We start from the raw sequence: 55,528 nt of genomic DNA on the forward strand, positions 1-55,528 counted from the left end.
GCGGAAACGGCGAACAGCGCCGCGATCGCCGCGGCGGAGGAAAGAAAATGAAGCCTGGATGACATTTTGCCCTGACGACGAGATCGACGTGAAAAGCGAGCGACATTGAAGGACGGAGTACGCCAGAATTGTGACTGGCACTTCAAATCCGGGACAGCGCCGCGGATACCGGTTTAGTACGGGCGCTGGAACAAGCAAGCGGCCAATTGCGCGCAGCTTCGTTCATCTTGATGAAAGCGGCCCAGCCTACATGCGGCCAAAACAAAACCGGCGCCCGAAGGCGCCGGCTTGGAAACGTATTCGCGATCGCGTCAGGAGCTGGCGTTCAGCACGGTGACGGCGCGACGATTTTGCGACCAGCAGGAGATGTCGTTACAGACCGCGACCGGGCGCTCCTTGCCGTAGGAGATGGTGCGCATGCGGCTCGGATCGATACCGCGCGAGGCAAGGTAGGCGCGAACCGACTGGGCGCGGCGGGCACCGAGCGCGATGTTGTATTCGCGCGTGCCGCGCTCGTCCGCATGACCTTCGATGGTGAAGGAATAGCGGTTGTAGGTCTGCAGCCACTGCGCCTGCTTGTCGAGGGTCGCAGTCGCCTGCGGGCTGAGATCGGTCTGATCGCTTTCAAAGAACACGCGGTCGCCGACATTGACCACGAAGTCCTGCTGGCTACCCGGGGTCGCGGCGCCCCCAATCGCGCCATTGGCGTCCAACGGGTTCTTGTTGGCGCAAGCGCCCATCGACAGCGCCACCGCCAGAACCGCAACCAGCTTCATACCCTGGAGATAATTCATTCCCGGAGCCTCCACGCTCACGCTCTTCGTACTACCCAATCGGTCTACAGGGCGATGGTTAAGCGAACGTTCCGTCAACCTTGACGAGACCTTGCTGGACCCCATCAAATGCCAGACAATGCCGGAAAGCGCCCCCGATGGTTAATGGGTGGCAAATGTGGCGCGACGGTGAAGGGAAGGCAAGGTTCGCGGGAACCGGCCGCTTTTGCAGGACAATTTGGCCCGCGCGCAACAGCCGGCCGACTTCAGATCGATACGAATGCCGGTTTTCTCAGGGATTCGGCACGATCGACGCGCGCTCGAACGGCCGGACCATACCGTCGGGCTGCAATTGGCCTTCCCGATCGAACAGCATCCGCCGCTCGAAGGCGCTCGAGCGCAGGAATGGATAGCGGGCCAGCACGCGTTCCCGCACCGTCGGCAGATGCGACGCCATCAGGCCGACCGGCTTCACCAGCCCGGGATAGAGCCGCGGCTCCGACCAGGTCTCGTGCAGGAACACGCGCCGGTAGAATGCCATGTGCTCTGGCCGGACCGGCGCGAGCCCGTAATCGGCATTGAAATGCACGCCCGCGGTCGAGCCGAGACGCACCGTGACATAGGGCAGTTCCGGATTGTTCCGCGCCTTGTCGGGATCGGCGACGAAGCGCGTCGAATCGATAAAGACCAGACCCTCATCGAGTTTCGGCAGCAGTACGTCGCCGAACACATCGAGCGTCGGCGAGGAACGCCACTCCGGCGTCGCCACGGTGATCCGGATCGAGCTGCAGAGCTCGCCGTGCAGATAGACGCCGAACACCCAGGCATTGGGCGCATCATCGAATGCATCGACGACGCGTTCGTCCGCCGAGGGCCGGATCGCGCCTTCGCGCAGATAGGCGCGGTAGCGCAGGCGGTAAATCTCGTCTTTCTGTTCCGGGGTCTGAGCGAGACGGTAGTCGACTTGATCCAGCGGGTCCGCAAGCCTTCCTGTCGCGGGCTTGATGGCTTCGGCCGCGGACCTCATGTGGTACTCCCTGAAACAACTCAACAACTTGAACGCGCGTCCAAAAGATTAACAGCTTCTTAATAATCGTCAAAGCAATCGAGGCAATACAGTTAACCTCCGACCGCAAGGGTGCACGTCAGGTCGTGCATCTGACGGCCATCACAACTATCGATTGAAGGTATTCGGACGGCTCACGCGATCGAGCGCGAGGGAACCACGTGCAGCTGCTCGTCGGGCCGCCGGCCATGCGAGGCATTGAGCAGCTGGCGGATGCGGACGGCGGGAACCGGCCGGCTGAACAAATATCCCTGCGCTTCGGTCACCGCGCCGTCGGCGCTGATCAGTTCGAGCTGCTCATTGGTTTCGATGCCCTCGACCACGACCGACATGCCGAGGTCCGCAGACAGCCGCGCCACGCCGCGCAGCAAGGTCAGCGGCCGATCGCTGTCGATGCCTTCGAGGAAGGAACGGTCGATCTTGACCTTCTGCAGCGGGAAATTGTGCAAATAGCTGAGCGACGAGTAGCCGGTGCCGAAATCATCCAGCGAGATCCGCACCCCGAGTGAACGCAGCTGCGACAGCACGTCGTGGGTCAGTTCGGTGTTGTGCAGCAGCGAGGATTCGGTGATCTCGATCTCGAGGCGGTGCGCCGGCAGGCCGGAGACCTCGAGCGCGTAGCGGACCTCGCTCAGCACGTCGCGCTGATGGAACTGCTGCGGCGAGAAATTGACCGCGACGCTGACCGCCTCGGGCCACTTCATGCATTCCATGCAGGCCTTGCGCAGGATCCAGCGGCCGAGATCGACGATCAGGCCCATATCCTCGGCGACCGGAATGATATCGACCGGAGAGACGGTGCCGCGCGCCGGATGGTTCCAGCGCAGCAGCGCCTCGCAGGTCGAGACCTTGCCGGACTTCAGATTGATCAGCGGCTGGTAGAACAGCTCGAATTCCTCGTTGGCGAGGGCCTTGCGCAGATCGAGCTCGAGGATGCGGCGGGCCTCGACGGTCTGCGCCATCTCGTCGCGGAAGAAGCAGAAGGTGCCGCGGCCGTCGGCCTTGGCGCGGTACAGCGCCATGTCGGCGTTCTTCAGCAGCGTGTCTGCGCCGACACCGGGCGCGGTCATCGCTATGCCGACGCTGGCGCCGATCTCGACCAGATGGTTGTCGATCTTGTAGCGCTCGCTGAGGCGGTCGACGATGCGCCGTGCCAGCGCGGCGGCGTCCTCATGCGAGTGGATGTTCTGCTGGAACACGACGAACTCGTCGCCGCCGAACCGCGCCACGAAATCCTCCGGACGCAGCATCTCGCGCAGCCGCTCGGCGACCGCGCAGAGCAGCTGGTCGCCGCAGGGATGGCCGAGCGTATCGTTGACCTGCTTGAACTGGTCGAGATCGACGAACAGCAATGCGGAGCGGTGGTCGCCATGCTGCATGGCGAGCAGCCGGCCGATCTCGTCGCGGAAATTGACGCGGTTGGGCAGCGCAGTCAGCTCGTCGTAGCGTGCGAGGTGGCTGATCCTGGCCTCGGCGTCCTTGCGCTCGGTGATGTCCTCGACGAGCACCACGGTGCCGCCGCCCGCCATCGGCTGGAACGTCCAGTCGAGCGAGCGGTTCTGGGCCGGATCGGGGTCGCTGGTGACGATGTCGCCGCGCTGCGAGCTCTCGATCTCGTAGAGGATCTGCTGCGCGGCCGCTGCCGAGATCGCGCCGGACAGCACGCAGGCATTGCAGATGTCGGTCGCGCTGGCGCCGCGCTGCACGAAATCCTCCGACAGCTCCATCATCTCGATGAAGCGGTGGTTCATCACCGCAAGGCGGCCGTCGGCAGAGAACATGCACAGGCCGTGCGGCATGTTGTTCAGCGCGGTATCGAACTGGCCCGCCAGCGCCGCCTCGCGCTCTTTGGCGATCCAGGCATTGACGTAGATGCGCTGCAGGCTCGTGGTGAGGTGGCGGATGGCGCTGAAGAACACCAGGCTGAGCAGCGCAAGCGCGATGTGATAGGGACCGCCGACATACATCAGCGCGGCGATCAGGGGACCGATCGACATCAACAGATGCAGATGGAAGATCTGCGGCCGGCCGAAGGTCCGCCCGACCCCAGCCGAGGTATAGGCGACCACCGTGGTCACGCAGAGCATGTGGGCTGCGGCATCGTTGGTCGTGACCAGGACGGCGGCGCCCCACAGGCCGAGCGCAATGCCGTAGGCGAGGCTGCCGATCCGGTAGCGCTTCTCCCACGCCTCGGACTCTTCGACGGTGAGCCGGGAATTGCGCTGCTGGTAGCGGTACATCTGCCACGCGCGCGCCAGACCGACCACGATGAACAGCGGCACGCACAGCCAGGACAACAGATTGCCGGTGACGAACGCGATCACGGCGCCCGCGATCGCGGGGCCGAAAGCGCCGAAGACCATGGGCGCGGGGTTCATGAACAGGGAATCGACCAGCGCCGCGGAGATCGTCGGCGACATCGACTGGTCCGGTTCTCCCGTCTGACTTGCAAACTGCATTGTGAGAGCGCGCGTCCTTTTCAGCTCGCACTCTTACTGATCGCAGGTGAAGTCTTTCTGAGGGAATATCGTTAGCGAGTCCTTGCCGCGGACTATCAACGACCGGAATTCACCATAAAAATCAGTGCGCTAGATGAGAAGCGCCGACCCGCCCCGGGGTTCCCCGGAGCAGCTATGCACGCCCTCACGACAACAGCGGCGACCAGGCGGGGTCGGAGGCAAAACCGGGGGTCGGGACCCGCAGCTCATTGCGCCCGGAAACGTCGATGGTGAACAGCGACGGTCCGCTGTTGCCGCCGGGATCGCGGAAGAACATCACGACGCGTCCGTTCGGCGCGAAGGTCGGACCTTCATTGTGGAAGCCCGAGGTCAGGATGCGCTCGCCCGAGCCATCCGGCTTCATGATGCCGATCGCGAACTGCCCGCCGCCCTGCTTGGTGAAGGCGATGTAGTCGCCGCGCGGCGACCACACCGGCGTCGAATAGGTGCCGTCACCGAACGAGATGCGCTGCGCGGCGCCGCCGGTTGCCGGCATCACATAGATCTGCGGCTTGCCGCCGCGATCGGACTCGAAGCAAAGCCGCGTGCCGTCCGGCGCGTAGGATGGCGAGGTGTCGATCGCCGGCGTGTCGGTCAGCCGCGTCATCGACTTCGAGCGCAGATCCATCACGAACAGGTTGGAGTTGCCGCCCTGCTGCAGGCTCATGATGACGCGTTGGCCGTCGGGCGAGAAGCGCGGCGAGAACGACATGCCGGGGAAGTTGCCGACGATCTCGCGCTGGCCGGTCTCGATGTTGAGCAGATAGACGCGCGGGTCGCCCTGCCCGAATTCCATGTAGGTGATTTCCTGGGTCGACGGCGAGAAGCGCGGCGTCAGCACGAGGTCGGAGCCGCGGGTCAGATAGCGCACGTTGGCGCCGTCCTGGTCCATCAGCGCGAGCCGCTTGACGCGGCGATCCGCCGAGCCGCTCTCGTCGACGAACACGACGCGGGTATCGAAATAGCCCTTCTCGCCGGTCATGCGTTCGTAGATCTGGTCGGAGATGATGTGCGCGATGCGGCGCCAGTATTCGGCCGAGGTGTCGTACTGCTGGCCGGCGAGCTGCTGGCCGGTATTGACGTCCCAGAGCCGGAATTCCGCCTTCACGCGGCCGCTGCCCTGGCGCGTCATTCGGCCGGTCACCAACGCCTGTGCGTTGATGCTCTTCCAGTTGTTGAAGTTCGGCGCCGCGTCGATGTTGATCTGCTTCTCGAGATAGGCAGCCTGATCGATCGGCGCGAACAAGCCGCTGCGCTTCAGGTTGTTGGTGATCACTTGCGTGACGCCAACACCGACTTCGGCGTCGCCGGGTGTGCCGGCAGCGAAGTTCGGGATTGCGATCGGCACCGGCGCGAACTCGCCTTCCGGAATCGGAATTCGTTTGGGGCCAGCCTGCCCGAAAGCGCTCCGGGTTCCGGCAAGCGCGCCGAGGGCCGCAATTCCGGAGATCATCTGTCGACGGTCGAGGCGAAATTTCATGGTCCGCAAATCATTCGTGTTGGTCATTGTCGGTAACTTTGCTTGCCGTTGGCCAGGCGACGCGATTGTCCTCAGGTCTTCCGTTCCGTGAACACCGGCGCGAAATACTTCCATTCATCGAAGAAGGCGGCCGGCAGCTTATACGGCTGGCATTCGATGATCGCCCGCAGCGCGCTCTCCTGATAGACGCGCAAATAGGGCGTTCCCGGGGTGCCTTCCGGCACCGGCGGCGCTTCGAGCTTGCCCTCACGGTTCAGCTTGATCTCGAAAACGGCCTCGGTCTGCTGTGCCTCGATGCCGCCATAGGGCTTCTTCCAGCAACGCTCGACCTGCTGCTTGAACATTGCGCCCCAGGTCGCGGAGTTGTCGGCGGCCTTGCCCTTGGCAGTACCGAGCGATGCATTGGCGTTGAGCGTATCGCCAGTTGCCGAGGCGCGCGTCGGGTCGCGCTTGTCGAGCAGTGCCGCGATCTTGCTCTGGTCGAACACGCGATCCTTCGGCTTCTGCTCCGGCGGCGGCTTGGCGGCCTGTGCGACAGGCTTCGGCGGCGGCTTCTTCTCTTCCTTCTTGATCGCTTCCGCGATCGGGTCGGGCTTCACCGGATCGGGCTTCTTCTCGACCGGCTTCGGCTCTTCCTTCGGCTTGTTCTCGACCTTCTTCGGCGGATCCGGCTTCTTGTCTTCCGGCTTCTCCACCTTCGGGGTGGGCGCCGGCGCCATATCGGTCACGACCGGTGGCTTCTTGTCGTCGATCTTGCCAACAGCGTCGTCCATCGGCTTGGCCTCGGCGACCTTCTCGACCAGCGGCTTGGGATTTTCCTTCTTGCCGTCCTTCTGGCCAGACATCACGTGCGAAAGCTGGTCGGAGGAGATCACGTCGACGGCAACGGATTCCTCTTCGGGCATGACATACGCCCGGGTCGAAAACGACACGAGGCCCCACCCGATCACGAGCACGTGCAGGGCAATCGACGCCGCCAGAGTCTTGTCGACCTTGACCTTCAAATCAGGCTTCCCCGTGCTTGGCATGGTGGTTATCCGCCTTCCGGGATGATGACGATATTCGCCTTGAATCCCGCGGCCCGGACCTCTCCGAGCAGTTTCATCATATCCGTGTAACAGACGTCCTTGTCGCCACGCAGATAGACCACTTTTTCGGCTTCCGACCGGGCGTCTCCGACAGCCTTGATCTTGGCCGGAAAATCGGCGGCCGTGATCGGCGCGTCGCCGAGATAGAGCTCGACATTCGAGTTGCAGCCGCCGCCGGTGCGCTTGACCGACAGCGTCAGAGGCGGCTGGTTCGACGAGATCGACCTGCCGCCGCTCGCGACCGGCAGGTCGATGTCGATGTTCGACGTCATGAGCGGCGCCGCCACCATGAAGATGATCAGCAGCACCAGCATCACGTCGACCATCGGCGTGACGTTGATCTCGGCCATCACCGGCTTGCGCCCGCCGCGGCGGCGCCTGCCACCGCCGGACCCTGCCATGCTCATCGCCATGATCGTGCGCTCGCAAGAGTGACCATCGTGACCATCATTGATCCCGAACATGATGCGAGGAATCGCGTCATGTTCTCATCTCTCCGTTTGAGCATGATCTTTTCGGAAAACCGGTACCCACTTTTCCGGATCATGCTCTAGCCCCGCTCGTCGATCTGACGCGACAGGATGGCGGAGAACTCGTCGGCGAACCCCTCCAGGCGCGCAGCCTGCCGGTTCACCTCCGAGGTGAACTTATTGTAGAAAATAGTCGCCGGAATTGCGGCAATCAGGCCGATTGCGGTCGCAAACAGCGCTTCCGCGATACCGGGCGCCACCACCGCCAAAGAGGTGTTTTTCGAGGCCGCGATCGACTGGAAGCTCGACATAATGCCCCAGACGGTGCCGAACAGGCCGACAAACGGGCCGGCCGAGCCCACGGTGGCGAGCACCAGGAGGCGCCGTTCCAGCCGCTCGACCTCGCGGGCGATCGAGACGTTCATGACCTTCTCGATTCTGGCCTGCAGGCCGGCAAACGACCGCGATTGGCTCTCGAAGGAGCGCTTCCACTCCCGCATCGCGGCCACGAAACAGGCCGCCATCGACTGGGTCGGCTTGGCCGAGAGCGCCCGGTAGAGCTCCTCGATCGACTGGCCGGACCAGAATGCCTGCTCGAACTTGTCCATTGCCCGCTTGGTGCGGGCGTAGAGCAGGATCTTGTCGATTGCGATCGCCCAGACCCACACCGAGCAGGACAGAAGTCCCAGCATCACGCATTTGACGACCCAATGAGCCTGCCAAAACAATGCGATCAGCGATACATCGCTCGATGCCAGTGGCAGTGTAGACTGAGCCACATCGGCGGGATTCATCGGCAATATCCTCTCAACGCAAGTGTCCCAATTCGGCGGGCCGCCAATCGGCACCCCTTCCACGGCCGCGCGCCCGGCGCGGCAAAACTGCGCGAGAGCCTCTTACATCTGTCGCATGGGGGGCCCGTCCAAAGCCGGGCCCTGCTTCCCCTGCCAACATGTCAAAACGAGGGCTTTTCACGCGGCATTCCGACCCTAACCAAACGCTAATCATGGTTAAGGCGAGGTTACCAAAGGGAAATTTGGAGGCGGGAAATGCCGCCGGCGGAGCCGGTTGGCGGGTTCCCGGGATGAACGGATCCCTCGCTGGGAAGATCCGACGCCCCGCCCCTCCCCGCGGTCGTCCCTGCGAAAGCCAGTGCGAAAGCCGGGACCCATAACCACCGGATTCGGTGATGAACGGGATCGTGGCCCCGGCGTCGCGCATCAATTGCGAGTTGGGGTGATGGATCCTGGCTTTCGCCAGGACGACGGTGGTGGATGGTCGCGATCCCACTGCCACACCACCGGTGTCCCGGAATCCATTCATCCATCCGATGCGCCGCCTGATAGATTCCGGGCTCTCGCTTCGCGAGCCCCGGAATGACGACGGAGAGTGATCGCCGCGCTAACGTTGGCTCACGTCAAATGCCGCACGATCGCCAATCCGGCGAACAGCCCCATGATCGACAACGCCACCGAGCCCGCGACATACAGCACTGCAAGCCCGAGTTCGCCGCGCTCGTAGAGCAGCGCGGCGTCGAGCGAGAACGCGGAGAAGGTGGTGTAGCCGCCGAGGATGCCGGTCATCAGGAACAACCGCCAGGGCTGCGAGGCTTCGCCCTTGAAGGCGAGATAGCCGGCGATCAGGCCCATCACGGTCGAGCCTGTGATGTTGATGATGAACGTGCCGTAAGGAAATGCGGTGCCGATGCAGCGCGCGCAGGTGACGTTGATCAGGTGCCGCAGCATTGCGCCAAGACCGCCGCCGAAGAACACCAGAAGATAGCTTGCCGCGTTACCCACCAATGCCCCCGCTGGTGTGTGAAGAAGCTTGAGCAGCCCTGCTCAAAACTCACCCTCCCCTGGAGGGGGAGGGTCGGTTCGCATGAAGCGAAGCGGAATGCGGAGAGGTGTGATCTCTCGGCACGGACAGTATCGCGCGCGGAAAGACCGTCACCCCACCCCGCCGCTCATTTCATTCGCGTCGACCCTCCCCCTCCAGGGGAGGGTGAAGAGGCGCGCGCGAAAAAATTCCGAGCGATGCCTAGCCGGCCTTGCCGAACAGCTCGTCGACATAATCCCAGTTGACGAGGTTTTCGACGAACGCCTTCAGATAGTCCGGACGGCGGTTGCGGTAGTCGATGTAGTAGGAGTGCTCCCAGACGTCGACGCCGAGGATCGGCACCGCCCCGTGGACCAGCGGGTTCTCGCCGTTCGGGGTCTTGGCGATCTCGAGCTTGCCGCCCTTGACCTGCAGCCAGGCCCAGCCGGAGCCGAACTGGCCGACGCCGGCGGCGGCGAAGTCGGTCTTGAACTTCTCGAAGCCGCCGAGGTCTTCAGTGATCTTCTTCTCCAGCCGACCGGGCAGCTTGCTGCCACCGCCATTCGGCTTCATCCACTTCCAGAAGTGGAGGTGGTTGTAGTGCTGGCCGGCATTGTTGAAGACGGCCGCGTTCTTGCCGAACGAACCCTTCACGATCTCCTCGAGGGACTTGCCTTCGAATTCGGTCCCCTTGATCGCGTTGTTGCCGTTGGTGACGTAGGCCTGGTGATGCTTGTCGTGGTGAAACTCCAGCGTTTCCTTGGACATGTAGGGCGCAAGGGCGTCGTGGGCGTAGGGCAGATCGGGTAGCGTGAAGGTCATGGGGTAATGTCCAACAGAGGGTGGGAGACTACACTTAACGGGTCCCCCTTATAGAAGGTTCCAGCGCGGAGAAACACCGCATTTTCTGATCGGCTATGACAGATCGGCACAGCCGAAAGCCAAGTCCAAAGCCAAGAGCAAAGCCAAGACCAAGGACCCAGACGATGAGCATCGAAATCGACATTCTCAACGGAGATGCGTCATGGCCGCGCGCCGAGCCGTTGCTCCGGGCGGTCTGGAGCCCGGAGGTCATGCAGAACAAGCCGTGGGCCGATATCAAATGGGCTCACGCGGATTTGCGCGTGCTGCTCGACGCGCCCGATGACAGCGGGCTGGCCTGCCATGTCGGTATCTATTTCCGGACCATCACCTGGAATGGCCACAAGGTGCATGTCGCCGGCATCGGCGGGGTCTCGACCCGCGAGGACTGCCGGGGGCGCGGCTACGCGTCGCTCGCGCTCGACGCCGCCGTGCACACCATTCGTGCCAACGATGCGGTGAAATTTGCAATCTTATTCTGCGAGCCGCACAATTTCGCGTTCTACCAGGCGCGCGGCTGGCATCCCTTCACCGGCGAAGTTACTTGCGAACAGCCTGCGGGGAAGATCCGCTTCGAGGCGATGGCGCCATTCGTCAACGACATCGTGCGCGCGCCGCGCCAGGGCAAGATCGACCTATGCGGCCTGCCGTGGTGACCTCTGCGCGGGCGCGGGTGGCGGGAGTCAGTCCGAACTCGTAACATGTCAGTCATCATTTATTGAACGAGCCTGGTCCACTGGCGTCGAATTGCAGTGCGCCCCTCTCCCGCTTGCGAAGTGAGCCGCGACGCATGACCATTGAAGCCTCGATCGACGACGTCAGTTCCGCCGCGGCCGCACCTGCGGTGCCGGTCGATCATTTGTTGACGGCGCCGATCCTGCCGACGCTGCTCCGCCTCGCGGTCCCCAACACCATCGCGATGTTCGGCTCGACGCTGGTCGCGGTTGCCGAGACCTCCTATATCGGCAGGCTCGGCACCGAGCCGCTGGCCGGCATCGCGCTGGTGTTTCCGTTTGCGATGCTGAACCAGATGATGTCGGCAGGTGCGATGGGCGGCGGCGTCTCCTCGGCGATCAGCCGCGCGCTCGGCGCCGGCGATCGCGACCGCGCCGCCGACCTGGCGCTGCATGCGGCGATCATCGGGGTCGGCCTCGGCCTGTTCTTCACCGTGATGATGCTGGGCTTCGGCCGCAGCTTCTATGCGCTGCTCGGCGGCCATGGCGGCGTCCTTAAGCAATCCCTGCATTACTCGCAGGTGCTGTTCTCTGGCGCGATCTCGATCTGGCTGGTCAATACGCTGGCGTCCGTGGTGCGCGGCACCGGCGACATGCGAATTCCCTCGATGACGCTGATCACCGTGTCGATGATCCAGATCGCGGTCGGCGGCGTGCTGGGCCTCGGGTTGTTCGGCGTGCCAAGCCTCGGCATGCGCGGCGTCGCCGCGGGCCAGCTCACGGCATTCACGTGTGGTGCAATCTTCCTCGCCTGGTATCTCGCCTCCGGCCGCAGCCGGCTGAAGCTCGACTTCGCCGCGTTCAGATTCCAGCGCGCGATGTTTCTCGACATACTCAAGGTCGGCGCGATCTCCTGCCTGTCGCCGTTGCAGAGCGTGCTGACCATCCTGATCTTTACCAAGATCCTCGCAGGCTTCGGCACCGAGACGCTGGCCGGATACGGCATGGGCTCGCGGCTGGAATTTCTGCTGATCCCGATCGCATTCGCGGTCGGCGTCGCCTCGGTGCCGATGGTCGGCATGGCGATCGGCGCCGGACTTGTCACGCGGGCGCGCAAGGTGGCGTGGACCGCCGGCACGGTCGCGGGCCTCGTGGTCGGACTGGTCGGACTCGTGGTCGCCGTCAAGCCGACGCTGTGGATCGCACTGTTCACCAGCGATCCCGGCGTGACGGCCGCGGCTTCGTCCTATTTCGCACTGGCGGGCCCGGGATTCGGCTTCTTCGGCGTCGGCGTCTGCCTCTATTTTTCGTCGCAAGGCGCCGCCAAGGTCGGCGGCCCCGTGCTGGCCGGCACCATCCGTCTGCTCATGGTCGGCATCGGCGGCTGCTGGCTCGCCACCGTGAGCGCGCCGGCATGGACGCTGTTTGCGCTGGTCGGGGCGGCCATGGTGGCCTTCGGCCTCGCCACCATCATATCGATTCGACTGACGCGCTGGGGATAGCATCGCCTTGCCTGAGCATGGCGACCCCGGAAGTAATCTACAGAATTTTTTGGATCATACGCGCCTGATCGCGCGAATATGACATTGCAGAAATCTTTCGACTTGTTATGCAGGCCGACCTTTTGGGGAACAAGCCATGGCCTGCAGACTGGGATTGGTGATCGCAATCATTGCGACGGCACTTGCTGTGCCTGCCGCGCTTGCACAGAGCGCGCCTGAGCCCTTCGGCGTCTGGCAGACCCAGGCCGGCGATGCCCACGTCAAGATCAGCAAATGCGGCGGCGGCATCTGCGCCGTGGTGGTGAGCCTGCGCGACCCGATCGATCCGATGACGGGCAAGCCGCAGGTCGACAACAAGAATCCCAATCCGTCGCTGGCCAACCGGCCGATCATCGGGTTGCCGCTGTTCTCCGCCATGCAGCCGGTCGCCGCGGGCAAATGGTCGGGCCAGATCTACAATGCCGATGATGGCGGCACCTATGCAAGCAGCGTCTCGGTCACCGGAGAGAGCACGCTGCGCGTCGAGGGCTGCGTCGGCGCGCTATGCGGCGGCGAGACCTGGACGCGGGTGGGGAAGTAATCTGACAGCTGAATGGCCACCGCTCTCTCCTCTCCCTCTCCCCGCCCTTTCGCGGGGAGAGGGTTGGGGTGAGGGGCTGTTAACGCGTCAACGGTAGCAGTGACGCTCGCGGAGGCTCCCCCTCACCCGTAATTTCAAGCTTCGCTTGAATTACGACCTCTCCCCGCAAGCGGGGCGAGGTGAGAACAGCCCTACACCGCACGTGCCTTCAGCACGGTGGCGGCCGAGGCGTAACCGCCGCGGGCGCCGTCGATGAAATGGACGTGGTCGGCGCGCATCGCCGACGGGGTGAAGCAGGTCATCATCGCGGCATCCTGCTCATGCAGGCCGTAGCGCACGACGCCCTGCGCGGCTGCGGCGAAGAGGCGCTGCTCGAGTTCGGTAGCGAGCTCCGGCGTGCAATCCAGGATCATGCGCAGGCCGTCGTCGAATTTGCGGAAGTCGGAATTCTCGACCAACTGCCGCAGGTAGTTTTTCGGCACGAACTTGCCGACCGGGATATTGAACCGCATCAGCGTATAGGTCCACAGCGTGAACGCGAGCACCGTGGCACGGCGCAGCGCGAGCGAGCCGCCGCGTCGCGCACGCGCCTCGTACTCCATACCCTGCGGCGGCCAGCGCAGCGACGGGCCGTCTGCAGGCACCGGCCGTCCAGCTTCCGGGCTGTTCTCGATGCGGACGACGATGTCCTCGATCACCTTGCGGAAGGCTGCGGGATCGGCGTCCTTTGCGGGCAGCACCAGCACCGAGAGGATGACGCCACGCGCTGACGGCATCACCTCGAAGCGGCAGGACAGGCCGGACAGATCGGGCTGCGTGCCTTGCGGCGCCGGATCAACCGCGAATTCGCCGCGCTTCATCGCGGCGTCCGCATAGGCAAGACCGCCGCCGGTGAACATCGCGTAGGAGAGATTGGCCGACGGTCCGAAGCGCGCGACGCGCACATCGGCGCCCGCAGCGCGGATCGCCGACATCGGCATCAGCGCCACCCGCAGCACCAGATCGAGATCGTCGCGCACCCAGCGCGCGGTCGCAGCGAGTGCCTCGCGCGCCTTCTCGAGATCGGCGGGCGCGACCGCGAAGCTCGCCCCGTCGCCGCCGAACACGAAGGGGAATTCGCGGCCATCGAGCGCATTGGTGACGGAAGCGACCACCGCGGCGCCGGCCATGTTGACCGCCTTGTAGCGCTGCGCCGCGATCGCCTTGGTCGATTCGACGATGTCGGCGACGCCGACCGTCCAGTCATCGGGCAGCGGCGCATACAGCGCCGGATCCATCAGGCGCGCGAAGCCGCGAAACACCGGAATGCCGCCGTAGAATATCTCGCTGCCGCCAGCCATCGCAACGCCGTGTTGTTTCCGCCTGTGATGAGACTCTCTAGCAGATACGGCGCGGGTTGGGACTGGTTTTGCCGGCAGTCGGGCGCCTTGTAGGCCGGATGAAGTCCCGTCATCCTGAGGAGCCGCAAAGCGGCGTCTCGAAGGATCGACGGCCCGGCTGTCGCCACGAACGGACGGCGGCCAGTGACGACATCTGGGGCCGATTCATCCTTCGAGGCTCGCTTCGCTCGCACCTCAGGATGACGGTGATGGCTTCGTAGCCCGGGTTGCGCTGCGCTCCATGCGGACTACGGCCCTACTGCCTCACGCCGCCTCGCCCGCCCGTCGCCACGGCGGAAACGGATCGTGCAGCGCTGCCCAGGCCTTTGGGTCCATGCCCGGTTTGCCCACAACGAGGCAGGCATCGAGCCGGCGGCGAATGTCGTCCTCGTTCATGCCGGAGCCGATGAACACCAGCTCCTGACGACGATCGCCATAGAGATCGTTCCAGCTCCGCTGCATCATCAGCTTCCAATCCGGATGATCCGGCCAGCGCTCGCGCGGGATCGCGGCCCACCATGAGCCGAGGCCTTCGGTGCGCACGATCGCGCCGGCCTGGCTCATCTCGCCGCACCAGTCCGGGCGCGTCGCGATCCAGAAATGGCCCTTGGCGCGGATCACGCCCTGCCAGCTCTCGCGCAGGAAGGCGTGGAAGCGCACCGGATCGAACGGACGCCGTGCGCGGTAGACGAAGCTCGTGATGCCGTATTCCTCGGTCTCCGGCACGTGCCCGTCAAAGCCGTAGAGCTCCTTGTGCCAGAGCGGATGCTGCTGCGCACGCTCATAGGCGAAGCGGCCGGTGTCGAGGACGCGGTCGAACGGGACCTGTGCAAACGTCGCCTCGACGAGGTCGGCGTCGGGATTGAGCGCGCGCACGATGGTGCGGGCCGCTTCGCGCTCCGCCGGTGTCGCCGCATCGACCTTGTTGAGCACGACGACGTCAGCGAACTCGATCTGCTCGACCAGGAGGTCGACCAACGTGCGCTTGTCTCCGTCGAGCGCCTCGCCGCGCGCGCTGAGGAAATCGGTCGAGGCATAGTCCTTCAGCAGATTGGCGGCGTCGACCACCGTGACCATGGTGTCGAGCCGCGCGACGTCGGAGAGGCTCGCGCCATCTTCATCGCGAAACTCGAAGGTCGCGGCGACCGGTAGCGGCTCGGAAATCCCTGTCGATTCGATCAGCAGATAATCGAACCGGCCGCTCTCGGCGAGCACGCGCACCTCCTGCAGCAGATCGTCGCGCAGGGTGCAGCAGATGCAGCCATTGCTCATTTCGACCAGTTTTTCGTCAGTCCGGGACAGGTTCGCACCGCCATCGCGAACGAGGTCGGCGTCGATGTTCACCTCGCTCATGTCGTTCACGATCACCGCAACCTTCAGGCCGTGGCGGTTGTTCAGGACGTGGTTCAGCAAAGTGGCCTTTCCAGCCCCGAGGAAGCCGGACAAGATGGTGACGGGGAGTTTTTGCATCGAGATCAAACAGTTGCTGGAGGGACAGGCGACGGCGGGACATGGGCATTCGTGCGTATGTAATGTTATAACATAACAACAATGGCCGAGAGCCTTGTCAAGATGGAAGCTGCCTCCAGCCAGGACGGCGGCTTTCGGCACGCGCGTGCCGGCGTTGTCACGAAAAAGCAGGCACACAAATGTGGGCGGCTTCACGCGCGCGTCTCATCTCAGGTTGTAATTTGAAAAAATTGCCCGCCTGAACCGGAAAGGATCGCGCCGTGACCCTCGCCTACGGATTCGTCAAGACCAAGGTGACCTCCGAGCCCAAGCTGAAGCCGTCGCACCACGGGCACGAGACGCAGTATCACCTACACTGCAATCTCGACGTCGACGGCGAGCAATGGGATGTTGCCATCAACGTCGGCACCAATGACGCGGACGATTTACTGAAATACAAGCTGGTGTTCGACTTCCGCCATCCGATCATCCAGACGCTTGCGGCCGCAAGCGCCGGCTCGCAGGATCTGACCGGACAAAGGAAATTGCCGGCGCTGGATTTCCTGCGCAGCAATCTGCTCGACAATACCGGCAAATGGCGCGACAGCGACGTGATGGACGGCTCCGACGACACCGAGCCGGCGGCGACGCTGAAGCGGCTGCTGTCGCGCGCGCTTCAGGAGAGCCGCGACGTCTACATCTTCGGCCGCTTCTACGCGCAGGGCGACGGCCTGCACGACGTCCATCTCAACCAGGGCTCAAGCAAGGGCTTCATCCATCGCCCGGGCGATGATTCCAACGACCACAACGACATCTGGCAGGACGGCGCCGTCATGGTCGATCTCGGCGAGCCGGAATGGGCGGCCTATGTCTCGGCCTTCACCCAGCAGCTGGTACCGACCGACGATCTCGGCAATCCGCAGCCGGATGCGACCACGATCGGCTGAGCCGCCGGGCGCGGATGGAGCGAAGCGAAATCAGGGGCATCTGGCAAAGCTCTTAGTCCCGTCATGCTGAGGAGGCCGCGTAGCGGCCGTCTCGAAGCACGACGGCCCCGCTCTGACAGCGCGGCCGTTTATCCTTCGAGACGCGCTTCGCGCTCCTCAGGATGACGGGTTGAGAGAGCTATGCGCTACACCTTCCCCAAGCCGCGCAGCACGAGCTGGTTCATGCGGCTGGCGAAGGCGGCGGGGTCGGCGGGCATCTCGCCGTCGAGGATCTGCGCCTGCTCGAACAGCAGGAGCGAGAGGTCTTTGGCCTGCGCCCCGTCGGTCGCGAGCGCTGCGACCAGCGGGTGGCGCAGATTGACCTCGAGGATCGGTTTCGTGATCTCGCCGCGGTTCTGTTGCGCGAGCAGCCGCTCCAGCGCGCGATCGCGTGCATCGCCGCCGGCAACGAGGCACGACGCGCTCGAAGTCAGCCGCTGCGAGGCACGGACGTCGGAGACACGCTCGCCGAGCGCATCCTTGATCATGGCGATCGTGGTCGCGGCATCGGCAGCGGGCTCGTCCTTCTTATCGTCGGCCTTGTCGTCGGCGAGCGGGATCAGGCCGAAATCGACATCGCCCTGGCTCAGCGACTTCAGCGGCTTGCCGCCGAAATCGATCGGCGCCGAGGTCCAGAACGCATCGACGGGATCGGTGAGCAGCAGCACCTCGATGCCGCGGGCGCGCGCCGATTCCAGCTTCGGGTTCGACTTCAGCCGCTCGATGCTGTCGCCGACCAGGTAATAGATCTCGGTCTGGTTCGGCTTGAAGTCGTCGACAACCTGCTTCAGCGAACGGTTCTCGCCCGACGTCGTGGTGAAGCGCGCCAGCGCCAGCAGCTTCTCGCGGCGCTCGAAATCCTCCCACAGGCCTTCCTTGATCACGGGGCCGAACGCGTCCCAGATCTTCGCGAAGGTCTCGGGCTCCTTCTCGCCCAGCGTCTCGAGCTCACTCACGACGCGGCTGGTGACGGCTTTGCGGATCTGCGCGAGCTGTGGATTGTTCTGCAGCATCTCGCGCGAGATGTTGAGCGGCAAATCCTCGCTGTCGATCACGCCGCGGATGAAGCGCAAATACGCCGGCAACAGCTCGGCATCGTCGGCGATGAAGACGCGGCGGACATAGAGCTTGACCTTGCCCTTGCGCTCGACCTGGAACAGGTCGAACGGCTTTTGCGACGGCGCGAACAGCAGCACGGCGTAGGACTGCCGGCCCTCGGCGCGGTAATGCAGCGTCATTGCCGGCTCGTCGAACGCGCCCGCGATCTGCTTGTAGGCCTGCGCATAATCTTCGGGCTTGAGCTCGGATTTCGAGCGCTGCCACAGCGCGCTCGCCGAGTTGATCTGGCGCGACTCGCCCTCTTCCGGCACCAGCAGGATCGGAAACTGGATGTTGTCGGAATATTCGCGGACGATGCGCTCGATCTCGTAGGCCTCGAGATATTTGGCGGCGTCCTTTTTCAAATGCAGCACGATCTCGGTGCCGCGCGCGACGCGCTGCGCGGCCTCCTCGCTCGCCGGCGCGATCTCGAAACCGCTGCCGCCCTCCGACGTCCACACCCAGACCTCGTCCGAGCCGGCGCGGCGGCTGGTGACGATGATTTTGTCGGCGACCATGAAGGCGGCATAGAAGCCGACGCCGAACTGGCCGATCAGATTGGCGCCGTCCTTGGCCTCGGTCAGCTTCGACAGGAACGACTTGGTGCCGGAGCGCGCGATGGTGCCGAGATTGTCGATCAGCTCCTGCCGCTCCATGCCGACGCCGGTATCGATCACCGAAAGCGTGTCGGCCGCCTTGTTCGGCACGATCCGGATCTCCGGCGGCGCGCCGTCGGCGATCAGGCCGGGGTTGGCGATCGCCTCGTAGCGCAGCTTGTCGCAGGCGTCGGACGCGTTCGAGATCAATTCGCGCAGGAAAATATCGGTCTCGGAATAGACCGAATGCACCATCAGGTGCAGCAATTCGGCAACCTCGGCCTGGAACGGCTGGGATTCGGCGGCGGCAGTTGTGGTCATGCGGAACACTCGGACAAACCTGAAGTGGCGGGAAAGCCCTGATATAGCGCGATCGCGCCGGCTGGCAAGCCAGCGCGGGGAATCGTCAGTCCGAGATCGCAGCGATATAGCGCTCCACGGAGCGGTCGAATGCCGCCCTGGCGTCGGAGGCGATGTTCTTGCCCCACCAGGCGCCGTAGATCCGATCATACGCCAGCGGCGCGACCGCGCGCGCGACGCGGCGGACTGCTGACGCATTGAGCGGAATGTAGTTCGGATAGGAGTACATGAAGCTCACCGAGCGGCGGTCCATCGCCACCATCGCGATGTCGCCGGTCAGGAGCGCACCGCGCCCGTCGGCGCCCTTGCCCCAGTGCAGCATGGTGGCACCGGCGAAATGGCCGCCGCCGCGCACCAGCAGGATGTCGTCGGAGATGCGATGGCTGTCGCCCTGCCACGGCACGATCGACCGATAGGGCCGCGTCACCCATTGCGCGTCGTCGCCGTGCAGATAGACCGGTGCGTCGTCGAACGCCGCGCTCCAGTCGGCAAACGCGCCATAGTAATGCGGATGCGAAATCGCGATCGCCTTCAGCCCGCCGAGCGATCTGACATGCGCGATCGCCTCATTGGTCGCCAGCGGCACGCAGTCCCACATCACGCAGCCGCCGCGATCCGGCACCAGCAGCGCGCGCTGCCCGATTGCGAATGACGGCTCGAGCGCCAATCCGACGAGGCCGAGGTCGTCGCGCCAGACCAGCCTGTGCCGCAGCGCGAGCTCATCGCGCGTCAGCCACGCCTGCCCGTTCCAGTTGACATATTGCCGCTCGTCCTCGCAGATCGGGCAGCACGGCGGCGGCGCCGCGGTGTCGGGAAATTGAGCGCCGCATTGTTCGCAGGACCAGAGAGACATTTGGATCGCACGCGTTGGGGTGAAGCCAGATCCCTGCTCTACGTCAGCAGCGGAAGACGTTCAATGCCGGCGCCCCAGTTCCATCTGCATCTCCGCCGGAGCCACGCCGAACTTTCTGCGGAACGAGCGGTGGAAATAGGACAGGTCGTTGAAGCCGACCGTGTAGGCGATGTCGCTGACCTTGCGGCCGGCGCCCTGTTCATGCAGCAGGAGCCGGCGCGCCAGCAGCAGACGCTGCTCGAGCACGAATTCCGAGAAGGTGGTCCCTTCCGACGCAAACAGCCGTTGCGCCTGCCGCGTGCTGAGCGCGTTTGCCTTTGCTACGGCCTCGATCGTGAGCTTGCCATTGTCGAGATTCTTCAGGACGTCGGCCTTCATCAGATCGAACCGCGCCTTCGCCACGCCATCGCGTGCCGCCAGTTCCTTCTGCTCGGCGTTGCTGCCGAGCACGAGACCGACGAGATCGGCCAGATGATGCGCAGCCGCCTGCTGGCCCGGCATGTCGAGATCGCCGGCGAGTTCGGTGCACAGCGCGGAATAGCGCTCGATCATCGCACTCATGGCAAGATCGCGCCCGAGCGGGCGCGCCAGCTGCGTCTCCGCTGATGGGGCGACCTGGAGCAGCAGGCGCCGCGGAAACCGCGTCGTTGTAAAACTGCCGGATGGGGTGAGATCCGCGGTGCCGACGATGTTCATCTCGGTGAGGCACATCTGGCCGCGCGCGATCTCGATCGACTTGCTTGCTTGTGTGACATGCACCGTGCCGCGGGTAACGAAGATCAGCACGAGATCGTCGCAGCCATCGTCCAGAAGCGCGCGGGTGCGGGCAAAGCGGGCCGAGCCGCCGCGCGGCGTCGCGATGGCAACCGTATGCAGCAGCGTGAACTCGTTGTGGCAATCGATGCGGCTATCGTCGGTCGGTCCGACGTCGAGTCGGCAGAAGCCGCGGCAAATGCCCTCGCGCCACGCCTCATAGGCCGGCCCTTTCGCCAGCCCGTGATGGAAGATCGAGAACCGGTTGGGCACCTGTGCCTCGGACATGATCCGTGCTCCGAACGCACGATCGATCACGACGCAGACGCGATCGATCGCTTGCTGCCCGGCGTTGGCATGTCGTTCCTGTCCCTACGCTTGGCGCGACGGTCCACGACCCCGGCGGGGAGCCTGATACCACTCCGCCGATTGACGGTAAAGCTATTCACGAGATGCAACCCTATGATGCGAAGCGCGGAAGCCGGGAATAAAACGGCGCAGCAGTTTCGTGACGCCGCCCTGCCCTGGCTCGATGATGCCTATGCGTTCGCCCAGGTCCTGATGCGGACCGAGGCGGATGCCGAACAGGCCGTGCAGGAGTGCTACCAGCGCGCACTGCGCCTGTTCGACGGCCTTCGCGGTCCGGCCGTCAGGCCGTGGCTGCTCGCGATCCTCAAAACCGTCTGCCAGGAAAAGCTTGGCGAAGCGCGCGGCCGCTCGACGAACGATGTCGGCAACAAGGAAAAGTCCGGCCCGCGTGCCATGCCGACAATCTCGCAACTCGTCGATGACCTGCCCGCGCCGCTCGGCGAGGTCATCGCCCTGCGCGAAGTGATCGATCTCTCCTACAAGGAGATCGCCGAGGTCACCGGCGTTCCCGTCACCACTGTGATGTCGCGAATCGCGCAGGCCCGCGGCCTGCTGCTCGCGGCGCGGCGAGCGGCACAGGCGTCCCAGGTTCCACCCACGGGCGGCACGTCAAAACCGACGGTCCACCGCGCGAACGCCTGTTGAACCGCCGATTATTGCGAACGGTTCGAGGTCCAGCCCTTGTACTCGGCGATGTTGTCGCGCGTCACGAGCTTTGACGGCAACAGCTCGACGGTCGAGGCAGGCTTCTGGCCGTTGAGCAGGCCGACGCCGATCTGCACGGCGCGGCGCGCCATGAAGAACGGATCCTGCGAGGACGAAGCCTGGATTTGCGGAGAACCTGGATCCTTGAGCGCGGCCTCGATGTCGGGTGCACCATCGACCGCGGTGATGACGATGCCGCTGCGGTTCTGCTGGCGCGCGGCGAGATCGGTGCCGATCGCCTGCGGATCGTTGATGGCGAAGATGGCGTCGATCTTGGCGAAGCGGGTCAGGTAGCCCTGCGCCACGGTGAGGCCGCCTTCGCGCGAACCCTTGCCGTCCTGGTCGCTGGACAGCACCTTGATGCCGGGGCTCTTGCCGAGCACGTTCTTGCAGCCGACCACGCGGTCGATCACTGCGGAAACCTGCGGCCCGTTCTCGATGATCACGTCGCCCTTGCCGCCCAATTTGTCGACGATGTACTGGCAGGAGATCTCACCGGCCTGGACGTTGTTGGTGGTGACGGTGGCATCGGCGCCTTCGGCCGCGGTATCGACGGCGACGACGATGATGCCGGCGGCCTGCGCCTTCTTGATCGCGGGGCCAACGGCCTTGGGATCGCCCGGATTGAGCAGGATCAGATCGACGCCGGCGGCGATGAAATTGTCGATCTGCGTCACTTGCTTGCCGAGGTCGTATTCGAAGCCGACCGTCGTGATCTTGACGTTGGGGTTGGATTTCTTCGCCTCGAACTCTGCGCCCTTCGACAGGGCGACGAAGAACGGGTTGCCCAGCGAACCCAGCGAGATGCCGATCGACTTCAGCTCCTTGGCGAAGCACGGGGCTGAGCCGAGGGCGAGCACGATGGCGGCGCCGGCAAATGAGATCGTCTTCATTGGCTTCCTCCCTGGTCTGTTTGAAGCTCCGGCGCGGCGACCAGCGACCGCACCAGATTTGTTGACTTGTTTGGGCATGATCCCTTCGGAAAACCGCTGCACACTTTGCGCTAACGCGGCCGTCCCGGTCCGGATCATGCCTTAAGTGCGCGCCGAGCCCTGTAGCCGGTAGCGGTCGAGCGTCACCGCGCCGATGATCACAAGGCCCTTGATCACGTACTGCCAGACGTCGGACACGCCGGTGAGGATCAGGCCGTTCGACAGCACCGCGATGATCAGCGCGCCGACCAGCGTGCCCCAGATCGAGCCGATGCCGCCGACAAACGAAGTGCCGCCGAGGATCACGGCGGTGATCGCATCGAGCTCGTAGGACTGGCCGAGTTGCAGGCCGTTGGCGGCATAGAGCCGTGCCGCCTGCATGGCGCCGCCGAGACCCGCGAGCAGGCCCGACACGCCGTAGACGAACAACAGCACGGCCCAGACCTTGATGCCGGCGAGCCGCGCTGCGCTCTCATTGCCGCCGACCGCGTAAATATGCACGCCGAGCACGGTGCGCCGCAGCACCAGCCAGGAGACCACGATCACGAGCAGCGCGATCACCCAGAGCCAGGGTATCGACAGCACGCCCGGAATGAGCGTCAGCGACCCATTGCCGATGAAGGCATAGGGAATCTCCGAATTGAACACCGTGGTGTCGGCACCCAGAAGGCGCGCCACGCCGCGCACGGCGGTGAGCGAGCCCAGCGTGACGATGAAGGGCGGCAGTCGCAGCAGCGCGACGAAGCCGCCATTGAGGATGCCGAAGACAGCACCCGTGAGCACCGCGGCTGGCAACCACAACGCGCCGAGATCGGGAAATTTTGAGATGATCAGCCCCGCCATGGCCGAGGCCGCCAGGATCGAGCCGACCGAGAGATCGATGCCGCCGGTGAGGATGACGAAGGTCATGCCGGCCGCGAGCACGGTGTTGACGGCGGCCTGCTGCACCACGATGCCGAGATTCTGCGCGGTGAAGAAACGGCCGTCCGACAGCAGATGAAAGCCGATGCACAGCAGCACCAGCACCGGCAGCATGCCGGCCGAGCGGATCAAGAGCCGCGTGCGCTGGCGCCTCGTCTCCTGTGCGGCGACGAGGCCGGGCGCGGCGGCGGCCTTGGCGGAAGCACCGTCATCAGGCATCGAGCTGCTCCATTCCGGTTGCAAGCGCCATGATCTGCTCCTGGTCTAGCGGCGCCGGCGCCGTTCGCTTGATCTCGCCGGCAATCGATCCGGCGCGCATCACTATGACGCGGTCGCAGATGCCGATGATCTCGGGCAGGTCGGACGAGATCACCAGCACCGCCGTGCCCGCCTTCGCGAGATTGTCGATGATCGAATAGATCTCGGACTTGGCGCCGACATCGACGCCGCGCGTCGGCTCGTCGAGGATCAGGACCTTGGGCGTGGTCGCAAGCAGACGCGACAGCAGCACCTTCTGCTGGTTGCCGCCGGAAAGACTACCGGCCGCGACGCGAATGTCGGCGGCGCGGATCCCCAGTGCCGCGAATGCCTTCCGTGCCCTGTCGCGCGCTTTGTCGCGGTCGACGATGCCGCCGAGCCGCGCATCGCGGCCCAGCACCGCGAGATTGATGTTGTCGAGGCAGGACATGTCGAGGAACAGGCCGAGCGCTTTCCGGTCCTCGGTGAGGTAAGCAATGCCCGCATCGAGCGCTTCGCCCGGCGTGCTTATGTCGACGGTGCGTCCTTCGATCTCGACATGGCCGGCGGTCATTGCCGCGGCGCCGATGATCAGATGCGCCAGCTCGGTGCGGCCGGCGCCGACCAGCCCGGCGAGGCCGACGACCTCGCCGGCATGAACGGTCAGGGAGCAACCCTTGACGCGCCGTCCGTCGGCGATGTCGACGGCCGCGAGGCTGGGCGCACCACGCAGCGCGTTGGCGTCGTTTCGAGGATCGTGCTCCTTCTTGTAGAAGGAAGAGACGTCGCGTCCCACCATCAGGCGGACGATGGTGTCGGCGCGGATCTCGGGCTTGTCGAGCGAGCCGACCAGCGTGCCGTCACGCAACACCGTGACGCGGTCGCCGAGCGCGTAGACCTCGTCCATGCGATGCGAGATGTAGATGATGGCAAGGCCCTCGGCGCGGAGCCAGCGGATCAGGCCGAACAGCCGCTCGCTCTCGCCCGCCGACAGCGCGGTGGTCGGCTCGTCCATGATCAGGATCTTCGAGCGGGCGTGCAGCGCACGGGCGATCTCGACCAACTGGCGCTGGCCCATCGACAAGTCCGCGACCAGCGTCGACGGTGCGAAATCGGCGCCGAGCCGTTCGAGGATCGGGCCGACGCCGGCCTCCATCGCCTCGCGCGCCAGCATCCCGAAGCGCGAGACTTCGCGGCCGAGATAGATGTTCTGCGCGACGCTGAGATTGGGGGCGAGCGACAGCTCCTGATAGATGATCGAGATGCCCGCCGCGCGGCCGGCGTGCGGGCCGTTGAAATGCACGGGCTTGCCCTCGATGCGGATTTCGCCGCCTTGATCCGGCCGGTAGGCACCGGACAAGATCTTCATCAGCGTCGATTTGCCGGCGCCATTCTCGCCCATCAGCGCGTGGATTTCGCCGGGATAGACCGTGAGGTCGACGCCGCGCAATGCCTTGATGCTGAAGAAGGACTTGGAGACCCGGCGCATCTCGAGGATCGGGTCGATCATCTTGCCTCCCCACCGCGCGGACGGCGTTGCGTCGCACCGCATCTTGTTTTGGTTTCTCGTGCGAGCGGGTGGCATTAAACAAAAGGTTGTATCGTAGAGCAATACCTTCGAACGATCACAAGTCGGGAACCGGACGCGTGTTGCGGACCTCGCCGCCGTTTGCGGACGCGCTGGCTCTCGTCAGTGCTTTGGCCGGTACAGGCTGCGCCATTTCGGCAGCCGCTCGGCGTAAGCTCCGCGAGCCCGCGTTCGGGTTCGAACGTCTCGACCCGCTGCGGCGCCGTGCAGACAGCCTCGACCGGCTCGCTGCTGACCGCGAGGCGCCCGAGCCGCGCAGCGCCGAACGCGGCCCCGGTTTCGCCACCGGCAAAGCGATGCACCGGAATGTCGAGGACATTGGCCAGCACTGAAAGCCAGAACCGGGAACGCGAGCCGCCGCCGATGGCATCCACTGCAGTGATCGCCATTCCGCTATCGGCGAGTACGCCGCGGCAATCCGCCAGCGCGAACGCGACGCCTTCGAGCACAGCCTGCACGATCGCGTCGCGATCGGTGCCGTGGCTGAGGCCATCGAGCATGCCGCGCACATCGGGATCGTCGTGCGGCGTCCGCTCGCCCGACAGATAGGGCAGAAAGCTGACAGGCGACGGCGCTTTCGGACGCTCTCCGAGCGGCGCCAGCAAATCGGCCTCGGGAATCCGCAGCAGCCGCGCGATCCAGGCGAGGCAAGACGCTGCCGAGAGGATCGCGCCGGCCTGGATCCACATCCCCGGAACGGCATGACAGAAGGTGTGCACGGCGCGCGCTGGGTTGCCGGCGATCGCAGGGGTCGGCACCAGCAGCGCACCTGAAGTTCCGAGCGAGACGAAGGCAGCATCGCTCCCGATCGCGCCGATGCCGACCGCGCCCGCCGGATTGTCGCCGGCGCCGCCTGCGATCATCGGCGGCTTGCGCATGCCCCAGCGCTGCGCCAGTTCACGCGAGAGCCGCGCGGACGGTGCGCAGCCCTCGACGAGCCGCGGCATCTGGCGACGCGACAGGCCGGTCGCGTCGAGCGCGGCGTCGGACCAATCCCGTCGCGCCGCATCAAGCCACAGCGTGCCCGAGGCGTCCGAGATATCCTCGATCGCTTCGCCTGTCAGCACCAGGCGCAGATAGGCTTTCGGCAGCAAGACAAGCCTGGTGGCCGCGAAAATCTCAGGCTCGTGCCTGGCGACCCACAGCAGCTTGGGCGCCGTGAAGCCCGGCATCGCCTTGTTGCCCGTCGTCGCCCGCAACGCCGGCCAGCGTTGCTCCAGTTCGCCGCATTCCACAGACGAGCGCCCGTCGTTCCAGAGAATGCAAGGCCGCAACGGTTTCCAATCCGCATCAAGCAGCGTCGCGCCGTGCATCTGGCCGGACAGGCCGATGCCCTCGACAGCAGCCAATTCGGCCGGATGATCCGCCTTCAGCGCGTCCAGCGTCGCGAAGGTGGCGTCGATCCATTGCACCGGATCCTGCTCGCTATGGCCCGGACGTGGCGAGGCCACCGTCAGCGGCTGGCTGCGGCTCGCCACCACGCGCTGCGCGTCGTCGACGAGAACGGTCTTGATCGCGGAGGTGCCGATATCGATCCCGAGATACATGGTGCCTCGCGTCCAGAAGGGAGCCCGACAAATGTGCTCACTTCACATCGCCGATCAAGGCCGCGCAAACGCCTGCTGCACCGCGCTGGGGTCGGTGATGCCGTTGGCGATCAGCAGTTCAAGCAGGACGCGCGCCTTCTGCGGATTGAGGTCGAACGCGACCGCAAAGCCGAGCTTGTCGTCCTCGACCTCGACGTTGCGGTTGACATAACCCGAACCGACCCGGCTCGAGCGCACCACCACGACACCCTGCTTCGCCGCCGACGCCAGCGCATCGATGGCATCCTTCGACGAGTTGCCGTCGCCGACGCCGGCCAGCACGATGCCCTTGGCGCCGCGCTTGACCGCATCCTCGACGTCAGCGGCATCCATGTTGGCGTGCGAATAGATGATGTCGACCCGCGGCAGTGGCGGCGCATCCGGCAGCTTCAGTTTCGCCGTCTTGATCGTGACGGCCGGTTGCAGGAAGCGCAGCGAGCCGGTGTCGACATAGCCGACCGGCCCGGCATCGGGCGAGCGGAACGTCTGGACGCTGGTGGTATTGGTCTTCTGCACCCAACGCGCGCCATGGATGGTGTCGTTGAGCACAACCAGCACGCCGCGGCCGCGCGATTCCGGCGCCGAGGCGACCCGCATCGCCTCGTAGAGATTGGCCGGGCCGTCGGCGCCGATCGCGGTCGACGGTCGCATCGATCCGACCAGCACGATTGGCATATCGGTATCCAGCACGTTTTGCAGGAAGAACGCGGTCTCCTCCATCGTGTCGGTGCCGTGGGTGATGACGACGCCGTCGACCTCCTTGTTGTCGATGGCCGCGCGGATGCGCTTGACGAGGTCGAACCAGACCTTGTCGTTCATGTCCTGCGAGCCGATCGACGAGATCTGCTCGGCCGAGATCTCGGCGAGCTTGTCGATGCCTGGAATGGCCGCGATCAGATTTGCGGCGTTGACCTTGCCTGAATCATAGGCATTGCCGGCGCGTGCATTGGCTTGCCCTGCGATCGTGCCGCCGGTGCCGAGCACCAGCACCTTGGCTAGTGCGGTTCCGGAGGCCTGTTGTGCTGATACCGGCGAGGCAAGCCCGATCATGAGGGCTGCGGCGAGCCCGAGGATCACAAATGCGGAACGGGTCGATCGAAGCGGGTGCAGCGTCATTTGTTCCCCCAGTGACAAACCATCTACTCACAACTGGTGGTTTTGTCGCGCAAGAAATGGACAAACTTGCGGCGGAAACGCCGCTGGCAAGGTCTCCCCTGCCGGTCTCGCGTCGGTCGCGTCATCCGACCCGCCGCCCTGTCCTTCGGCGCGCGCCCAAATTCTTGACATCGCCGGAATGACGGCGCACATTTTTCGAATATTATTCGAATTTTGGTGCACCCATGCACTTCGAGCTTCCCGACGATCTCCGCGTTCTGCAAGGCAGGATGCGCGAATTCGTGCGCAGCGAGCTTCAGCCCCACGATGCCGCGATCGAGGCGACCGGCATCGTGCCGGACAGCGCGATGGCCGGCCTGCGCCGGATGGGATTGTTCGGCACCAACACGCCGACACAGTTCGGCGGGCTCGGCCTCTCGATGCTCGGCAGCTGCATCGCGATCGAGGAGCTCGCGAAAGCGCACACCGCCTTCTACTATCTGAGCGGGGTGAACGTGCATATCGGATCGAAGGCGATCGAGTTCTTCGCGCAATCAGCGGTGCGCGACCGATGGCTGCCGGAGCTCGCCAGCGGGCGTGTGATCGCCGCCTTCGCACTGACCGAGCCGGACGCAGGATCGGATGCCGCCCGCATCCAGACCCGGGCTCGGCGGGATGGCGATCATTACGTGCTCGACGGCCGCAAGACCTACATCACCAACGCGCCGGTCGCCGGCGTCTTCACGGTGTTCGCCACGCTCGATCCGTCCAAGGGCGCGAAGGGCATTGCGGCCTTTGCCGTCGATGCGACAACGCCGGGCCTCTCCATCGGCCGCGTGGTCGAGATGGCCGCCGGGCGCGGTTCTGAACATGCCGAGGTGATGTTCGAGGGCTGCCGCATTCCGCGCGAGAACCTGCTCGGCGAGGAAGGCGACGGATTCGCGATCGCGATGCGGTGCCTGGATGCCGGACGCACGCATTGGGGCGCCTATTGCGTCGGTGCGGCGAGCCAGCTGCTGGACTACGCGCTGGATCACGTCTCGGAGCGCGAGACGTTCGGGCGCAGGCTGCGCGACCATCAAGGCATCGAATGGCAGATCGCCGACATGGCGAGCGCGCTGCATGCCGCGCGCCTGGTCGCCTATGAGGCGGCCTGGCGCTACGACCAGGGCGACGCCGCCGCGCGCACCGCGGCGGCCGCACTCTCCAAATATACTGGCGCCGACATGGTGCAGCGCGTGGCCGACATGACCATGCAGCTGTTCGGTGGCGCCGGTTATTCCAGGGACCTGCCGATCGAGCGCATCTGGCGGGAAACCCGGGTGGTCCGCATTCTCGATGGCACATCGGAGATCATGCGACAGATCATCGCCCGCAACGCGTTCCGCAGCCATGAACGGCGGAACACGCCGATCTGACCGGCAATCTTACGCTGTATCCCGTCGCAATAGCGCTTGTGTTCCGATCCTGCTGCCTTACTGTTTTTGCGGACGCGAGGAGACGACCGTGGCTTCGGGGACGACGCTCAAGCTCAAGCAACAACGCAGCCGCGACCGGCGCGAGCAGATCCTCTCGGCAGCGACCAAGCTGTTCGGCCAGCGGGGCATCGACGGCACCTCGCTCACCGACGTCGCCGCGGTGGCGAAAATACCGCTCTCCAGCATCTACGACTATTTCGAGGACAAGCGCGCGCTGGTGCTCGACGTGCCCGCGGGCAATTTCGAAGCACTGTATCAGAAGACCGAGCCGCTGCTGGTGAAGGGTGGCGACCCCGTCGAGCAGCTTCGCATCATCTTCCTGACCAACTTCCAGTACATCAAGGACAACCCGAGCTGGGGCCGCGTGTTCTTCCTGGAGATATGGCCGAGCGTGCTGGCCGCAGAACCGCGGGTCAAGAAGGCGGTCGACAAATACGCGCTGCGCTATGTGCAGCTGATCAAGCAGGCGATCCGCGCCGGCACCTATCGCCGCAATCTCGATCCCTACACCGCGATGTCGCTGATGATGGGCGGGATGTGCCACCTCACCGCGGTCTGGCTGCTCTACGGCCGCAAATACGATCTGGTGAAGAAAGGCAGGACGCTGTTCACCACGCTGCACAACGGGTTCGTGCAGCATTAGCTGATGGCTCGGCCCTCGTAGGATGGGTAGAGCGCAGCGAAACCCATCAATTCTGGCACGCGGGAGCATGATGGGTTTCGCTGCGCTCTACCCATCCTACGCACTGGCTGTGCCTCAACGCGCCGGCGGTGCAAATGACGACAGTTCGGTACCAGCAACCGTTCCAGAAATTCGTTATACGGTCCTGCGGATCATGTTCTAGTATGACGCAATGGACGCCCCGCGGCCCAAGACGCGGGCACTGGGGATGGGAGCGAACCGATGGACGTCAAGGCCGTTCTGCCGCCACGTGGCCGCGACTATCGGCTCGATCTGCTGCGCGGCTTCGCCAACTGGGCGATCTATCTCGACCATATCCCGAACAATGCGGTGAACTGGATCACGCAAAAGAATTTCGGCTTCAGCGACGCAGCCGACCTGTTCGTCTTCATCTCCGGCTACACCGCATCCTTTGTCTATGCGCGCATGATGCTCGAGCGCGGCACCGTGATCGGCGCCACCCGCCTGATCAAGCGGGCCTGGCAGATCTATGTCGCGCACGTCCTGCTGTTCGTGATCTACATCGCCGAGATCGGCTATCTCGCGCAGCGCTACCGCGATCCCAATCTGGAGAACGAATTCAACGTCGCGGGTTTCATGCAGAACCCGGCCGAGACGCTCTATCAGGGCCTGATCCTGGCGTTCAAGCCGGTCAACATGGACGTGCTGCCGCTCTACATCGCGCTGATGCTGGTGTATCCGGTGGTGCTGTGGGCGATGCTGCGGAAGCTCAATCTGACGCTGCTGGCCTCATTCCTGCTCTATCTCGCCGCACGCCATTTCGGCTGGAACCTGCCGGCCTACCCGTCCGGCTCTTGGTACTTCAACCCGTTCTGCTGGCAGTTCCTGTTCGTGTTCGGCGGCTGGTTCGCGCTCGGCGGCGCCAGCGAATCGATCACCTTCATCCGCTCGCGCGCCTTCCTGTGGCTCGGCGGTGCCTATCTGCTGTTCGCGCTGGTCATGACCCTGGCCAGCCGCTTCCCGGAACTGGGCCAGGCGATGCCGGCATGGCTCTTTGATGCGTTCAATCCGAACGACAAGACCAACCTCGCACCGTATCGCGTGCTGCACTTCGTGGTGCTCGCCTTCTTCGTGACGCGCTTCCTGCCGCGCGAATGGCCGGGCTACGAGTCGCCGATCTTCGAGCCGATCATCAAATGCGGCCAGCAGTCGCTCGAGGTGTTCGCCTCGGGCGTCTTCCTTGCCGTGGTCGCGCATGTCGTGCTGGTCGAGATCTCCGGCAGCCTCTGGATGCAGATCGTGGTGAGCGTTGTCGGCATCGCGCTGATGACCGTGCTCGCCTATTACCGCTCCTGGTCGAAGAAGGTCGACAAGGCGCCCGCGAAGAAGCCCGTGGCGGCGCAGGCGCCGGTGGCTGCGAAGCCGGCGGAATAGCCGGCGGGCCTGTCGAGGGCGACTCGGGTGGTCAGCGGCGCTGCGCATGCGCTAGAGCCTATTCCGTTCCGATTGAATCGGAACGGGGCTCTAGATTCTTGTTTTGACGCGTTTTCTTCACGCGAACCGGTATCCACTTCGCTCGAAAACGCTCTAGAGTGAAGGCATGTCTCCTGCCTTCACCCATGACCATCCCGACATGCTGCAACTCGAAGCCGACGTGCTCGACGCGCGGCCCGGCGCCATTTTGGTCGAACGCTCGCCGTTCTTTCCCGGCGGCGGCGGACAGCTCGCCGACCGCGGGATTCTGCGATGGTCCGGCGGCGTGCTGCCGGTGACCGGGCTCGCGCGTGACGAACGCGGCCTCTGGCATTCGGTCCCGGGCGACAGCGTGATCTCCGGCAAGGTCATGCTCGAAGTCGAGCCGGCGTTTCGCGCATTGATGTGCGAGCTGCACACGCTCGCCCATGTCGTCAACGCGCTGGTGTATACGCGGTTCGGCGGCGCGCTTCTGACCGGGGCGCAGCTCAATGACGACGGCACCTTCCGCGTCGATTTCGATCTGCCGGGCGCCGACAACGAAGCGCTGCGGGCACTCGAGGCGCCGCTGAACGACATCATCCGGCAGGACCTCCCCGTGAGCGCCGCCTTCATGGCGCATACCGAGGCGCAAGCCATCCCCGGATTGTTTCGCAGCAAGGCTGTCGCGCCGCCGGTCGGGGAAGACGGCCTGGTCCGGATCGTCGAGATCCTCGGGCTCGACCGGCAGGCCTGCGGCGGCACCCATCTGGCCTCGACCGGGCAGTCCCGCCCCGCGCGTATCGTCAAGATCGACAACAAAGGCCGCCAGAACCGCAGAATCAAGGTTGCGATCTGAACAGCTCCGGCAAGCCGACCACAGAAATCACGGCGCATCGTGCCGAGCAATCTCTACGCTATCCACGGCCCGGCCGTGCCTGGGGATGATGTTGTGCGGTTCGCTCGACGGGGCGCGATCGGCTTGTTAAGCCGCGTCTCCGCAAGGACGATTTGAGTCGGGGACATGACCGTAGCGATCGAGATGGGACAGACGACGGCCGGCGCTTCGGCGGCCATCGACCTCGAGGAGCTATTGGCGACGCGCCTCCTGGTGCAGGGCAATTCGGGTTCCGGCAAATCCCATCTGCTGCGCCGGCTGCTGGAACAGAGCGCGCCGTGGGTGCAGCAGACCATCATCGACCCCGAGGGCGACTTCGTCACCCTGGCCGAACGGTTCGGCCACCTCGTCATCGACGCCGAGGACCACACCGAGCGCAGTTTGCAGGTCGCCGGCGAACGCGTGCGCATTCATCGCGTCTCCACCGTGCTCAATCTCGAGGGGCTCGACGCCGAGAACCAGATGCGGCGCGCCGCAGCCTTCCTCGGCGGAATGTTCGAGGTCCCCCGCGATCATTGGTATCCGATGCTGGTGGTGGTGGACGAGGCGCAACTGTTCGCGCCGGCGGTCGCAGGCGAAGTGTCCGACGAGGCGCGCAAGCTGTCGCTCGGCGCGATGACCAATTTGATGTGCCGCGGCCGCAAGCGCGGGCTTGCCGGGATCATCGCGACCCAGCGGCTGGCGAAGCTCGCCAAGAACGTCGCCGCCGAGGCGTCCAACTTCCTGATGGGCCGCACCTTCCTCGATATCGACATGGCGCGCGCCGCCGACCTGCTCGGCATGGAGCGGCGCCAGGCGGAGGCCTTCCGCGACCTCGAACGCGGACAGTTCATGGCGCTGGGCCCTGCGCTCTCGCGCCGTCCGCTGGGCCTGCGCATCGGTCCAACCGACACGCAGCCGCGCAACGCGGCGCCGCGGCTGATGCCGCTGCCGGAAGCTGCACTCGAAGACGCACGCGCCATCATCCTCGCAGCCCCGCCGCCCGACACGGCGGCCAGGCCGCCGCGCCGCGCCGGCACCCGACCTGCTCAGCCAGCTGATGGCCGCCAAGCCGACGGTACCTGAGATCGATCCCGAGACTGCGGAACCGCCGCCGAGCGCCGAGCAGCTTGCCGAGCGGCGCGAGCGGCTGGATCGCATCCTGCGCGCCATTCTCGCCGAGCCCGACGCCGGCTTTCGCGCCATCGGCGTGCTCTATCAGGAGTTCGTGGTGCGCTGCCGGATCGAGGGACTCGGCGCCGTGGTGCCGGAGCTGACCGACTTCCGCCGCATGTTGACGCGCGCCCGCGCCGGGCTCGGCACCGAGATCGCGGAAGACGATGCCTGGCAGGATGTGCAGCTGCGCGCCGCGATCCTGCCAGAGGATATGCAGGGCGTCTTCATGATGATCGCCCGCGCCGCGAAGGAAGGCTGGCCCTGCCCGAGCGATGCCGCGATCGCCCGCGCCTATGGCACGCACTCGCTGCGCCGCGCGCGGCATCTTCTGACCTATATCGAGGAGCAGGGCCTGATCGTCTGCCAGCTCGACGGCGCCGGCCGGCGCATCGTGACCCTCGTCGAGCTCGCCTGGGCGACAGCGGCAGCCGACCCGAATGCCGACGACGTGGCGACGGAGGCGGCCGGCTCGCCGTCGTGATCGAACGGCGGGCATCGAACCGCCGGGCACGGTGCGAACTCCGGAAGCACGGTATGACACGGAAAAGGCCCGCCGAACGGCGGGCCTTTTCGTCTCTGCCGACTGGCGGAGCCACCTACCTTGGTGGCGGCCCCGTCATACCTCACCTTCGCGTCATCACGCGTGCTGCGGCTGCGCCAGCTGGCTGACCTGCGTCGCCGGCGGATCGACAACCAGGGTACCGCCATGGCCATCGCTCGACGTCGTGAATGTCGAGGCCATGTAGTTGCCGAGCAGCGCAATACTCGCCGTGACGGTGCCGTCCGTCACCGTGAGCGTGCCGCTCGTGCTGTTTCCGCTGAAGGTCGGCGTGTGAACGTTCGTGAAACTGATGTTCGCGAAATCGATCGCATCCGAACCCGTCATCCCGGCGACGGTGCCGCTAAAGCTCGCCGAATTGTCGAGCTTCAGCGTTCCGGTCGAGCTCTGGAACGCCACGGCGGCGTTCGAAGCCCCCGGCAATTCCAGGGTAGCGCCCGCTGCGATGCTGGCATTGCTGGAGCTCTCGCCCGTCGCGTTGAAGGACTGCCACGCCCCCCACGCAGTGCCGTCATTGGCCCGGATCCAGAGTTGATCGGTGCCCGAGCCGGCCTGATAGATCGCCGTGGCAAGCTGTGCCGCGGTGACGTCGATCTCGGTATTTGCCTTCATCGTTACGTTGTTGACGATCCAGGCCCCGTTCGTGTTGGAATCCCACAACGCATATTTCGTTATGGTATCGCCATCCGCGTCCGTCGCGCTGAACAGGCTCGATGCGGCGAAGGTCTGCCCGGAGACCGTCACCACGTTCGCGGCCGACACCGTCGGCGCCTGGTTGGTTGCGGTCGCCGAGAACGCCGCCCAAGACCCCCACATCATGCCGTCATTGGCGCGCACGTAGAGCAGATCCGCCGGCGAACCGCCGGGGCCGAACACGTAGCTCACCTGCGACAGGTTCGCCGCCGAGACGTCGATCTCGGTGTTGGCCGCCTGCGCGACACCATTCACCACCCAGTGACCGTTGCCGCCGGTGTCCCAGAACGCGTACTGGGTGATCGCGTCGTCGGCGACAGCATCGCCCAATATCAAGTCTGGGATTCGACATCGTCGGCCGGCAGCGGCCACTGGAGCGTTGGCGGCAACGCGCAGACCGCCAACACCGCCATCAACGTCAGCGCAGGCCAGCTCGCCAGCACCACCTTCCAGGGCGGCACCGTCACTGACGACCTCTGGGTCCGCGCCAGCGACGGCATGATGTGGAGCGCCTGGCAGGAATTTCATTTCCTCGTCTAGCGAACGAACGGGTTTGCTGGGTGGCGATGATCCGTCCGTCCCCCGGCATCGCACCTCGAAGCGCGAACCTTCTCCCAAAACAAAAATGGCCCGCGCGATGCGGGCCATTTTATCCGAACCGGCCTCTCATCGGCCAGCGTCATCGGCGAGCGCATGTGTCGGATGACGGGTATCGCCACGCCGGTTTTGTGGGCGCACGTACATAATGAGGGCTTCCGGAAGCTCTGCCTTCACCTTCAGCGCAGCGGCAAGCGCGTCTTGTCCGTCCAGGACCACGTGGTCGGCCTTTCCGTTCAGTTTGAACCCGACGGTAAACTGCATCCAAAAACCTCCACGTCTTCGCCACTAAGCTGTTGCGGCGAAGAATATGCTCCGAAGCAGATGGGTGTAGCCGGATTCGAACACCATGATCGCCACAAATACCAACACCAGCACCGGCGGAAGCAGGATCGCGTAGGCCAGGGCCAGCCGCTCCCAGGCCATATGCATGAAGACAGCGACGATCAGACCGGCTTTGAGCACCATGAACAGCAGGATCAGCGACCATCGGAGATGGCCATGGATGCCAAAGTAGTCGACAAGATAGGAGCAGGTGCTGAGCACGAACAACCATCCCCAGACCACGAGGTAAAGCTTGATCGGATGCTGCTGGCCTGCCGCGTGCGTCGCCCCCGATGCGACTGCATCGTGCGCGTAAGCGTGTAGCGCATGCTGTGCTGCCTGCCCTTCCACATGTACCGCTGCGTTTGTCATGCGCCACCTCACCAGAGATAGAAGAAAGCAAAGATGAACACCCACACTAGATCAACGAAGTGCCAGTACAGGCCGGTGATCTCGACGATCTCGTAATATCCCTTCCGGCTTGTGAAGAAGCCGCGTCGTTCGCGATCGAAATCCCCTCGCAAGACCTTGCGCGCAATCGCGATCAGGAAGATCACGCCGATCGTCACGTGGGTGCCGTGGAAACCGGTGATCATGAAAAAGCAAGCGCCAAACTGCGGCGCACCCCACGGGTTACCCCAGGGCCTCACACCCTCCATGATCAGCTTGGTCCATTCGAAGGCCTGCATTCCGACGAAGGTCGCGCCGAATGCCGCGGTGGCCAGCATCAGGGCCGCCGTTCGGACGCGGTCGTGGCGGTAGCCGAAATTGACGGCCATCGCCATCGTTCCGCTGCTGCTGATCAGAACGAAGGTCATGATAGCGATCAGGATGAGCGGGATATGCTTGCTCCCGATGTTGAGCGCGAAGACTTCGCTCGGATTGGGCCACGGCACGGTCGTCGACATGCGCGCCGTCATGTACGACAACAGGAAGCAGCTGAAGATGAAGGTGTCGCTCAGGAGGAAGATCCACATCATGGCCTTCCCCCAGGACACGTTCTTGAATGCGCGCTGATCTGAGGCCCAGTCGGCGGCGATGCCTCGCAATCCGGGGATCGTCCCGGGCGCGGCCTTCGGCTGCATCAGTGTCGTTTCTGCCATCGGTCCTTGCCCTCGCTTAAGTGAGCAACTGGCGACAGATGTTCACGAAATTTTCGGTCCAGCCGGTCAGCAAGCCGAGCAGAACCAGCCACACCAGTAAAAGGAAATGCCAATAGATGGCGCAGAGCTCGACGCTCAGGCGCACCTGCACCATCGGTGCGCCGCGCCACACCTTGGCGCTCGTCCTGCCGAGCGCTACCAGCCCGCCGATCAGATGTAGCCCGTGCAGCGCGGTGATCAGGTAGAAGAAGGAATTGGCCGGATTGGACGCCACGACATAGCCGGCGACGTTCAGCTGCTGCCATACCACCAGCTGTCCGGCCAGGAACGTCACGGCGGATGCTCCACCCACCAACAAGCCGACGAGCATGTCCTCATCGTCGCTGCGGCGCGCGGCCATCAGCGACCATTGCAGCGCTGCGCTGCTGATGATCAGGACGCCGGTATTGATCCACAACAGCTTCGGCAACGGCAGCTCGCGCCAGTCCACCATGGTGTTGCGCATCGAATAGGCGCTGATCAGGAGCGCGAACAGCGAACCGACAACCGCGAGAAACACGCCCAGCCCGATTTTCGCCGGCGGCACGGACGATCCCCTCTCGCCGCGAAAATCGACGGCCACCCCCTCCTCCAGCCAGGGTTTGGCCGCAAGCCGCTGCTGCGAGAGCCACCATCCCGCGATGGCCGCAATGGTCGCCATGAACAGGATGATGGCACTCACGGATGGGCTCCCTGCGCCACCGCTCCGGACGGTGGCTCATTTTGCGGCACGAAATCTTTGGCGGCACCGGGAACGCTGTAATCGTAGGCCCAGCGATAGACGATGGGCAGTTCCTTGCCCCAGTTGCCATGCCCCGGCGGGGTCTCCGGCGTCTGCCATTCCAGCGAGGTGGCGCCCCAGGGATTGCCGCCGGCCTCCTTTCCCTTGAACAGGCTCCAGACGAGATTGAACAGGAAGACGAGCTGGGCGAAGCCGACAATCAGGGCCGCCACGCTCATGAACGCATTGAGGTCATGGGCGGATGCCGGGACGAACGACGTCTCGCCAATGTCGTGATAGCGGCGGGGCATCCCGAGCAGGCCGAGATAGTGCATGGGGAAGAAGACCGCATAAGCCCCGATGAAGGTCACCCAGAAGTGGAACTTGCCGAGCACATCATTGAGCATCCGTCCGGTCACTTTCGGATACCAGTGATAGATCCCGCCGAACACGGCCATGATCGGCGCGATGCCCATGACCATGTGGAAGTGTGCGACAACGAACATCGTGTCGGACAACGGAACGTCGACGACCACGTTGCCGAGAAACAGTCCGGTCAGGCCGCCATTGACAAAGGTGACGATGAACCCGAGAGCGAACAGCATCGGCACCGTGAGATGAATGTCGCCGCGCCACAGGGTCAGCACCCAGTTGTAGACCTTGATGGCGGTCGGAATGGCGATGATGAGTGTCGTGGTGGCGAAGAAGAACCCGAAATAGGGGTGCATGCCGCTGACATACATGTGGTGCGCCCACACCACGAAGCTGAGAGCGCCGATCGCGACGATGGCCCAGACCATCATGCGGTAGCCGAAGATGTTCTTTCGCGCGTGGGTGCTGATCAGATCGGAGATGATGCCGAAGGCCGGCAAGGCGACGATGTAGACTTCGGGGTGGCCGAAGAACCAGAACAGATGCTGGAACAGGATCGGGCTGCCGCCGCCATACTTCGACAGCTGCCCCATCTCGACCAGCGTCGGCATGAAGAAGCTGGTTCCCAGCAGGCGGTCCAGGAGCAGCATCACCGACGCGACGAACAGCGCCGGGAAGGCCAACAGTGCCATCACCGTGGCCGTGAAGATGCCCCACACCGTCAACGGCAAGCGCATCAACGTCATGCCGCGCGTGCGGGCCTGCAGCACCGTCACCACGTAATTGAGCCCGCCCATCGTGAAGCCGATGATGAACAGGATCAGCGAAGCCAGCATGAAAACGATGCCCCAGTCCTGCCCGGGGGTGCCGGAGAGGATCGCCTGGGGCGGATAGAGCGTCCAGCCGGCGCCGGTTGGCCCGCCAGGCACGAAGAACGTTGCGGCCAGCACCAGCACGGCGAGCAGATAGACCCAGTAGCTCAGCATGTTCACATAGGGGAAGACCATGTCCCGGGCGCCGACCATCAGCGGAATGAGATAGTTGCCGAAGCCGCCAAGGAACAATGCCGTGAGCAGGTAGATCACCATGATCATGCCGTGCATGGTGATGAACTGGAGATACTGGTTGGCATCGATGAAGGAGAATGTTCCCGGGAATCCCAGTTGCAGGCGCATCATCCACGACAGCACCAGCGCCACCATTCCGATCGACATCGCAGTGATCGAGTACTGGACGGCGATCACCTTGGCGTCCTGCGAAAAGACGTACCTCGTCCACCAGCTTCTCGGATGATAAAGCTCCACCTCACCGACTTCGGCGGGCGGGATGCCTGCGACATGATCAAGCGGGATATCGACCATCGGAATTCCCTCCTCGGTCTTCTGTTCGGCGACGAGTTCGCTTCACGATCTCCGGCACATCCTCGTCAGCCTGTTCATTCGCTTCCTGTCTTGTACGCCGCCTTCGCGACGTCGCGCTGGCCCGACAACTCGGCGAACGTCCGCTGCTTCTCCAGCCACGCGTGATATTCCTTCTCTTCCTCGACGATGACCCTGCTGCGCATCTGCGCGTGCGCCGCGCCGCAGAGTTCAGCGCAGAGAACGTCGAACGTTCCTGTGCGGGTGGGTGTGAGCCAGTAATACGTCACCGAGCCCGGTATCATGTCCATCTTCGCCCGGAATTCGGGCACGTAGAAATCATGCAGCACGTCGATCGAGCGCAGCAGCACCTTCACCGGTTTGCCGACCGGCAGATGCAGATCGTCGTTTTGAACGACGACGTCGTCCTGTCCGTTTGGATCGTTGGGATTCAATCCCAGAGGATTCTCGGAACTGATGAGGCGCGCATCGGAGGTGCCGAGCCGGCCGTCCTTCCCGGGAAGCCGGTAGCTCCACATCCATTGCTGTCCGACGACCTCGACGTCGGTCGCATCGGCAGGAACAGTGACGAACTGGTGCCAGACGACGAGGCCCGGCGCCAGCATGGCGACGACGCCGATTGCGGTGCCGATGCTGAGCCACCATTCGAGCTTCTTGTTCTCGGGATTATAGGCTGCCCGCCGACCCTCCTTGTGATGAAAGCGGAGGACGCAGTAGGCCATGAACGCGATGACCGCGCAGAACACCGCCCCGGTGATCCAGAATGTCAGGTTGATCGTGTCGTCGATGTAACGCCAGTTCGAGGCGATCGGCGTCCACCACCACGGGCTGTAGACATGGAACAGCACCGAGGCGATCGCAACCAGGAGCAGTATGAGCGCTACAGCCATCCTTCATCCTCCCAGCCATCGAAGGCTACGGAGACGAACGAAAGGGCGGAGCTCACGTCAAAGGGATGGTGTCACGTCCACCATCACTGCGCCTCTTGCCTCGCCCATTTTGCCGGTCGGACATGACAAAGATTCAGCGTCACGACCGCAATCGCATCGGAGCTGGGGGCGTTCACGCATTTAAAATGGTCCCCGTCGGGCCCGGCGTCAATAGAGGAGTGGATTGCATCCCTTGTCCGGCGCGTGTTGGGGCGAAGGGGTCCGCGCGTCGGCGAACGCCTTTCGGCACGGCCAGGCGATGGTGCGTCGCAAAAAACCGGGCGATGCGAAGGCACGATTTCGCGGACCGCATCGTTCGCTTGCTTCTCCCGCGCATCGGACTAACTTCACTGTACCGGTTGCGACGAATGTCGTCCGGCAAGCTCCTTCTCGTTGAACCTGATTTGCCGGACTCAGTCGCGATTTTCGCGCACGAGGCGGATGCGTGTGTTTTGAAGCGCTCCGTTCACCTGCGGCCACGAGCAAGGAGACCGGAGCCATGACCACCGTCTTCGCAAGACCCAAACTGCAATTGTTCGGTGTCTCCACCGTCTATGTCGTTCGCAAGATCAACCTTTCCGACTTGGGCAATGCGCTGCGCCTGGGCTGGGAAGACTTCAAGGCCATTCCGACCCACGCCATCGTCCTGTGCGTGATGTATCCGGTCCTCGGACTGTTCCTGTTCAGACTTGTCATTGGCTACTCGGTACTGCCGCTGCTGTTTCCGCTCGCGGCCGGCTTTACCCTGATCGGTCCCTTCGCCGCACTCGGCCTCTACGAACTGAGCCGCCGCCGCGAGCGCGGAGAGGAGCCAGGCGCCTGGGATGCAATGCAGGTGCTGCGCGCGCCGTCGTTCGGTGCGATGCTTGAACTTGGCGTCCTCCTATTCGTTCTGTTCGGAGTCTGGATTGCCGCCGCGGACGCGATCTACACCGCAACCTTCGGCTATGCGCCGGCTGCGAGCATTCCCGATTTCGCGGAGCGTGTGCTGACGACGTCCGAGGGCTGGACCCTCATCATCGTCGGATGCGGCGTCGGTTTCCTGTTCGCGGTAGTAGCCTTGTGCATCAGCGTTGTCTCGTTCCCGCTGATGCTGGACCAGCACGCGACAGCGATCGATGCGATCCGAACCTCGATACGCGCGGTGAAGATGAATCCGGTCGAGATGGCCGTTTGGGGACTGGTCGTTGCGATCCTGCTGGCAGTGGGCTCACTGCCTTTCTTCATCGGTCTCTGCGTCGTTCTGCCGGTGCTCGGTCATGCCAGCTGGCATCTTTACCGGAAGGTGGTGGAGCCTGACCCGAATCCTCCGCAGGAAGAGCCTCGCCCGGCGATCGGTCACCGCTACGCGGCAGATTTCCCGGCCTCCCTCTTCCCATGGAGCCGCGAGCACTAAAGGAGCAGCCACGAACGGTCGCAGCGTCACCGTGTTCGGCGGAACCGGCTTTCTCGGCAGCCGGATCGTCCGCCATCTGCTCGATCACGAATTTGCCGTCCGGATCGCGTCACGGCATCCGGACGGAAGGCCGGGCCGACCTGATCCGGAGAATCCACGACTTCAATCCGTAGAGGCCGACATTCACGACGAGCGATCCGTCGCGAAAGCGCTGGTCGGCATCTACGGAGTCGTCAATGCGGTCAGCCTCTATCGCGAGCGCGGACCGGAGACTTTCTACTCCGTTCACGTCGAGTCGGCTCGGCGGTTGGCCGACCAGGCCCACCGGGCGGGAGTCGAACGGCTTGTTCAGGTGTCGGGGATCGGTGCCGATGCCGCCTCGCCATCCAGCTACATCCGAATGCGCGGCGAAGGCGAGCAGGCGGTTCGTGCGGAATTCGCCGGTGCATGTCTCGTCCGTCCGGCTGTGATATTCGGACCGGACGACGCGTTTCTCAGCACCATCCTCAAGCTCCTTCGTCAGCTTCCAATCTATCCGATGTTCGGCCGCGGCCGGACCAGATTGCAACCGGTCTATGTGGAAGACGTTGCGGAAGCGGTTGCCCGGATCATGGCGCGAGCCGAGCGCCAGCCAGCGGTCTTTGAGCTCGGTGGCCCAACCGTCTATTCTTACGAGCAATTGCTGAGAGCGATCGCGCATCAGGCGGGCCTCGCGCCTCTCCTGATCCCAGTCCCTTTTGCCGTTTGGGACGCGCTGGCACGGGCCTCCGAAATCCTTCCTGGCCTCCCCCTTACGCGCAGTCAGGTGGAGCTCATGCAGATCGACACCGTGTCGTCGCCGCGGATGGCAGGATTCGCCGAGCTTGGCATTGCGCAGGTTTCGATCGAGGAATTCCTCCGGAGAATGCTGTCGAGTCCGCGATGATGCCGCTTGGTCGACCGGGCAGCAAAAACCCCGGCAACCAATCAAGATTGCCGGGGTTTCGTACCAATTTGGTTGCGGGGATAGGATTTGAACCTATGACCTTCAGGTTATGAGCCTGACGAGCTACCGGGCTGCTCCACCCCGCGTTAAACCGTTGCATACCTTGCAGAAAGGGTGCCCGAACCTGCCGGCCAACGCTTGTAACGGCGCCGAGCGATCCGTCCGGAGAGCTTCCTGAGAAGGCGACCCGGGCCGAAGCCGTCGGGTGCGGGGCGTATGTATCAACGTGAGGTCGGTTTGGAAAGCCCCGCGAGCGCCTTTTTGAGGATTTTGTGACGTCCAAATCACCGGTTTTCCTGACAAATTTACCGCCGGGAACCGGGCCTTGCCAGACCGCACGTAAAAGCGGAGCTTGGCGCCAACAAAATCCGTCAAGGAAACGTCATCCGAGGGGAAACGCCAATGGACCGGCCGTTGAAGAGCCCGGGGCTGTACGCGCTTGAGGAGGTCTTTCACCGCCAATTCGAGCTGTCCCGCAGCGAGCCGGCGCCGACCTTGCAGGCGCGGCTGGACCGGCTGCGCCGCCTGCGCGCCGCGCTGACCGAGAACGAGGCGCGATTCGAGGCGGCGATCTCGGCCGATTTCGGCCACCGCTCCACCGTCGAGACCGCGATCGCCGAGACCATGCTGGTGCTCGGCGAGATCAAGCATGCCGCCAAGCACCTCAAGGGCTGGATGGCGCCCGAGAGGATCCCGACCACGGTACAGTTCGCGCCGGCCAAAAACCGGCTGATCCCGCAACCGCTCGGCGCGGTCGGGATCATCGCGCCGTGGAATTATCCGCTGCAGCTGACGCTGGCGCCCGCGGTCGCGGCGATCGCCGCCGGCAACCGCGCCATCATCAAGCCGAGCGAGCTGGTGCCGCGGTTCTCCGAATTGCTGATGGAAGCGATCGCGAAGAAATTCGACACCGCCGAGCTCGCGGTCACCGATATCGACGACGACATCGCAAAGGCCTTTGCCACCCTGCCGTTCGATCATCTGATCTTCACCGGCTCGACCCGGATCGGCCGGCTGGTCGCGGAGGCCTGTGGCCGCAATTTGACGCCGGTGACACTCGAGCTCGGCGGCAAATCGCCCGTCATCGTCGACGGCTCCGCCGACATCGATGAGGCCGCGCAGCGCATCGCCTACGGCAAGCTGCTCAATGCCGGCCAGACCTGCATCGCGCCCGATTACGTGCTGGTGCCGCAAGCCTCGGTGCAGCCGTTCGCGATGCGGCTGCAGGGCCATATGCAGCACATGTTCGGCACAGATCCCAAAAATCCGGACTACAGCTCGATCGTCTCGGACCGGCACTACGCGCGGCTCGAGGGCCTCGTCGCCGATGCCGCCGCGAAGGGCGCGACCATCATGCAGCCGGCGGCGCCGAACGAGCCCGAGTGGAAGGAGCGGCGCAAATTCCCGCCGACTGTCATCGTCGACGCGACGCCTGAGATGACCGTGATGCAGGAGGAGATCTTCGGGCCGCTGCTGCCGGTCGTGGGCACGCGCGACGCAACGGAGGCGATCGCCTTCATCAACAGACGCGACCGCCCGCTGGCGCTGTACTGGTTCGGCACCGACAATGCCGCCCGCGACACGGTGCTGGCGCGCACGGTGTCCGGCGGCGTCACCGTCAACGACTGCCTGTTCCATTTCGCGCAGGCCTATCAGCCAATGGGCGGCGTCGGCGCGTCCGGCACCGGCGCCTATCACGGCGAATGGGGGTTCAGGACGCTGACCAAGCTGAAGCCGGTGTTCTACCGCTCGCGCTTCAACCGGCTCGCCGATCTCTATCCGCCCTATGGCGCCAAGGTCGCGCGTCTGGAGAAGCTGATGCGGATGTTGTCGTAAGATCCAAGCCGTCATTGCGAGGAGCGGAGCGACGAAGCAATCCATAGCCCCGCATAACGGATAGATGGATGCTTCGCTTCGCTCGCAATGACGCAAAACGAAGACCAGGGGGAAACATACGTGACTGACACATTCGATTTCGTGGTGGTGGGCGCGGGCTCCGGCGGCTGCGCGGTGGCGGGGCGGTTGTCGGAGGATCCGGCGACCTCGGTGGCGGTGCTCGATGCCGGCGGCAAGAACGACAATTGGGTGGTGACCACGCCCGGCGCCATCATTCTGATGCTCTCGAGCAAGCTCAACAACTGGGCGTTCGACACGGTGCCGCAGAAGGGCCTGAACGGCCGCATCGGCTATCAGCCGCGCGGCAAGGGCCTCGGCGGCTCCTCGGCCATCAATGCCATGGTCTATATCCGCGGCCATCGCGCCGACTACGACCACTGGGCTTCGCTCGGCAATACGGGCTGGAGCTATGCCGACGTCCTGCCCTACTTCAAGCGTTCGGAGCATAACACCGAGCTCGACGGCGAATATCACGGCAAGGGCGGGCCGCTCAACGTCACGGGCCTGCAGTCCGACAATCCGGTCAAGGAGATGTTCCTGCAGGGCGCGCGCGAGGCGCAGTTCCGGATCCGCGACGATTTCAACGGCGCTGAACAGGAAGGGCTCGGCATTTACCAGGTGACCCAGCGGAATGGCGAACGCTGGAGCGCCGCGCGCGGCTATATCCATCCTCACATGGGCCGCCGGCCCAATCTGCGCGTCGAGACGCAGGCGCAGGCGACCCGCATCATCTTCGAGGGCAAGCGTGCCGTCGCCGTCGAATACCTGCAGGGCAAGGAGAAGAAGGTGCTGCGCGCAAAGCGCGAGGTCATTCTCTCGGCCGGCGCGTTCCAGTCGCCGCAATTGATGATGCTGTCGGGCATCGGCGACGCCGCGGCGCTCGGCAAGCACGGCATCGCCAGCGTGCATCATCTGCCGGGTGTCGGACAGAACCTGCAGGATCATCCGGATTTCGTGTTCGGCTTCGCCTCCGACGCACCCTACTTCTCGGGACTATCGTGGGGCGGGATCGGGCGGATCATCAAGGGGATCGGGCAGTACCGGCGCGAGCGGCGCGGCCCGATGACCTCGAACGTCGCCGAGTGCGGCGGCTTCCTGAAGACGCGGCCTGAGCTCGACGTCCCCGACATCCAGCTGCATTTCTGCATGGCCATGGTGGAAGACCACGGCCGCAAGCCGCGCTGGGGCACCGGCTTCTCCTGCCATGTCTGCCTGCTGCGCCCGGCAAGCCGCGGCAGCGTGTGGCTGAACAGCGCCGATCCGCTCGCAGCGCCCGCGATCGATCCGAATTTCTTCGGCGAGGACAGCGACGTCGAGACCATGGTCGCAGGCTTCAAGATGACCAAGCGGCTGCTCGACACACCGGCGCTGCGCGCGCTGCAGCAGAAGGACATGTTCACAGCAGATGTCCGCACCGATGACGACATCCGCAGCATCCTGCGGGCGCGCTCCGACACCGTCTATCACCCGGTCGGCACCTGCAGGATGGGCACTAATGATCCGCTCGCGGTGGTCGATCCGAAGCTGCGCGTACACGGGCTCGACGGTTTGCGCGTGGTCGACGCCTCGATCATGCCGACGCTGATCGGCGGCAACACCAATGCGCCGACCATCATGATTGGCGAGAAGGCCGCCGACATGATCAGGGCGGAGACGCGGGCGGAGTGATTTCCTTCGTCATTCCCCGGTGCGCAATTGCGCACCGGGGAATGACGGCTGTGGTATGGCGAGCGTCACCGACAAGAATGATTTCTTTACCGGCATCGAATAGGCCGGACATCGACAGGTTGCCGGAAGTGGATAATTGATCGCTACAATTGTCTTTGATGCAAGCCGGTTTCATCAACCTGGGGACCGTAGGAGATCGGGCAGGAAATTCTTACCCATGAACCTCTTCGATGCCGCCGTGATCCTCGGCTTGTTGTTCGCGGTCGTGACCGGCTTCACGACCGGTCTGTTGCGCAGCGCGGTCACCATCCTGGCCTATCTCGTCGCGATGCCGCTCGCGGTCGCCGCGCTCGCGATGATCGGGCCCCACATCGCGACGCTGCCGTCGTCGCCGTTTCCGCCGAACGGGATGCTGCTGTTCGGGCTGTTCCTCGTGATCGGCGTCATCCTCGGAAAGATGGCGCGGACGATGCTGGACGACACCTTCGGCGCGGAGATCGGGATCGGCGACCGGCTCGGCGGCGCGCTGCTCGGCGCCGTCCGGGTCGGCCTCGTCGTGACCACGCTGGTACTGGTGTTCGATCAGCTGGTGCCGCTCGCCAGGCAGCCGCAATTCCTCAACGGATCGCAATTGCTGCCGTTGTTCTCCGCGGCCGGACAGGCCGGATTCCGCTCGCTACCGCCCGAAGCCACCATGGCGATTGAGCGGTTGCGGCGCGAGCAACGCATCTAGCCGAACAGCTGACCTGCCAGTTCCTGCCCGGCATGCACTTATGCATTGCACGTCCCTTACCGGCGCCACCGGGCTTGGCTAGACTGGTGCCATCAAACCTTTAAAAACCCACTCGACATCACAGGGAGTGAACTCGTGGATCTTGGAATCAAAGGCCGCCGCGCCATCGTCTGCGCATCGAGCAAGGGACTGGGCCGCGCCTGCGCGATCGCGCTCGCCAATGAGGGCGTGCATGTCACGCTGACGGCGCGCGGCGCCGAGGCGCTGAAGCAGACCGCCGACGAGATCCGCAAGGCGCATCCATCCATCACCGTCACCGAGATTGTCGGCGACATCACGACGCCGGCCGGACGCGAAGCGGTGCTCAAGGCGTGCCCCGAGCCGGACATCCTGATCAACAATGCCGGCGGTCCGCCGCCCGGCGATTTCCGCAACTGGACCCGCGACGACTGGATCAAGGCGATCGACGCCAACATGCTGACGCCGATCGAACTGATCAAGGCGACCGTCGACGGCATGATGGCGCGCAAGTTCGGCCGCATCGTCAACATCACCTCGGCGGCGGTGAAGGCCCCGATCGAAATCCTCGGCCTGTCCAACGGCGCGCGCGCCGGCCTCACCGGCTTCGTCGCCGGCCTGTCGCGCAAGACCGTGATCAACAACGTCACCATCAATGGCCTGCTGCCGGGCCCGTTCGACACCGACCGTTTGCGCGGCACCGCAAAGCCCGAGGCCGAGAAGCGCGGCATCTCGGCCGATCAGGTCCTGAGCGAGCGCGCCAAGCTGAATCCCGCCGGCCGCTTCGGCCGTCCCGACGAATTCGGCTACGCCTGCGCGTTCCTGTGCGGCGACAAGGCCGGCTTCATCACCGGGCAGAACATCCTGCTCGATGGCGGCGCCTTTCCGGGCACGTTATGAGAGCGGTTTGGTACGAACGGACCGGCGCGGCGCCGACGGTGCTCACCGTCGGCGAGATGCCGACGCCCGACGCCGGTCCCGGCGAAGTCCGCGTTCGCCTCGAGCCTCCGGCGTCAATCCGGCCGATGTCGGCCGCCGCAGCGGCAACTATCGCGCGATGGACTTCCCTCGCGTGATCCCGAACAGCGACGGCGCCGGGATCATCGATCAGGTCGGTGAAGGCGTCACGCGCTTTGCCGTCGGCGACCGCGTCTGGCTGTTCAACGGCCAGCGCAACGGCCGCGCCTTCGGCACCGCGGCCGAGTACATCACGCTTGCCGATTATCTGGTGACGCCGCTGCCGCAGGATGTGTCGTTCGCGGCTGGTGCTACGCTCGGCATCCCCTGTATGACCGCGTGGTGCGCATTGTTTGCCGACGGACCGATCGCCGGACAGACGGTGCTGGTCACCGGCGGTGCCGGCGCGGTCGGCCACTATGCCGTGCAACTGGCAAAGTGGGGCGGCGCGCGGGTGGTCGCGACGGTCAGCTCGCAAGTCAAGGACGTCGAGGCGCGGCTTGGCGGCGCCGACATGGTCGTCAACTACCGGACCGAGGACGTTGTTTCCAAGGTGATGGCCTTCACCGAGAACCGCGGCGTCGACCGCGTGATCGACGTCGATTTCGGCGGCAATCTCGCCACCACGCTGAAGCTCATGGCGCCGAACTCGACGATCGCGGTCTACGCCACCAACGGCAACCGCACGCCCACGCTGCCGGTGCGCGAACTGATGGAGAAGTGCATCACGGTGCGCTCGCTGGTGCTGTTCGCGCTGCCGCCGCCGCTGCTCGCGGCCGCGCAGGCCGACATCACCAAATGGCTGACGTCGGGCACCCGCGTGCACAACATCGCCGGGCAATTCGCCCTGGCGGAGACCGCCGACGCTCATCTCGCCGTCGAGAAGGGCGACAAGATCGGCACCGTGATCGTCGACTGCGCGCGATAGTATTCCCCCTCTCTCCGTTCTCACGGGGAGAGCGTATGGGGGCCGTCACCGCGAAGAAGGTGATAGCAGAGTATGCCGAGACTCCCCCTCATCCGGATCGCATCTGTCGATGCGATCCGACCCCTCCCCGCCTGCTCCTACTGGATCGGCGTGATGCGCTCGTCGCCGGGCGCGAGGCCGAACTCGTCGAGCCCTTCGGCGAGGAAATCGCCGAGCATCGGCTCGCCCAATAGATAGCTCGCGGTGCGGCCGTTGCGGCCGCGCGCAGCCTCGCGGCGGAGATCGGCCCATTCCTCAATCGTGCCGTCGCCGCGGCCGAGCCGCATCAAGGCGACGAGATCGACCTGCTCGTCCTCGCTCAGCGCGTCGATGAAGCCAGTGATCTCACGCGCCACCGGATCGTTGCCGTCGTCCTCCAGCACGTCGATCATCTCGTCGTCGGCGCCGTTCGAGCCGGAATCCGGATCGACGATCCCCTCCTTGACGTCGAATTCCCGCGCCTTCTCGATCAAGAAGCCAACCTTTTCGGGAGAGATTGTGAGTTCCGGCATTCGCGCACTCCTTCAGTCGAACGTGACGGTAACGCAGGAAGCGCCGACTTGATCCATTGCGCCGCCGCGCGGAAACCCGCATGGTCCGGCGAGAAACAAAAAACAGAGGGCACGCCGCATGCAGTGGACCGTAGGCAAGGTCAGGATCACGAAGGTCGTCGAACTCGAGACCGTTGGCAGCACGCGCTTCATCCTGCCGCTCGCCGGCCGGGAAGAGATCCAGAGCCTGCCCTGGCTGATCCCGCATTTCGCCAATGAGGACGGCCGGCTGAAAATGTCGATCCATTCGCTGCTGGTGGAGACGCCGGAGCACCGCATCATCGTCGACACCGGGCTCGGCAACGACAAGCAGGGCCGCAACGTGCCGACCTGGAACAATCGCAGCGATCCGTTCCTTGAGAAGCTGGCCGCGGCCGGCTTTGCCCCTGACAGCATCGACACCGTGCTGTGCACGCATCTGCATGTCGACCATGTCGGCTGGAACACGAAACTAGTCGGCGGCAAATGGGTGCCGACCTTCGCCAATGCGCGTTACGTGTTCGGCAAGACCGAATACGAGCATTGGCGCGACCACAGCGACGATGCAGCGCATGCCGCCGTGTTCGCCGATTCAGTGAAGCCGATCGCGGATGCCGGCAAGGCCGAGCTGGTGGCGAGCGATCACCGCCTGACCGAGGAGATCACGCTGATCCCGACGCCGGGTCACAGCCCCGGCCACATGAGCATCCACATCAAGTCCGGCGGCGAGCAAGGGCTGCTGACCGGCGACGTCGCCCATCATCCCTGCCAGATGTACCATCTCGACTGGTCGTCGACCGCGGATTCCGACCAGAAGCAATCGGCTGTGACGCGGCGCCAGCTGTTCTCGCGCTTTGCCGACACGCCGACACTGGTGATCGGCGGGCATTTCAACGCCGGCCACATCAAGCGCGATGGCGACGCCTTCAGGTTCGTCGCACTGGGGTAAGTATCTTTTGCTTGAGCATGATCTCCGCGCAAACGCTTGCGTTTGTCGCGAGGGAAAACCGGTTTCCACTTTTCCGGATCATGCTCTAGATCAAACTGGCGCGCGCGAGGAAGAGCGCGTCAGCTTCGCTGGCGGCGATCGCGGCCGGATAGGGCAACGCCTTGGCCCGTCCCGGAAGGGTGCGCTCAAGTTCGGCGCGCTCCGCGTCGTCATCAGCGATGTAGACGGTGACTCGGATCAGCCGGCCGAGCTCGGCCTTGCGCGCCTTCATCCACAGCACCATCGGCTTGCCGGCGGCGACCTCCGGCTGATCGTTGACATTGACGATCACGGCGAGCGGGCGGTCTGCGGCAAGCAGTTCGGCGTATTCCGCCGTCCAGTCGCAGCCGTCCTGCTCGGTCTGCAGGCGGCCGGTCGCGATGAAGATGCCGGGCTCGGCTTCGCGAAAGAATTTCATGGAGACTCCTCGTGATACGGGCGGCGCCTCGACACGCTCATCGAGCAGCTGCGGCGGCCGGGTCACAGATACGTATCGACCGACGGTCGGTCAACTAACCTAAGCCATTTCAAAGTCATTCTAAATATGCGATCTCAGAATCGGATATCAGCTACGGATGGATGCTAACGGCATGATCGGCAAGCGACAGGCGGCCAAGCGCGACACATCGCGGCACTGGCGGCGGACTCAACCCGCCGAGGTCAGGGTGGACGACCTGATGTCGGCGGCAGCCGCCCTCTTCGTCGCAAAGGGTATCGAGACCACCACGATCGACGACATCGTCGCCCGGGCCGGCGTCGCGAAAGGCACCTTCTACCATTACTTCTCGACCAAGGCGGACGTGATCATCGCCCTGCGCGCGCGCTTCACGCAGGATTTCCTGTCCCGTGTAGCGGCCGCGATCAATGAGCGCGCCGCAGACGATCACGCCGGACGGCTGTCGGCCTGGCTGCGCGGCGCCGTTGGAACCTATCTTGCCAATGTCGAACTGCATGACGTCGTCTTTCACGACTTCCCGCATCATCAGCGCCAATCGCAGGAAAAGGACGACGTGATCGCCCAGATCGTCGCCGTGCTGGAGGATGGCCGGAAGGCCGGCGTCTGGACATTCCCGGACGCCCGCAGCGCGGCGCTGATCGTGTTCGACGGAATGCATGCCGTGGCCGACGATGCCATCATCGCGGGTATGCGCGATCCCGAGCCACCGTGCCGGCTGCTGGAAGAGATGTTCACGCGGATGCTGGCCGCGCCGCGCCCGTGATCATGACCGCTATTTGAAAGAACAGCTCAAAACGGCCACGCCGGAAGGTGATGGCTGCAATGCCGTGACCGCGAAGCGGTTGAATTTCCGCCCGCGCTGTTCCATGAAGCGTGTCGAGGTATACCAGTAACAATCCTCAAGACATCGTAGGGAGTGATCAACATGAAGCTTGTTCGTTATGGCGAAAAGGGTGCGGAAAAACCCGGTCTGATCGATAAATCCGGCCAGCTCCGCGACCTCTCGGCCCATCTGAAGGACCTGACCGGCGACGCCTACGCGCCGGAGTCGCTGAAGAAGCTTGCTGCCCTCGATCCCGCCTCCCTGCCCGCCGTGTCCGGCAAGCCGCGCTTCGGCGCCCCCGTCACCGGCATCTCGAAATTCGTCGCGATCGGCCTGAACTATTCCGACCATGCCAAGGAAACCGGGGCGGCGATCCCGACCGAACCGATCATCTTCATGAAGGCGAACACCTCGCTGTCCGGCCCGAACGATGCGGTCGAGAAGCCGCGCGGCTCGACCAAGCTGGACTGGGAAGTCGAGATCGCCGCGATCATCGGCACCCGCGCCAAGTACGTCTCGGAAGCCGACGCGCTCAATTACGTCGCCGGCTATTGCGTTTGCAACGACGTCTCCGAGCGCAACTTCCAGACCGAGCGCCTCGGGCAGTGGACCAAGGGCAAGTCGCACGACACGTTCGGTCCGGTCGGCCCGTGGCTCGCCACCAAGGACGAAATCGCCGACGTGCAGGACCTGTCGATGTGGCTCGACGTCAACGGCCAGCGCCGCCAGACCGGCTCGACCAAGACCATGATCTTCACGATGGCGAAGTGCATTTCCTACGTCTCGCAGTTCATGACGCTGCTGCCCGGCGACATCATCACCACAGGCACCCCGCCCGGCGTCGGCCTTGGCATGAAGCCGCCGACCTTCCTCAATGTCGGCGACGTCGTGACGCTCGGCATCGAAGGCCTCGGCGAGCAGCGCCAGGAAATCGTCGCGGCTTAAGGTTCGGCTAGCGCCACTACCGTCATTGCGAGGAGCGATAGCGACGAAGCAATCCATCTTTCCGCGGAAACGGAAGCAATGGATTGCTTCGCTTCGCTCGCAATGACGGACGTCCAAGACGTATCTCGCGCATTTCGCAGAAGGCCCTCCCAATGAAACTCACCTTCTCTCCCGCCTCCCCATTCGCCCGCAAGGTGCGCATCGCGGCGATCGAGCTCGGCCTGATCGACAAGATCGAGTTCGTGCCGGCCACCGTCGCGCCGGGCACGGCCAACGACGAATATTCCAAGATCACGCCGCTGAAGAAGCTACCGGTGCTGATCCTCGACCATGGCGACGTCATTCTCGATTCCTACGTCATCGTCGAATATCTCAACGAGATCGGCGGCGGCCGGCTGATCCCGGGCTACGGCCCGCGGCGCTGGAAGCTGAAGACCGATCATTCGCTGCTCAACGGCATGCTCGATTCCATGCTGCTGTGCCGCTACGAGAAGATGGTGCGGCCGCAGGGCTCGCTGTGGCAGGCCTGGTACGACGATCACTGGAACCGGGCCTGGGCCGGCATGGCGCGGTTCGAGAACGGCCCGACGTGCTGGAAGGATCTTCGTTCGACATCGCGCAGATCGGCCTCGTCTGCGTGCTGGGCTACGCCGATTTCCGCTTCGCCGATTGCGGCTGGCGCAAGGCCTATCCCAAGCTCGACGCCTTCTACCAGCGCATGCAAGAGCGGCCGTCGGTGAAGATTTCCGCTCCGCCCGCCGCATAGCGCGCAAGGCGGGAGGATGACGATGCGCCATCGCCTCTCCCGCTTCTTGCTTCTCGGCGCGAGCCTTGCGCTCGCGTTGACGGCCTCGATCAGCACACTGAGGGCCGACGACATGAAAACCGGACAAAGCAACCAGCCCTGCGGATCGCCGGCCGCGCTCGACGATGGCTGGACGATCGCGTCACCGGACAGCGTCGGCATGGATGGCGAACGGCTGTGCGGCATCGGCGCGCGGCTCGGCCTGCGCAGTAGCGAGATTCATTCCGTCGTCGTGGCACGTCATGGCAGGCTGGTGTTCGAGCAGTATTTTACCGGCATCGACCAGCCATGGGGGTACCCGGAAGGCCGCACCGAATTCACGGCGACGACCAGACACGACATGCGTTCGGCATCGAAGAGCGTGACGTCGCTGCTGGTCGGCATCGCCATCGACCGCAAGCTGATCGCCGGCGTCGACGAGCCCGTGTTGAAGTTCTTTCCCGAGCACCAATCGGTGAAATCAGCAGGATGGGACGCGATCACGCTGCGCCATCTCTTGACGATGTCGTCAGGCATCAAATGGGATGAGACGCTGCCCTGGACCCATCCCGACAACGACGAGCCGCATCTCGCCTTCGATGCCGATCCGATCGGCTACGTCCTCGGCAAGCCGATCGCTGCGCCGCCCGACGCGCTATGGAATTACAATGGCGGCGGCACGGATTTGCTCGGCAACGTCATCGAGCAGGTCTCCGGCAAACCGCTTGAAGCCTTTGCGCGCGAAACGCTGTTCCAGCCGCTCGGCATCACCGATATCGAGTGGAAGGCCTATCCGAAGAACGGCAAGATTGCCGCCGCTGCCGCCCTCCGACTTCGTCCGCGCGATGCCGCAAAGATCGGCCAGCTCGTGCTCAACGGCGGGAGTTGGAACGGACAGCAAATCATCTCGGCCGAGTGGATCGCGCAATCGATCGCACCGCGCTTTCAGGCCGTCGGCTATTTCGGCGGCACGTTGTTCTACGGCTATCAATGGTGGGTCGGCCGATCGCTGGCCGAGGGCAAGGAAGTGAGATGGGTCGGCGCCTTCGGCTGGGGCGGCCAGCGCATCATCGTCGTGCCCGATCTCGATCTTGTGATGATGACGACGGCAGCCCAGTACGGCCAACCAAAGGAAGGCCTTGCGGCGATGGATATCCTCGCCAACATCATCATTCCCGCCGTGCGCGACGCGCACTGATCCTATCCAAGGAATCACTCATGAGCCTGAAATTTGCCGCCGGCGATCTCACCATTCATCGTATCGTGGAAGAGGAAGGCAAGTTCCTGCCCGCGAACGACATGCTGCCCGGGCTGACACCGGAGCTGCTTGCGGAGAACCGCGCCTGGATGAAGGCGGCCGGGGCGCTTGACGACAGCGACACGCTGATCCTGGCGTTCCAGTCCTACATCGTGAAGACGCCGCACCACACTATCCTGATCGACAGCTGCATCGGCAATCACAAGCCGCGGCCAGGGCGGCCGAGCTGGAACATGAAGACCGACGACACCTATCTGCGCGGTCTTGCGTCGGCCGGCTTCTCGGTCGACGACATCGACTACGTGATGTGCACGCATCTGCATGTGGACCATGTCGGCTGGAACACGCGGCTCGAAAACGGCCGCTGGGTGCCGACCTTCCCCAACGCGCGCTACGTGTTCGACAAGAGCGAGTTCGACTACTGGACCGAGACCAATGCGAAGGCGGAGGTGCCGCCGTTCGTCGACAGCGTGCTGCCGGTGGTCGAAGCCAAGCGGGCCGAACTCGTCGGCAATGATTTTGCGATCGGCGATCACATGCGCATCCTGCCGACTCCCGGCCATACCCCGGGTCATGTCGCCTTCACTTTCGGCCGTGGCAAGGACGATGCGGTGTTTGCCGGCGATTTGATGCACTCGCCGATCCAGACGCTCTATCCGGAGCTGTCGCCGAAGTTCGACGTCGACCCGGCGCAGGCTGCAAAGTCGCGGCGCGGCTTCCTCGAGCGCTATTGCGACACCGAGACGCTGTGCTGCCCCGCGCATTTCCCTTCGCCGTCGGCGGGGAAGATCAGGCGGAAGGGCAACGGGTTTGTGTGCGAGACGGCGTGAGGCGAGCTGAATTCGCGGCGAGCTCGCCGCCACCCTCCCCTGGAGGGTAGGGCTATCGCATATGGAAATTCCCGAGTCTGTTCCGATACTTGGATTGGTCTTGCGTTGATGTGCCCCATGCAAGTGTTGGAATCGGATGGAGAACAAATCGGAATCGAACCGCGAATGGCGAGCATGCTCGTTCGAACTGTCCGTCGCAGAACCATCGATTCCACGCGGGTTTCTTTCATATGC

49 protein-coding genes, 1 tRNA gene and 3 pseudogenes (1 of these 53 cut by a window edge) are annotated in these 55,528 nt (G+C 64.3%); 23 read left to right on the forward strand and 30 right to left on the reverse strand.

The annotated features are described in order from the left end of the window. The 10 genes from ybgF to AKN84_RS21920 all read right to left on the reverse strand — a co-directional run. Positions 1–65, reverse strand: the start of a protein-coding gene (gene ybgF / locus AKN84_RS21875) for a tol-pal system protein YbgF (RefSeq protein WP_050422690.1). The gene continues 982 nt to the left of window position 1, outside the view; 65 of the gene's 1,047 nt are visible here — the first part of the coding sequence; its start codon is at positions 63–65; its stop codon lies beyond the left edge, outside the window. A gap of 246 nt (positions 66–311) precedes the next feature. Then, positions 312–794 (reverse strand): peptidoglycan-associated lipoprotein Pal, encoded by a 483-nt coding sequence (pal, locus tag AKN84_RS21880; RefSeq protein WP_016846948.1) that lies wholly within the window; start codon positions 792–794, stop codon positions 312–314. Between the two features lie 271 nt (positions 795–1,065). Then, complete coding sequence (locus tag AKN84_RS21885) at positions 1,066–1,800, reverse strand: N-acyl amino acid synthase FeeM domain-containing protein (RefSeq protein ID WP_050422691.1); 735 nt, start codon at positions 1,798–1,800, stop codon at positions 1,066–1,068. 173 nt (positions 1,801–1,973) lie between these two features. Further along, positions 1,974–4,298: an EAL domain-containing protein gene (locus tag AKN84_RS21890; RefSeq protein WP_050422692.1), complete on the reverse strand. Its 2,325-nt coding sequence runs from the start codon at positions 4,296–4,298 to the stop codon at positions 1,974–1,976. A 184-nt stretch (positions 4,299–4,482) separates the two neighbouring features. After that, on the reverse strand, positions 4,483–5,817 hold the full coding sequence (gene tolB, locus AKN84_RS21895; protein ID WP_050422731.1) for a Tol-Pal system beta propeller repeat protein TolB: 1,335 nt from the start codon (positions 5,815–5,817) through the stop codon (positions 4,483–4,485). A gap of 71 nt (positions 5,818–5,888) precedes the next feature. After that, positions 5,889–6,845, reverse strand: a complete 957-nt coding sequence (locus AKN84_RS21900; protein WP_050422693.1) for a hypothetical protein — start codon at positions 6,843–6,845, stop codon at positions 5,889–5,891. 5 nt (positions 6,846–6,850) lie between these two features. After that, positions 6,851–7,318, reverse strand: coding sequence for a biopolymer transporter ExbD (locus AKN84_RS21905; RefSeq protein ID WP_050422732.1), 468 nt, complete (start codon positions 7,316–7,318; stop codon positions 6,851–6,853). Positions 7,319–7,455: 137 nt separating this feature from the next. Next, positions 7,456–8,169 carry a protein TolQ gene (gene tolQ, locus AKN84_RS21910; protein WP_016846954.1) on the reverse strand — a complete coding sequence of 238 codons (714 nt, stop codon included), beginning with the start codon at positions 8,167–8,169 and terminating at the stop codon, positions 7,456–7,458. A gap of 618 nt (positions 8,170–8,787) precedes the next feature. Beyond that, positions 8,788–9,174, reverse strand: coding sequence for a fluoride efflux transporter CrcB (gene crcB / locus AKN84_RS21915; protein ID WP_074128478.1), 387 nt, complete (start codon positions 9,172–9,174; stop codon positions 8,788–8,790). 241 nt (positions 9,175–9,415) lie between these two features. Continuing rightward, positions 9,416–10,015: a superoxide dismutase gene (locus AKN84_RS21920; RefSeq protein ID WP_050422694.1), complete on the reverse strand. Its 600-nt coding sequence runs from the start codon at positions 10,013–10,015 to the stop codon at positions 9,416–9,418. Between the two features lie 164 nt (positions 10,016–10,179). Here AKN84_RS21920 and AKN84_RS21925 point away from each other — a divergent pair, with 164 nt between their 5' ends. The 3 genes from AKN84_RS21925 to AKN84_RS21935 all read left to right on the forward strand — a co-directional run bounded on the left by AKN84_RS21925 (position 10,180) and on the right by AKN84_RS21935 (position 12,810). Next, complete coding sequence (locus AKN84_RS21925; protein WP_050422695.1) at positions 10,180–10,710, forward strand: GNAT family N-acetyltransferase; 531 nt, start codon at positions 10,180–10,182, stop codon at positions 10,708–10,710. Positions 10,711–10,844: 134 nt separating this feature from the next. After that, the gene (locus tag AKN84_RS21930; RefSeq protein ID WP_050422696.1) at positions 10,845–12,230 is read left to right on the forward strand and encodes an MATE family efflux transporter; all 1,386 of its coding nucleotides are present in this window, start codon (positions 10,845–10,847) and stop codon (positions 12,228–12,230) included. Between the two features lie 136 nt (positions 12,231–12,366). Further along, positions 12,367–12,810 (forward strand): DUF2147 domain-containing protein, encoded by a 444-nt coding sequence (locus AKN84_RS21935; RefSeq protein ID WP_050422697.1) that lies wholly within the window; start codon positions 12,367–12,369, stop codon positions 12,808–12,810. Between the two features lie 191 nt (positions 12,811–13,001). Here AKN84_RS21935 and AKN84_RS21940 read toward each other — a convergent pair whose 3' ends face one another. Continuing rightward, positions 13,002–14,150, reverse strand: coding sequence for a DUF3095 domain-containing protein (locus AKN84_RS21940; RefSeq protein WP_050422698.1), 1,149 nt, complete (start codon positions 14,148–14,150; stop codon positions 13,002–13,004). A gap of 303 nt (positions 14,151–14,453) precedes the next feature. Beyond that, complete coding sequence (zigA, locus tag AKN84_RS21945) at positions 14,454–15,659, reverse strand: zinc metallochaperone GTPase ZigA (RefSeq protein ID WP_050422699.1); 1,206 nt, start codon at positions 15,657–15,659, stop codon at positions 14,454–14,456. A gap of 260 nt (positions 15,660–15,919) precedes the next feature. On the opposite strand from zigA, the gene AKN84_RS21950 reads away from it, so the two are divergent. Continuing rightward, entirely contained in the window at positions 15,920–16,585 is a 666-nt protein-coding gene (locus tag AKN84_RS21950; RefSeq protein WP_050422700.1) for a DUF2278 family protein, read from the forward strand. Between the two features lie 185 nt (positions 16,586–16,770). On the opposite strand, the gene htpG is transcribed toward AKN84_RS21950, so the two are convergent. The 3 genes from htpG to AKN84_RS21965 form a co-directional block, all read right to left on the reverse strand. Beyond that, a complete protein-coding gene (gene htpG / locus AKN84_RS21955) occupies positions 16,771–18,639 on the reverse strand; it encodes a molecular chaperone HtpG (RefSeq protein WP_050422701.1) in 1,869 nt (622 codons plus the stop codon). 85 nt (positions 18,640–18,724) lie between these two features. Continuing rightward, entirely contained in the window at positions 18,725–19,531 is an 807-nt protein-coding gene (locus AKN84_RS21960; RefSeq protein WP_050422702.1) for an MBL fold metallo-hydrolase, read from the reverse strand. 60 nt (positions 19,532–19,591) lie between these two features. Next, entirely contained in the window at positions 19,592–20,572 is a 981-nt protein-coding gene (locus AKN84_RS21965; protein WP_244485366.1) for a helix-turn-helix domain-containing protein, read from the reverse strand. Between the two features lie 174 nt (positions 20,573–20,746). On the opposite strand from AKN84_RS21965, the gene AKN84_RS21970 reads away from it, so the two are divergent. Then, complete coding sequence (locus AKN84_RS21970) at positions 20,747–21,298, forward strand: sigma factor-like helix-turn-helix DNA-binding protein (RefSeq protein WP_050422703.1); 552 nt, start codon at positions 20,747–20,749, stop codon at positions 21,296–21,298. A gap of 8 nt (positions 21,299–21,306) precedes the next feature. Here the strand turns inward: AKN84_RS21970 and AKN84_RS21975 are convergent, their stop codons facing one another. The 5 genes and pseudogenes from AKN84_RS21975 to AKN84_RS21995 all read right to left on the reverse strand — a co-directional run bounded on the left by AKN84_RS21975 (position 21,307) and on the right by AKN84_RS21995 (position 27,738). Then, positions 21,307–22,251: an ABC transporter substrate-binding protein gene (locus tag AKN84_RS21975; RefSeq protein ID WP_050422704.1), complete on the reverse strand. Its 945-nt coding sequence runs from the start codon at positions 22,249–22,251 to the stop codon at positions 21,307–21,309. Between the two features lie 141 nt (positions 22,252–22,392). Then, entirely contained in the window at positions 22,393–23,430 is a 1,038-nt protein-coding gene (locus AKN84_RS21980; RefSeq protein WP_050422705.1) for an ABC transporter permease subunit, read from the reverse strand. Beyond that, the gene (locus tag AKN84_RS21985) at positions 23,423–24,958 is read right to left on the reverse strand and encodes a sugar ABC transporter ATP-binding protein (protein WP_050422706.1); all 1,536 of its coding nucleotides are present in this window, start codon (positions 24,956–24,958) and stop codon (positions 23,423–23,425) included. The genes AKN84_RS21980 and AKN84_RS21985 overlap by 8 nt, the downstream gene beginning before the upstream one ends. Positions 24,959–25,138: 180 nt before the next feature. Next, a pseudogene (xylB, locus tag AKN84_RS21990) lies at positions 25,139–26,583 on the reverse strand (xylulokinase). A 54-nt stretch (positions 26,584–26,637) separates the two neighbouring features. Further along, the gene (locus tag AKN84_RS21995; RefSeq protein ID WP_050422707.1) at positions 26,638–27,738 is read right to left on the reverse strand and encodes an asparaginase; all 1,101 of its coding nucleotides are present in this window, start codon (positions 27,736–27,738) and stop codon (positions 26,638–26,640) included. Positions 27,739–27,962: 224 nt separating this feature from the next. Between AKN84_RS21995 and AKN84_RS22000 the strand changes: the two genes are divergently transcribed. The 5 genes and pseudogenes from AKN84_RS22000 (at position 27,963) to AKN84_RS22020 (ending at position 33,824) form a co-directional block, all read left to right on the forward strand. Further along, complete coding sequence (locus AKN84_RS22000; protein WP_050422708.1) at positions 27,963–29,135, forward strand: acyl-CoA dehydrogenase family protein; 1,173 nt, start codon at positions 27,963–27,965, stop codon at positions 29,133–29,135. Positions 29,136–29,223: 88 nt separating this feature from the next. Continuing rightward, entirely contained in the window at positions 29,224–29,838 is a 615-nt protein-coding gene (locus AKN84_RS22005) for a TetR/AcrR family transcriptional regulator (RefSeq protein WP_050422709.1), read from the forward strand. A 261-nt stretch (positions 29,839–30,099) separates the two neighbouring features. After that, positions 30,100–31,272, forward strand: a complete 1,173-nt coding sequence (locus AKN84_RS22010; protein ID WP_050422710.1) for an OpgC domain-containing protein — start codon at positions 30,100–30,102, stop codon at positions 31,270–31,272. A 166-nt stretch (positions 31,273–31,438) separates the two neighbouring features. Continuing rightward, positions 31,439–32,149: an alanyl-tRNA editing protein gene (locus tag AKN84_RS22015; protein ID WP_050422711.1), complete on the forward strand. Its 711-nt coding sequence runs from the start codon at positions 31,439–31,441 to the stop codon at positions 32,147–32,149. A gap of 165 nt (positions 32,150–32,314) precedes the next feature. Then, positions 32,315–33,824 (forward strand): annotated as a pseudogene (locus AKN84_RS22020) (helicase HerA domain-containing protein). A gap of 156 nt (positions 33,825–33,980) precedes the next feature. Here the strand turns inward: AKN84_RS22020 and AKN84_RS22025 are convergent. The 7 genes from AKN84_RS22025 to coxB form a co-directional block, all read right to left on the reverse strand. Continuing rightward, positions 33,981–35,243: a hypothetical protein gene (locus tag AKN84_RS22025; protein WP_157863329.1), complete on the reverse strand. Its 1,263-nt coding sequence runs from the start codon at positions 35,241–35,243 to the stop codon at positions 33,981–33,983. 18 nt (positions 35,244–35,261) lie between these two features. Further along, positions 35,262–35,456, reverse strand: a complete 195-nt coding sequence (locus AKN84_RS22035; protein ID WP_050422713.1) for a hypothetical protein — start codon at positions 35,454–35,456, stop codon at positions 35,262–35,264. A 24-nt stretch (positions 35,457–35,480) separates the two neighbouring features. Further along, on the reverse strand, positions 35,481–35,888 hold the full coding sequence (locus AKN84_RS22040) for a cytochrome C oxidase subunit IV family protein (RefSeq protein WP_050422714.1): 408 nt from the start codon (positions 35,886–35,888) through the stop codon (positions 35,481–35,483). 8 nt (positions 35,889–35,896) lie between these two features. Beyond that, the gene (locus AKN84_RS22045; RefSeq protein ID WP_050422715.1) at positions 35,897–36,619 is read right to left on the reverse strand and encodes a heme-copper oxidase subunit III family protein; all 723 of its coding nucleotides are present in this window, start codon (positions 36,617–36,619) and stop codon (positions 35,897–35,899) included. Between the two features lie 16 nt (positions 36,620–36,635). After that, entirely contained in the window at positions 36,636–37,340 is a 705-nt protein-coding gene (locus tag AKN84_RS22050) for a cytochrome c oxidase subunit 3 (protein ID WP_050422716.1), read from the reverse strand. Beyond that, positions 37,337–39,112: a cytochrome c oxidase subunit I gene (gene ctaD / locus AKN84_RS22055; protein ID WP_050422717.1), complete on the reverse strand. Its 1,776-nt coding sequence runs from the start codon at positions 39,110–39,112 to the stop codon at positions 37,337–37,339. The genes AKN84_RS22050 and ctaD overlap by 4 nt, the downstream gene beginning before the upstream one ends. Positions 39,113–39,186: 74 nt before the next feature. Further along, positions 39,187–40,020: a cytochrome c oxidase subunit II gene (gene coxB, locus AKN84_RS22060; RefSeq protein WP_050422718.1), complete on the reverse strand. Its 834-nt coding sequence runs from the start codon at positions 40,018–40,020 to the stop codon at positions 39,187–39,189. Positions 40,021–40,558: 538 nt separating this feature from the next. Between coxB and AKN84_RS22065 the strand changes: the two genes are divergently transcribed. Together AKN84_RS22065 and AKN84_RS22070 are read left to right on the forward strand one after the other, a co-directional pair. After that, entirely contained in the window at positions 40,559–41,455 is an 897-nt protein-coding gene (locus tag AKN84_RS22065) for a DUF2189 domain-containing protein (RefSeq protein ID WP_050422719.1), read from the forward strand. A gap of 31 nt (positions 41,456–41,486) precedes the next feature. Then, positions 41,487–42,380 (forward strand): complex I NDUFA9 subunit family protein, encoded by an 894-nt coding sequence (locus AKN84_RS22070; RefSeq protein ID WP_050422720.1) that lies wholly within the window; start codon positions 41,487–41,489, stop codon positions 42,378–42,380. 69 nt (positions 42,381–42,449) lie between these two features. Here the strand turns inward: AKN84_RS22070 and AKN84_RS22075 are convergent. Beyond that, a tRNA-Met gene (locus tag AKN84_RS22075) sits at positions 42,450–42,526 on the reverse strand. Positions 42,527–42,842: 316 nt separating this feature from the next. Here AKN84_RS22075 and AKN84_RS22080 point away from each other — a divergent pair. The 5 genes from AKN84_RS22080 to AKN84_RS22100 all read left to right on the forward strand — a co-directional run bounded on the left by AKN84_RS22080 (position 42,843) and on the right by AKN84_RS22100 (position 48,640). After that, the gene (locus AKN84_RS22080) at positions 42,843–44,276 is read left to right on the forward strand and encodes a coniferyl aldehyde dehydrogenase (RefSeq protein ID WP_050422721.1); all 1,434 of its coding nucleotides are present in this window, start codon (positions 42,843–42,845) and stop codon (positions 44,274–44,276) included. A 120-nt stretch (positions 44,277–44,396) separates the two neighbouring features. Then, on the forward strand, positions 44,397–46,004 hold the full coding sequence (locus AKN84_RS22085) for a GMC family oxidoreductase (protein ID WP_050422734.1): 1,608 nt from the start codon (positions 44,397–44,399) through the stop codon (positions 46,002–46,004). Positions 46,005–46,221: 217 nt separating this feature from the next. Beyond that, positions 46,222–46,737 carry a CvpA family protein gene (locus AKN84_RS22090; protein WP_050422722.1) on the forward strand — a complete coding sequence of 172 codons (516 nt, stop codon included), beginning with the start codon at positions 46,222–46,224 and terminating at the stop codon, positions 46,735–46,737. Between the two features lie 135 nt (positions 46,738–46,872). Beyond that, the gene (locus AKN84_RS22095; RefSeq protein WP_050422723.1) at positions 46,873–47,655 is read left to right on the forward strand and encodes an SDR family oxidoreductase; all 783 of its coding nucleotides are present in this window, start codon (positions 46,873–46,875) and stop codon (positions 47,653–47,655) included. A gap of 157 nt (positions 47,656–47,812) precedes the next feature. Then, complete coding sequence (locus tag AKN84_RS22100; RefSeq protein WP_244485368.1) at positions 47,813–48,640, forward strand: NADPH:quinone reductase; 828 nt, start codon at positions 47,813–47,815, stop codon at positions 48,638–48,640. Between the two features lie 137 nt (positions 48,641–48,777). On the opposite strand, the gene AKN84_RS22105 is transcribed toward AKN84_RS22100, so the two are convergent. Continuing rightward, on the reverse strand, positions 48,778–49,191 hold the full coding sequence (locus AKN84_RS22105; RefSeq protein WP_050422724.1) for a DUF3775 domain-containing protein: 414 nt from the start codon (positions 49,189–49,191) through the stop codon (positions 48,778–48,780). 118 nt (positions 49,192–49,309) lie between these two features. Between AKN84_RS22105 and AKN84_RS22110 the strand changes: the two genes are divergently transcribed. After that, positions 49,310–50,158: an MBL fold metallo-hydrolase gene (locus AKN84_RS22110; RefSeq protein WP_050422725.1), complete on the forward strand. Its 849-nt coding sequence runs from the start codon at positions 49,310–49,312 to the stop codon at positions 50,156–50,158. An 85-nt stretch (positions 50,159–50,243) separates the two neighbouring features. Here AKN84_RS22110 and AKN84_RS22115 read toward each other — a convergent pair whose 3' ends face one another. Then, complete coding sequence (locus AKN84_RS22115; RefSeq protein WP_050422726.1) at positions 50,244–50,615, reverse strand: hypothetical protein; 372 nt, start codon at positions 50,613–50,615, stop codon at positions 50,244–50,246. Positions 50,616–50,787: 172 nt separating this feature from the next. On the opposite strand from AKN84_RS22115, the gene AKN84_RS22120 reads away from it, so the two are divergent. The 5 genes and pseudogenes from AKN84_RS22120 to AKN84_RS22140 all read left to right on the forward strand — a co-directional run bounded on the left by AKN84_RS22120 (position 50,788) and on the right by AKN84_RS22140 (position 55,294). Further along, positions 50,788–51,417 carry a TetR/AcrR family transcriptional regulator gene (locus AKN84_RS22120; protein WP_050422735.1) on the forward strand — a complete coding sequence of 210 codons (630 nt, stop codon included), beginning with the start codon at positions 50,788–50,790 and terminating at the stop codon, positions 51,415–51,417. A gap of 162 nt (positions 51,418–51,579) precedes the next feature. After that, complete coding sequence (locus AKN84_RS22125; protein WP_050422736.1) at positions 51,580–52,422, forward strand: fumarylacetoacetate hydrolase family protein; 843 nt, start codon at positions 51,580–51,582, stop codon at positions 52,420–52,422. 152 nt (positions 52,423–52,574) lie between these two features. Further along, a pseudogene (locus tag AKN84_RS22130) lies at positions 52,575–53,188 on the forward strand (glutathione S-transferase family protein). A gap of 22 nt (positions 53,189–53,210) precedes the next feature. Then, positions 53,211–54,404: a serine hydrolase domain-containing protein gene (locus AKN84_RS22135; protein ID WP_050422737.1), complete on the forward strand. Its 1,194-nt coding sequence runs from the start codon at positions 53,211–53,213 to the stop codon at positions 54,402–54,404. Between the two features lie 20 nt (positions 54,405–54,424). Further along, complete coding sequence (locus AKN84_RS22140) at positions 54,425–55,294, forward strand: MBL fold metallo-hydrolase (RefSeq protein WP_050422727.1); 870 nt, start codon at positions 54,425–54,427, stop codon at positions 55,292–55,294. Positions 55,295–55,528 lie beyond the last annotated feature (234 nt).

Source organism: Bradyrhizobium tropiciagri, assembly GCF_001189845.1.
Lineage (GTDB): Bacteria > Pseudomonadota > Alphaproteobacteria > Rhizobiales > Xanthobacteraceae > Bradyrhizobium > Bradyrhizobium tropiciagri.

What these genes read in the sequence shown, in the direction of transcription:
- coxB (WP_050422718.1), bottom strand. Translation starts at nt 40,020, where the DNA reads ATGGCTGTAGCGCTCATACTGCTCCTGGTTGCGATCGCCTCGGTGCTG.
- AKN84_RS22090 (WP_050422722.1), top strand. Translation starts at nt 46,222, where the DNA reads ATGAACCTCTTCGATGCCGCCGTGATCCTCGGCTTGTTGTTCGCGGTC.
- AKN84_RS22045 (WP_050422715.1), bottom strand. Translation starts at nt 36,619, where the DNA reads ATGGCAGAAACGACACTGATGCAGCCGAAGGCCGCGCCCGGGACGATC.
- AKN84_RS21935 (WP_050422697.1), top strand. Translation starts at nt 12,367, where the DNA reads ATGGCCTGCAGACTGGGATTGGTGATCGCAATCATTGCGACGGCACTT.
- AKN84_RS22035 (WP_050422713.1), bottom strand. Translation starts at nt 35,456, where the DNA reads ATGCAGTTTACCGTCGGGTTCAAACTGAACGGAAAGGCCGACCACGTG.
- AKN84_RS21885 (WP_050422691.1), bottom strand. Translation starts at nt 1,800, where the DNA reads ATGAGGTCCGCGGCCGAAGCCATCAAGCCCGCGACAGGAAGGCTTGCG.
- AKN84_RS21985 (WP_050422706.1), bottom strand. Translation starts at nt 24,958, where the DNA reads ATGATCGACCCGATCCTCGAGATGCGCCGGGTCTCCAAGTCCTTCTTC.
- AKN84_RS21975 (WP_050422704.1), bottom strand. Translation starts at nt 22,251, where the DNA reads ATGAAGACGATCTCATTTGCCGGCGCCGCCATCGTGCTCGCCCTCGGC.
- AKN84_RS21925 (WP_050422695.1), top strand. Translation starts at nt 10,180, where the DNA reads ATGAGCATCGAAATCGACATTCTCAACGGAGATGCGTCATGGCCGCGC.
- AKN84_RS22015 (WP_050422711.1), top strand. Translation starts at nt 31,439, where the DNA reads ATGTCTCCTGCCTTCACCCATGACCATCCCGACATGCTGCAACTCGAA.
- AKN84_RS21920 (WP_050422694.1), bottom strand. Translation starts at nt 10,015, where the DNA reads ATGACCTTCACGCTACCCGATCTGCCCTACGCCCACGACGCCCTTGCG.
- AKN84_RS22040 (WP_050422714.1), bottom strand. Translation starts at nt 35,888, where the DNA reads ATGACAAACGCAGCGGTACATGTGGAAGGGCAGGCAGCACAGCATGCG.
- AKN84_RS21890 (WP_050422692.1), bottom strand. Translation starts at nt 4,298, where the DNA reads ATGCAGTTTGCAAGTCAGACGGGAGAACCGGACCAGTCGATGTCGCCG.
- AKN84_RS22080 (WP_050422721.1), top strand. Translation starts at nt 42,843, where the DNA reads ATGGACCGGCCGTTGAAGAGCCCGGGGCTGTACGCGCTTGAGGAGGTC.
- AKN84_RS21905 (WP_050422732.1), bottom strand. Translation starts at nt 7,318, where the DNA reads ATGGCGATGAGCATGGCAGGGTCCGGCGGTGGCAGGCGCCGCCGCGGC.
- AKN84_RS21980 (WP_050422705.1), bottom strand. Translation starts at nt 23,430, where the DNA reads ATGCCTGATGACGGTGCTTCCGCCAAGGCCGCCGCCGCGCCCGGCCTC.
- tolB (WP_050422731.1), bottom strand. Translation starts at nt 5,817, where the DNA reads ATGAAATTTCGCCTCGACCGTCGACAGATGATCTCCGGAATTGCGGCC.
- AKN84_RS22135 (WP_050422737.1), top strand. Translation starts at nt 53,211, where the DNA reads ATGCGCCATCGCCTCTCCCGCTTCTTGCTTCTCGGCGCGAGCCTTGCG.
- tolQ (WP_016846954.1), bottom strand. Translation starts at nt 8,169, where the DNA reads ATGAATCCCGCCGATGTGGCTCAGTCTACACTGCCACTGGCATCGAGC.
- AKN84_RS21930 (WP_050422696.1), top strand. Translation starts at nt 10,845, where the DNA reads ATGACCATTGAAGCCTCGATCGACGACGTCAGTTCCGCCGCGGCCGCA.
- AKN84_RS22110 (WP_050422725.1), top strand. Translation starts at nt 49,310, where the DNA reads ATGCAGTGGACCGTAGGCAAGGTCAGGATCACGAAGGTCGTCGAACTC.
- AKN84_RS21900 (WP_050422693.1), bottom strand. Translation starts at nt 6,845, where the DNA reads ATGCCAAGCACGGGGAAGCCTGATTTGAAGGTCAAGGTCGACAAGACT.
- AKN84_RS21960 (WP_050422702.1), bottom strand. Translation starts at nt 19,531, where the DNA reads ATGTCTCTCTGGTCCTGCGAACAATGCGGCGCTCAATTTCCCGACACC.
- AKN84_RS22100 (WP_244485368.1), top strand. Translation starts at nt 47,813, where the DNA reads ATGGACTTCCCTCGCGTGATCCCGAACAGCGACGGCGCCGGGATCATC.
- pal (WP_016846948.1), bottom strand. Translation starts at nt 794, where the DNA reads ATGAATTATCTCCAGGGTATGAAGCTGGTTGCGGTTCTGGCGGTGGCG.
- AKN84_RS21995 (WP_050422707.1), bottom strand. Translation starts at nt 27,738, where the DNA reads ATGACGCTGCACCCGCTTCGATCGACCCGTTCCGCATTTGTGATCCTC.
- AKN84_RS21940 (WP_050422698.1), bottom strand. Translation starts at nt 14,150, where the DNA reads ATGGCTGGCGGCAGCGAGATATTCTACGGCGGCATTCCGGTGTTTCGC.
- AKN84_RS22125 (WP_050422736.1), top strand. Translation starts at nt 51,580, where the DNA reads ATGAAGCTTGTTCGTTATGGCGAAAAGGGTGCGGAAAAACCCGGTCTG.
- AKN84_RS22115 (WP_050422726.1), bottom strand. Translation starts at nt 50,615, where the DNA reads ATGAAATTCTTTCGCGAAGCCGAGCCCGGCATCTTCATCGCGACCGGC.
- AKN84_RS22120 (WP_050422735.1), top strand. Translation starts at nt 50,788, where the DNA reads ATGATCGGCAAGCGACAGGCGGCCAAGCGCGACACATCGCGGCACTGG.
- AKN84_RS21965 (WP_244485366.1), bottom strand. Translation starts at nt 20,572, where the DNA reads ATGTCCGAGGCACAGGTGCCCAACCGGTTCTCGATCTTCCATCACGGG.
- ctaD (WP_050422717.1), bottom strand. Translation starts at nt 39,112, where the DNA reads ATGGTCGATATCCCGCTTGATCATGTCGCAGGCATCCCGCCCGCCGAA.
- AKN84_RS22025 (WP_157863329.1), bottom strand. Translation starts at nt 35,243, where the DNA reads ATGGCCCGCATCGCGCGGGCCATTTTTGTTTTGGGAGAAGGTTCGCGC.
- htpG (WP_050422701.1), bottom strand. Translation starts at nt 18,639, where the DNA reads ATGACCACAACTGCCGCCGCCGAATCCCAGCCGTTCCAGGCCGAGGTT.
- AKN84_RS21970 (WP_050422703.1), top strand. Translation starts at nt 20,747, where the DNA reads ATGATGCGAAGCGCGGAAGCCGGGAATAAAACGGCGCAGCAGTTTCGT.
- AKN84_RS22140 (WP_050422727.1), top strand. Translation starts at nt 54,425, where the DNA reads ATGAGCCTGAAATTTGCCGCCGGCGATCTCACCATTCATCGTATCGTG.
- AKN84_RS22105 (WP_050422724.1), bottom strand. Translation starts at nt 49,191, where the DNA reads ATGCCGGAACTCACAATCTCTCCCGAAAAGGTTGGCTTCTTGATCGAG.
- zigA (WP_050422699.1), bottom strand. Translation starts at nt 15,659, where the DNA reads ATGCAAAAACTCCCCGTCACCATCTTGTCCGGCTTCCTCGGGGCTGGA.
- AKN84_RS22065 (WP_050422719.1), top strand. Translation starts at nt 40,559, where the DNA reads ATGACCACCGTCTTCGCAAGACCCAAACTGCAATTGTTCGGTGTCTCC.
- AKN84_RS22000 (WP_050422708.1), top strand. Translation starts at nt 27,963, where the DNA reads ATGCACTTCGAGCTTCCCGACGATCTCCGCGTTCTGCAAGGCAGGATG.
- AKN84_RS22010 (WP_050422710.1), top strand. Translation starts at nt 30,100, where the DNA reads ATGGACGTCAAGGCCGTTCTGCCGCCACGTGGCCGCGACTATCGGCTC.